We start from the raw sequence: 57671 nt of genomic DNA, 5'->3' as shown, positions 1-57671 counted from the left end.
TTCTCGGCAAGAAATATCGTTCCCACCCTCTCGCAATAGCTTTCGCCAAAGTTGGACTCGAAACACTTGAGTACCGGTGTAATCGCCGCATCGCTTACCGTAAACAACTCTTCGAACGCCTCGCCGACATCGACGCTGTACGTACAGTCAAAACGTACGAGAAATCAGACTCTGGCGGCTTTTATGGTGGCCTACGAGTCGTCTTCCAACCTGATGAAATGCCGGGCGTTGATGCCGAGACATACGTTAGTGCACTCCAAGCCGAAGGTGTCGACGCAGGTGGACCCGGGTTTCACTACATGGAACACCTTCGATATCAATTTAAACAGGGGTATGACCTTTGGGGGAACGACCGTGGCCCACTCGGCGGTGAGTTCTGTGGCCTCCCAACATACGAAGGGTACTCTAAGGGAGACTTCCCTGTCTCGGAGGAGCTCGATCAACGAGTTATCATCCTACCGTCGTACATCGAACCGAAACCCGGCCATCTTGACGAAGTCGTCGCAGCGTTTGAAAAATTAGAAGCGAATGCTGAGCAGTTGGCCGCGCACTCCCCTACAAAAACTCTCTGAACTGGCCTATTCTCTAATCTCCGCTTTCTACGTGCAAGTGATAAAGCCGTGAGTAGTGCTCACGATGTTCCAAATCAAAGCACCGGCTTTACGAGAGGATTCTTTGGGGCATCTAAGAGAACGAAAGCAACGAGTGAGTTGTGTCGCTTCCAGAGCGACAAGGCGAGTATCGAGGGTCGCATGCGATTTGTGATTCTTACCTGAATTGAAGCGCTAAGGCCCATTCCAACGATTCACCGCAGAGAGCGAGTAGAGCGGAGTCGTTCACTTGTACCCGATGTGACCGTGCTTAAGCGCGTGCGTCTCGTTATACGCTGCCAAGATCTCGGCATCTGGCCACGAGAAGTTCTTCGTGTCGCCGAAGAGGTTCTTTGCCGGATATCGGAGATCGATGTCTGGGAGGTGGAAGTTCCACGCCCAGGAGAGCTTTCGAACAATCTCATTGGTGCGCTCCTTACTGACCGGTTGTAGCACCTCATTGTAGAGCTCGAAGGGTACAATTGTCTCTGTCTCACCTGAGAGATCGGTTGCACCGACGTTGACCGGAATTTCCATCTTCAGTGGTTTTCCAGTGTACGGCGAGAACTCTCTCCCTTCATCGATCCACTGTTGCACCGTCTCTTTCGCACCAGTCTCTGCTTCGTAGCCACCGGGGCCAATACGAAGCCCCCAGAACGTTCCCCACTTGAAGAATTCCGAGGGGTGGTAAGTGATGCCAGAGAAATGCGTCTCTGTCGTGAGATCCCAATTACTCATTTTATTCGTGATGATATCGATTTTCGTTCCTCGCTCGACCTTGTTGAGATTAACTGCGAAGCCATAGTCCTTGAGCTGTGCGGAAGCAACCTGTGCGGCAGTCAGCCAGTTGCCAGACCCAGCGATGAATCGTAGTGGTTCGAGTTCGTTACCGTCGGGATCTACGACGGTGCCGTTTTGTCGCGAGTAACCAGACATCCCTAAGAACTTATCAGCGAGGTCGGGGTCAGCACCGACGCTGTAATCGATGTACTTGTTTTGTTGCCCTCCGAGATACTGTTCGTAGTAACTATTCGCAATACCGGCATGGGTTTTGACTGGAGCACCTTCCTCAGCGATAGATACCTGTGCGTTATAATCCATGCACGCAGCCATCGCACGACGGACGTTGACATCCTGGAGGTACTCGCGATTCCCCCAGTTGATGTTCATCTTGTAGAAGTACGGGAGAGGGTTTTCGTAGAGCGTCTCGTAGTGGTCAGCCAGCTGTCCCTTGTAACGGTGAATATCACTGGCCAGATCGAGTTTATCATTCGTGATGAGTTCATCTACTCGTGCTTGCTCGGCGGCGACATGCCGGCGGACCTGCGTGATATCTATTTTGTCAGCGTTACGATGGCCGTCCCACTTCGTGAGCGTTAGGTGCTGTTCGTTGATCTGTGTCGGTTGGAACGGTCCGGTTCCGAGACCGCGGTTGACGTACTCTTCGTGTGGGACCGAGAGCTCGGTGAGTTGTTTGGAGATCTCCTCTTTCTCATCTGCACTGGAGGCGTCTTGGTATTTCTGAAGCCACTCTCCCCAGACTCGTTCCCCCATTCCGAAGACGTCAGTCAGTTCGGTCTTAGCGAGGATATCGGGGTTATGTGGTTTCTTGAAGGTGTACGCGATGGTCCGTTTGTCTTCCACGTCGATACTCTCATACTTACTGGACTCAGGTGCTTGGAGACGGACCATTTCATCGTAAGCATGCAAATCTGTTGCCGTGAACTGGTCTCCGTTCCAGTATTTAACATTGTCTCGAATGGTTTTTCTGAGAATGTTATTCTTTTCGTCGTAGTCCCACGACTCGTATCCGACGAGTTCTGTCTCGTATTCTGTCTCGCGGGTAACCGCGCCAACGTCAACAGTGAACAGTTGGAGGTTTCCGGAAAACTCCCCGCTTGGGGCAAATGAGTTCCATTGAATCTCGTCAGGGAGGTTTCCACTGCCAACCTCGTCAAGAATCGGCTCACTTGGTTGGTCCGACGTCCCCCCGTTGCCATCGGTACCGCCCTGATTGTTCGGAGCCGAAGATTGTTGTTGCTTCTCGCGCGACTGATTACAGCCAGCCAGTCCAATCGTCGCTCCTGCACCTAACGTCTGCAGCCAGCGACGTCGTCCAAGCTGAACGCTACGCCTCTGTGGCTGTGAGTTCTTCTCACTCATGTGTCTCTTTCACATCGTTGATACTGTTATATAAACATTGTGCGGACTTTCTCACACATTGATAAGAACAATTATGTCAATTCGACTGTGACTCTGTCCCATGTCGAACACGGAACGAACACTCACGAATCGTCTTCGAGCGATTGGGCCAGCCCTAGTGCTCGCTGCGGTTGTCGTTGGTCCTGGGAGCATCACCCTCAGTATTCTCGTGGGAGGGAGCTTTGGGTACGAGTTATTGTGGGTTCCGGTTGTGGCGACTATATTCATGATCACGTTCACATGGCTAGCAGCTCGCATCGGCCTCGTCACGGGTCAGACCCTATTCAGCGTGACTCGGGCGAAATATGGTGATGTGATTGCTTTGGCTGGTGGTGGATTCAGTTTTCTCACTATTTTGGCCTTCCAGACTGGCAATAATGCTGGCATCGGCTTTGCCTCCGCTGCACTCTTTGGGGGCGACCCTCGCTTTTGGGCTGCGGTGTTTACCGCTCTCGCGGTCGGGTTCGTGTGGTTACCAGCACTGTACGAAAAGGTAGAGACACTTGTGAAGGTTGTCGTCGGAATAATGCTTGTCTCGTTTGTTGGCACGCTCGCCATTGTCGGCATCGACTTTCAGCCAGCTATAGCAGGTCTTGTTCCTAGGTTCCCAACCACTAGTAGCGTTTTTCTTGCGCTTGGGCTTGCAGCGACGAACTTCTCGATCGCCGCAGCCGCGTATCAAACGCACTTGATGAAAGAGAATTCGTGGGGGCCCGAACGTCTCGTCGAAGAGGGAGTCGACACGATTCTCGGTATTGCAATCCTTGGCGTCATCGTGATGACGATACTTCTTACTAGTGCAGGTGTTCTCCACGGGTCAGACGCCTCAGCTACCTCTGCTCAGGGAATGGCTTCTGTCCTCCGGCCTGCAGTCGGCGACGGTGCGTTCTATCTCTTTCTTATCGGATTCTTCTTTGCAAGCCTCTCCTCACTCGTTGTTAATGCTCTCATCGGTGCGACGTTACTCGTAGACGGATATGGTGGTGACGCTTCGATGGAAGGACGCCCTGTAAAACTGTGGTCGGTCGCGGCGATGGTGTTGGGACTCGTCGTGGTATTGATTGCTGGCGGCAGTCCAATCGAACTCCTTCGAACTGCACAGGCTCTTGCTATCATCGCGTTTCCGCTGTTGGGTTTTCTCGTCATCGCGATTTCTCGCGATCACGAATTCATGGGAGAGTACCGGAACAGCCCTGCTGTAACGGCACTTGCTGTCTTAGGGTATCTCGCCATCTTAGCGATCGTCTACAATTATCTACGAACGCTCGTTCCAGCATTGCCTCCGTGAGTGCTATTTAGTACCCGGCTCGATGACAGTTTCTGATTCGGTGGCTTCGATTGTTGCCCAATTCAACTCCAGTGTCCGGGTTGCGTCGGCAAACGACGATCTGACTATCGACTGGTCGTCCGTCATGCACGCATGGAGGAACGTCTCGACCTCTTTGCGGTACCGATCACACTCGCCATCAAACTCGATGTTGTTGCCGTCGACTTCACCAGTGAGTCGTTGTGCCGCGTAATCAAGATGCAGCTCGAAATCTTCTCCAGTAATATCCAGTGTGACTGTCCACTGCGGTGCTACGACTGCTGATGAAACGCTGGAGACGACTCCGTTTTCGTGTTCAACAGTCGCAGCAACGGCATCAAAGTAATCGATTTCAGGCGTCCCAACGTTCTCACTGCCGACAGCGAAGACCTGTTCGACGTCGCCGCCAAAGTAGCGTAGGAGGTCGTATACGTGTGTGGCTCGGATATTGATGTCGCCTCCTGACGTCGACATTTTGTTGCCCCATTCGCTAGCGAGCAGTCCACTCCAGTAACTCGCGTCAAGCAAGGCGATTGGCCGGTCTCCGATGAGTTCGCGAGCTCGTTCGGTAATCGCGTCATATCTGAAGACGTAGCCCGAGGATGTAATCACATCAGCAGTATCGAGGGCAGCTTTCCACTCGTGGGCATCTTCGATGTGGAGACCGACTGGCTTCTCGACGAAGCAGTGGACCCCGTGTTCGGCGGCGAGGTCGATTTGGTCGCTGTATGCGAACGGTGGAATCGCGATAAACACGACCTCGAAATCGGCTGCTTCGAAGAGCGTTTCGTGGTCGGTGTACACGTCCGCATCTCGAGGAGAAGCAGCGCTGCGAGCTGCCTCCTCATTAACGTCGCAGACGGCGACAATGCTGTGACCGTCGATCTCATCTATGCAGTCCATTAGGCCACTGGCCATCTTCCCAGCACCGATAAATGCTACTCGCATCTCGTTTCCAACTCCCCCTCCATACTCTTCAACGTTGTGCAGAGTTGGAAAAATACGTTTCTGCTCGGATTGTCCCTCGAGGAGGCAGAAAGAGAGGTGACCAACTACTGCCTCAAGACCGCTCTCAGCGTTGAGGGTTGGGTAGTTCACACGACCGACCTGAGATATGCTCTGTCGTGCGCAATCGCTTTGCTATACGGGAGATCGTCGGTCACAAACTCTACGTTGGCAAAGCCATCAAAGCCAGCATCTTGGAAGACCCGAATTACCGTTCCGACGTCGTAAAACGCATTAGCTAGCAGACACCGCTTTCGTCCACCTTGTTCCGGGACTGCCTGGAGATGGACGTTATTCGAGATGGGCGCAAGCTCACGGGATTCGGACGCGATAGTAGCGGCATTCATGCCGAACAGTGGTTGGTAATTAAGGCCACAATGTGGATGGCTAACCCGCTCGATAACACGGCGGGCACCCTCTGTCGTGTTGGTTAGGGTCCCTTCATGTTTCTCAACGGTGATAGCGAGATTCCGCTCCGCCGCTGAATCGGCTGCCTCGCGAAGATCCGCAACAACGGCGTCAAGGTGGTGATCATGGTGGTCTTGCCATTCTTGATTCCCCGCCCAAACACGGACTAGGTCAGCACCCAGCGTGACTGCCACTTCAAGTTCGTGTGTGAGTTGGTCAGCGAACGCATCGGTACCTGGCCGAAGATATGAACCATAGACCGGAATCGAGAGTTCGTGGGTTTCCACGCGCTCACGGATTGCGGTACATTCGGCGTCCTTATCGTTACTTACGTGGTCACCACCCCATACTTCGACACCATCGTATCCTGCGTCAACAGCGGCGTCGATAACATCCAGAACGTCCATCTCTTTGTTCGAGATGGTACAGAGTCCGAACAGCATACATTGGATTCCGGACCCTGAGGACAAAAATATTGGTTTAGCTATGGATTGGGAAGCGAAGATTTCGGGAACGATATCCGTCGGACAGTTCGATCATCAAGTGCCGTGAGTAGCTGCGGGACATCGAATTTCCCAACAACGTCGAAAACAGTGAGCCCAAAGTTCGGAGTAATCTCCTTTGTCGTTGCCCGGTCTTGGAACGATAGGACATCCTCGACAGTCACGGAGGCAACGCCGGAATCAGCAACCGCTGCATACAGTGCACTGAATGACCGGTCACCGGCACCGACTATGCCGAATTGCTCACCACCTGTTCGATGACGAAAATAGTCAATAGCCCGCAGTACGTCGAACGTGCGGAGTGCGAGTAGCGACGTCCCAGTCATTAGAGCATCCGAAGCGAGTTTGTACTCTGTCCCATGGTAGTCGAAGTACTCCCCACCGTTGGCCAGTGGCGTGTTCACCTCACGAGCACGGACGCCACCGATGCCACGCGGATCGAAGATGAGCACCACGCCTCGCTCGTGGGCCCATTGCTTAACGGAATCCTCGTAGTCTTCGATATCGGCTGTCCCCTGAGGTAGTAATGTGACGGTCGGAATCGGGGTATCAACATCTGAGTCACGGATGAGGATACCCGTGGTAACGATATCTGAGTCGCTGTGAAAGAATACCTTCTCAGTGACGAGTCCATCGACTGCCTCGCTCTGGATGGACCGTGGAAACAACCGTGGTCGTGCTCGATTGAGATCAAAGCGTTCGCGGAGGCGATGAGCGAGCGGTTCTGCGTCATCGTGAGTACGATTGGTGTCAAAAGATGCTTTTTCAAGGTACGCCCGGTTTAAGTCGACGACGTGGCGTTCATCCGCGTATGCGGCGTTCACTTCACCGTTGGGGAGACAATGGAGGATCTCGGTTGATTCGACGTGAGGGTCCCCAGTTTTGAAGTCCGGCGCTCGGCCTTGGAGATGGCTACGGAACCAGTTTATTGCTGCCTGCCGAAGCGTTGGCGAGAGGCCATGTGTTTCTGGCGAGATTACGAGGTCAATGTTATCGACAGCGTCGTACTGACCATATACGCTTTCAGCACGCGCAACGGTTCGATATGCACCCTCAATACAGAGAAAGTCTGACTGTGCTGCACCGATCTGAACCGGCTTTGGAGCGAAGCCAGTGAGGAAATCATCGTAGCGCGGGCCACGTTCGATAGCACGCCAGAGTATCTGCTCGCCGTCCTGCGCTTGCCCTGTCTTCATGTAGTCCTCTTTACTCGTGATAAAACAACACGGGACCGCCGCAGCAAGGCGATCATCTGCCAGCATCAGATATCCTGTCTGCATCCCTCCACCAGAGTTTCCCATTGCTCCGATCCGAGACTGGTCTACCTCAGGGCGAGAAGCAAGATAATCAAATGCACGGATACAGTCCCAGACGAAATACCGTGCGAGGTTTGTTCCGATGAGTTGGCATTGGTGTCCGAGATAACTGTGCTCAATAGTGTTCTCCCGTGGATTCTGTCCGGTTTCAGGGTCGTAGAATTGATGGCGCTCTCCTTGTCCAATTGGATCAACGGCAAGAACGGCGAATCCTTGGCTTACGAGTTCAATACAGGCCTGCTGGTAGACAGTAGCTGCCTTGCCAACCGAAGCGTGCCCGCAGAAAAAAAGGACACCTGGGAACCCGTTGTCCACGACTTTCTCTTTCGGGAGATAGAGATTCGTGGTGACGTGGAATCCAGGCAGGCTCTGAAAGACCACTTTCTCGATAATGTAATCGTCTCGTTCGAGTGTCCCAGTTACTTCTGGTTCTAGCGGTGTCTTCTCATTAGGGAGACCACCAATCGAATCAATGAAGAACTCCCGCGCAGTCGTCGTACGGTCTGCAACTGCCGAAATCGAGTCGAGTTCTTTACGTTCGCGCTCAGCTGTCTTGAACTGTTCATTGGCACGTTGATAGAGGTACCTCGGTAACTGCGCCCCGACGTCATAATATCCATCGACATTCTTTTCAAAGGATTCCATAATTGGCCGAAACCGATGATGTCGACTGGCTTAAACCTTTGGTGGGGATGCTGAACCGACTCAGCCCCACGCAAAGTCGACGGCGCCATGAATTGTAGGACCGTTCAGCAATGGTCGGTCTGATTGGTAGCTCATCCTAACGAGTTCACGTTGCTTCGACAGTCCATATGATTCGAGAATTCCAGTTGTTTCTGCGTTCGGAAATGTATCGATGATGATGGTTGGATCAGAGAGAACTGCTGAGGTACCATTGAGAAGGAGTTTCAGGTCAGTGGGTTCAGAGACAACGATTGGACCAAGTTGTGGACACATCCGACCCGGACGTAAGATCCCATAGCCTGTGAGCCGGCCGTCTTCTCGAATTCCAAGGGCAGAGGTGCCGACTTCTGATAACATTCGTTCTAATAGGTGGGAGCGGTCGATGTCAACGGCCTGCTGATCCAGAGTGTAGATGGCATCGGCTTCAGTTGGGGGCAGTACTGTTGCAGCATCCTCACTATCGCCACTTTTGAGTGTTCCACTCCAACGCTCGATGGGGCTCGCAACCTGAAAACCACTCTCACGATAGATGGATGCACCGTCCTCTGTCGCATCGAGACCAATGTCCATACGAGTATCTTCTCGAACAGAGTCGAGCGCGTGTTCGAATAGAGCCGTTCCGTATCCCTTGCAACGATGGGCCTCGTCGACGAGTACCATTCCAATCCATGTGACATCCTCGTACGTCACGAGACAGGTTGTGGCGACGACCCGACCATCCACACGGCCGGCAAAGCAGCGATTCGGTGAGAGATCAATAAACCGTTCCCAGTCTGCAGCGACTTGATTCCATCCCGCTTGCGTGGAGAGTCGCATCCCTGCCTCGATATCATCGGGAGTGAGTATGGTAATTTCGACCATAGTCACAGAATGACACAGGGGGCATAAAATGTATCGGAGCTCAAACCTGTCTAAGGAGAAGAGAATGAGTGATAGAGGGGTGGGGTTTATCACCTGTCAGCGTGAGATCAACCCATGGTAGTCTCCATCACGGATACTGAACTGTACGTTTCTAACCTTCACCGCCGGATGACGTTTCACTTCGGGAACGTCCACGTTGCTGAAGGGCCACAAGTCCTCCTCGATGCGACCATCGACGTGAACGGTGATTCGTATCGAGGAGTGGCGATGGGGGCACTCGCACCGATGTGGTTCTACAAGGACCCCGACCTCACGATGGAATCAGGTGTCACAGCCATGCTAGAAGTCTTCAGCGCGGCCTGCGACGAATCTGAAGCACTACCACCAGTTGAGTCGGCTTTCGAGTGCTGGCGATCGGTCTACGATGCTGTAGAGTCATGGGCAGCAGATACCGATCATCCAGCCCTCCTCTGGAGTTACGGTGTCAGTCTCGTCGAGCAGGCTGTCATCGACGCGTATTGTCGAGCCACCGAAACCTCGTTCCCGGATGCAGTTCACGAAGAGACCCTTGGGATTAACCTGGGTGCGATTCATGACGAACTCGACGGTGAGTCAGCTAGCGATTTGTTGCCCGACACGCCGCTTTCGCAGACCTCCATTCGGCATACGGTTGGTCTGAGTGATCCACTTACGGACGACGACGTGGGCGTTGACAACCGTCTGGACGATGGTCTCCCGCAGACACTCTCGGAGTACGTCGTCGAGCAAGATATCAGCCATTTCAAAATCAAGCTGGCAGCAAAACCATCCGATATCGACCGGTTGCGCCGTATCCAGGAAGTGGTCGAAACGCATCTCGACGACTACGCATTTACGCTCGACGCGAACGAGCAGTATCCGACAGTCACGGCGTTCCGTGACCAATGGGAACAGATGACCGCGGATAATGACCTTACAGAATTCTTCGAGCATCTCCGGTATGTCGAGCAACCGTTGCCCCGCGACGAAGCATTCAGCGAGCGGACTCGAGAAGCATTCGATGCCTGGGAGAACCGACCACCGATCATTATCGATGAGTCAGACGATTCGCTCGATAGCCTTCAGCGTGCTCTTTCGAGCGGCTACAACGGTACCAGCCACAAGAACTGCAAAGGCATCTTCAAGGGCATTGCAAACCGGTGCTTGCTTAAGTATCGTCACAGAGAGGACGGGGGACGGTACCTCATGAGTGGTGAGGATCTAACGACGCTCGGACCAATCGAACTCCAAGAAGATCTTGCCGTGATGGCGACGCTCGGCATGGAGAGTGTGGAACGTAACGGGCACCACTACTACCGGGGTCTCAGCATGCTCCCTGAAGACGTCCAAGAGCAGATTCTCGATGTTCATCCCGACCTCTTCACTCGCCATCCCGATGGATTCCCGACACTGGACGTTCAGGAAGGGAAGATCAGTCTTGACTCGGTCCTTACGGCTCCGTTCGGGCATCGAATCGACCTTGATACTGACGATTCATTCTTCATCCCTGTAGCTGAGTGGAGCCTCGAATCCATTTACGCCTGACTCAAGCCGACAGAACTTATCTGGCCGAGATCGACGTAATCCCGCTCTATGATTCCCAGATGGTGGTGGGACAACATTCAAGATGCCACCCGTGGCACACATTCACGATGCAAACAGCCCTGTTCACAAAAGTCCTGAGCGATCGAAGTTTGAAAGATGCCTGTACGCTTGCCTCAGAGATCGGATACGATGGTGTCGAACTCATGTGTAGACCCCCCCACTTCGATGTGGAAACTACCGACGAGGAGGCCCAGGCACTCCGGGATTATGTTCGCGACCTTGGACTCGAAATTCCATGTCTTGCTACCTACACCGGAAACTATCTGGGTAAAAGCGACGCCGAATGTGAGGAGCAGCTTGTACAGCTCGAACGGTTCTGTGAGCTGGCAGAGATATTGAATGTCGACCTCGTCCGCCACGGCCCCGGTGGCCCCGCCGCGTTCGAGGCAGACAGTACCCACTACGAGGAGGGCGCCATGTGGATGCGTCGTGCTGCCGACCGTGCGGCCAAATACGATAAAGAACTCGGCGTTGAAATTCACAGTGGAACGATTGTTGAATCCGGAGATGATGCCGTTCGCCTCTTTGAACTGATTGACCGCGATAATGTCGGTGCGATACACGATGCTGGAAACATGTTCATCTCACATGCTGATTACGGACGGGAATCCGTTGAAACGCTTGACAACTGGCTCCGGCATGTGCATGTGAAAGACGAGCGCCGTGTCGCGAATGACGGTACAGGACGATTCTCGGTTCGGACTATCGAAGGCGACGAGTGGTTCGAACCCACGTTGCTCGGCGAGGGCCAGACAGATTACGAGCCACTTTTCGAGGCACTCGCCGCAATGGACTACGATGGGTTCGTGACCGACGAATGTCATGTTTCCCCCACCGAATCACGAGACACAGCCGATATCGCAGAGGCCGAACACAAGGCCCTCCAACGATTGCTCATGGACGGGACACAGTAGGAGAACCATTGTATGTCTCCACACATCGGAATTGTTGGACTCGGGTTGATGGGAACTGCTCATGCCGAGCGTCTCCGTGATGCAGGAGCCACCATCGCTGGTGCAGATATTGATGCGAAAGCGCGTGATCAGTTCACTACCCAATTTGAAGCACCGGTCTTCAATGACTATAATGCGCTCATTGATTCAGGCGTTGACGCCATCGTCATTACAGTCCCGAACGCTCTTCACGAGGAGGTAGCGGTTGCAGCGCTCGAAAGTGGCGTGCATGTGCTTGTCGAGAAACCGCTGGCACACACTGTCAGCAGTGCCGAACGGATTATGGCAGCGGCGCGAGAGTCGACAGCATTCTGTATTGCTGGCTTCGTGTTGCGGTACTACACCTGCTTTGAGGAATTACATGCGCGTTGTGTCGATGGCGAGTTCGGTGAGATTCAACACGTAGAGGCCGCTTATGTCCGGCGTGATGGCGTCCCAGAACGGGGATGGTTCCGTAATCCTGACCTTGCGGGCGGTGGGGCAGTGGTTGACATCGGCGTCCACGTTCTTGACCTTGCGCTCGCTATCCTTGATTTCCCTGATATCGACGGTGTATACGGTCGAACACGGAGCGAGCGGGCGAGGCTCGATGTTGAAGATAGTGCCACCGGCCTTATTCGGACAAGCGAGGGGTCGACCATCGCTCTCGAAACCGCCTGGGCAGCGAACCGGAAAGCGCGCAAAGAGGTTGTCGTGAGAGGGAGCGAAGGTGGTGCTACACTTGACCTGTCCGACGAGACACTCACAATTTACGATGCCACGGAATCAGAACCCGATGTCTGTAGACCCGGCGAGACCGAGTGGCTCACCCCAGAGGATGAAGCACTCGTTTCAGCTGTAAAGTCAAGGAAGCCACCGATGATTGGTGATCTCGAGGAGGCGCTTGCTGTCCAGCGAGTTATCGAGTCTCTCTATGAATCGGATGCCACAGGGGAGGTCGTCTGCCCATGAGTCGAGTTTTCTGTCGTCCGGTTTGTTGGAGGTGGAGTTAATGGATGTTGGCATCGTCGGTACTGGCAACCAAATCGTCCGCAGAGTCCAACAGTGGCAGCGCATCGATCATGTTTCAGTTGTTGGCATCACAACAACTGACGGCAGCGTTCCCGATGTGGAGGCCCCTCTCTACGAGGATAGTAGGGCACTCATGGACAGCGATATTGACGCGATTGATTGTGTGACCGGTCCTACAGAGACCTGTTCAGTTGCCTGCCCGGCGATCAAGAACGGGATAGCCGTCTTGTTGCCGTGGCCCGTTACTAACACGGTTGCCGAAGCTGAGGCTATCATTTCGGCAGCCGATCAGACCACAACTCCTGTCGTTGGCGGGCTCACCCCTCGGTTCGATCCAGCCCGTCGCCGTGCCAAAGAACGGATTGCGAATGGAACCATCGGTCAAGTCGGAAACGTTCGTTTGCGACGTCGTCTCTTCACAGGTGATATCGATCCTTTAGTTGATGTAGCTGCTCTTGAACTTGATTTCCTCCAGTGGGTCTGTGAGGACCTCGACCGCGTCTTTGTTCGTCGGGGTGATGGGATCGATGCGATCCTCGTCACAGGCCGCTCAACCAACGATACGGTATTCCATCTCGACACACGTCACGATCAACAAGATGACCTTATCAGCTTCGAATTTGCTGGTGATGCGGGCTTGATAGAGTTCGATAGTCGGGAAACGGCTGGGGTAGTAACCCAGACTGGTACACTTCCACCCAGTGACGCCGATCCAATGCATCGTATGCTTACGCACTTCCACGAGTGTGTGGTCGGTGAGGCAACTCCGATCGCCAGTGCCAGCGATGCCACAGCAGCACTTCGGATTGGAAAAGCGCTTGTACAGTCTGAACAACGGGGAGCACCAGTTGCCGTCAACAAGCAGCGACCTAATAGTTAACTATTGAGACTTCCGATGAACGAATATTAAGTAGAATAGCAACCGTCGGAGAACTGCTTGAATGGATGCAACGTGACCGACGTCTGCCCTGTAAGCTAGTGATTCACCGGGTTCAGTTTCGATGAAAACTGTCCCTGATCCCCACACTTGCGCATCGATCGACAACTTGGGTCGCAAGTCGCTCAGCGAAAGGATTTACTGCTCGCGTGATGGTGAGATAACTAATGACAATTGACACGGGCCGTCCCGTGCGAATCGGGGTGCTATCAACGGCGCATGTTCACACGGATGAATTCGCAGGACTGCTTTCGCAACGTGAGGATGTAGAGTTTGTCGGACTCACCGATGACGACGAACAACGAGGTAGGAAAGCAGCCGACAAGTATGGGGTTCCGTTCATGAGCCGCGACGAGCTCTTAAGCAGATGTGACGGAGCTCTTGTGTTTTCGACAAACACCACACACGGAAAATGGGTTCGGGCTGCAGCAGCCGCCGGTGTCCACGTCCTCTGTGAGAAACCACTGGCAACAAACCTCGAAGAAGCACGTGATCTCGCTGTAACCTGCGAGACTGCTGGCATCAACCTCGCGATGTTGATGCCTCTTCCCTTTAGCGAGCCAGCCTGCCGGGCGAAACGGGTCTACGAAGATGGCGCAATTGGTGATCTCGCGATGGCAATCGGGACGAATCGAGCTCGCCTACGGAATCGTCACGAAACGGGATGGTCGGCAGACGTCGAACACGCTGGCGGTGGTGCGGTGATGGATCATACCGTCCACATCGTTGGTCTCGTCCGGTGGCTGACCGGCTGTGAAGTCGTCAGTGTGCACGCCGAACTTGCGACGATGCAGGACGGTCCAGAAACGGAAACAATCAACGTGCTTTCGATGGAGCTGGACGATGGTACGCCGTTTACGCTCGACGGATCCTGGGATAGGCCTGAGCAATGGCACTATTGGGGTGATGCCACTCTCGAGTTAATAGGTGATGAGGGCGACCTCTATCTCGATTGTTTCGACTATACCTTCCATGAGACGCGTGATACGGGGGACAACCAGGGAATATCCTCAATCTATTGGGGCGAAGAACCAAACATTGCTCTCCTGGATGATTTCTTACTCTCAATTCGGGAGGAACAGGAACCGAAAATATCGGGCCGAGATGGCCTCTACGAAGCAGCGGTCTGTCTCGCTGCCTACGAATCGGCAGCTGCGGGTGGCCCAGTCGCGGTTGAATATCCACCCATCGCGGAGGAAGGTTGAAGTCACAGTCACGTGATATGTGATCACTATGTACGAGTTAGGGGTTGTTGGCCTCGATACTAGCCACCCAGCTGCTTTCGCTGAGGTACTCACTAACTGCACCGATGCAACTATCGGTGCCGTCTGGGATGGCGGCAGAATCAGAGATAGTGACTACGTTGACGAGTTCTGTGCTGAGTATGATGTCCGACAGATGGACGACTTAGACTTGATGGCGGAGAGCGTAGATGGTGCAATGATACTCACCGTCGATTGGACGCGTCACGTTCCTCTCGCAACGAAGTTCCTTTCTGTCGGTGTTCCGACGCTGATCGATAAGCCGCTCGCCGGTGATGTTGGGTCAATTCAGTCGCTCAAAGCCGCAACGAAAGAAGCACCGCTCTTTGGTGGATCAGCTGTTCCGTTCCATCCTAAACTGACTACACTACCGGATGATAGTACCAAACGGATGGTTTTTGCTGCTGGCTACAACGATTTCTTCTACTATCGGACCCATCTCTCTGACACTGTTCGACGTCTTGCCGGTTCCCCTTGGATTACCGTTGAACGGACGGCCGATCCAGGGACGACGCTCCGCATCATCTTCGAGAACGGTGTTCATTCAATGATTCGATGCGATGGTAGAGCCGACGATGGCACTTTCGCTGTATTAGATGTCACCGACGATGGAACCCATGCAATCGAAATCAAGAGCGGCGAAAGCAACTTTGCTAATCTGTACCGGCCCTATCTGGAGAGTTTCATCGAGGTGATTCGTGGTGAACGCGACGACACTGAAACCTTACTTGATGCTGCATCTCTTGGTTTGGCTGTTGAGGCGGCACTTGACACCGACGAACAAGTCGAACCGGATGACGAGTTGCTTACCAATGTCAGAATGGACTCTGAGTCGTTCGTTGATTCCTACGAACCATATTACTGAGACTGACTCGAGGCAGTTGACAACGATACCGAAGGGAAGTTACCAAACTACGGAAAGAGGGACGGACGAATTACTTCTGTGCGACTTGTACCCATTCGCCGGATTCAGCCGACGCATAGATGGCATCAAGCACGCGGAGGACCTGCAACGCGTCGTTGAGGTCAGCGGGGTTCGTTGCACTGCCTTTACGGGCGGCGAGGAACTGTTCGAAGAAAGACAACCCCCAAGAACCGCCATAGCCCGGGGAAGGAGTGTACTCGTGCGTGACTTGGCGATGCGGTGTCGCACGCCATGCATCGGATGACGAGTCGAGTTCGAGAGTCGTCTCTTCATCGAAACCGAAGGTTGCACCCATGGGGTCCCAGCAGCTATGGCCTTCGTCTCCATATACGTTGAATGCCGTATCGTAACGTCCGTCGCGGAGATAGTAACCACAAGTGTGGGTACCGATTGCCCCACTTGCTGTTTCAATCTGGATTGTTGCCCCATCTTCGATATTAACCATTCTGTTCGTGTGGCGTGTGGTGGCATTGACACGCTTGATTGGCTCGTCGAGAATCCACGGTAAGAGATCGATCCAATGGACACCAAGCCACTGGACGATACCACCACGGCTCGCTGCTGCGTTGAAGAGGTAATGGTCAGTATCACGGTGCGAAAGGGCTGAGGCCACGAAACGTAAATCGAACCCGCGTACGTCACCGTAGAAACCATCAGCCGCCAGTTCTCTCAGATGGCGTGAGACGGGGTGGCCCCGCCAGGTGTAGGAGAGGCCTACGGTGACATCGCTGTTGGTGACTGTGGTTGCGACTGATTCCAATTCGGCCGCAGTCCGGCCAGCTGGCTTTTCGGTAAAGACGTCGACACCGCGTTCGACCGCGTCACGAATAATCGCCGGTGTGTCGCGGTTTGCAGCAGTTACCCAAAGTAAATCCACATCAATATCATCAAGCAATGCCCCACTGTCGTCGTAGTTTGGGATGTTAGTGAGCCGCTCTGTACCAGTGCTTGCTGGGGTTCCAGCGTACGGATTCGCGTACGCGATTACCTCAGCGTCGAGCTGTTCGATGCTCTCAAGATACGGCACACAGTGGTGATGATCAAGGCCGACGTAACCGATAGCAGTGGTCATCTGAATGCGGGGATAACTTCCTCCCCAAAGCGCTCGAGACACTTCATGGTCGGCTCTTGTGGTTGGCCCGGGAACTGAACGCGGACGAGGATATGATCGACCCCCAGGTCCTCGTAGTTACGGATTTCATCGATACACTCCTCTGGCGATCCGATGATGAACTTCTCGTCGAGTTCAGTCCAGTCGACCTCAACATTGTGTTCATCCATATATGTCTGCCCATAACGTGCATATATCTCATACAGATTGAGCAGGTACGGTTCGATGGCAGCACGAGCCTCTTCGGTAGAATCGGCAACAAAGCAATCCCGCATCAGGATAACATCGTTCTTCGAGCGATCCATCTCGAACTCATCGAGAGAGTCCTCATAGAACTCGATCTGATGTTCTAGATCTTCGGTGGTTGAGGAGGCAGAGGCAATCCAAGCGTCGCCTCGGTAGGCAGCACGTTTGATTGCAATATCTGCATGCCCACCAATCCAGATAGGAACGTCACTTTTCGGTGGAGGAGTGACGAATGCGTCTTCGTACTCCCAGAAGTCCCCCTCATGGGAGACACGCTCACCGTCGAAGAAACGGCGGAGGAGGCTAATGGATTCAAGGAAACGGCCAACGCGCTCATCCATATCGACACCGAACGCCTGTAGTTCACGTTCTCGATATCCGAGTGCAGCACCGAAGGCAGCCCGGCCATCACTAAGCCGGTCGATGGTTGTGAACTGCTCAGCTAAATTGAGTGGCTCGTAGAGAGCTGGAAGCATTGCGGCAGTACCGAGTTCGAGCGAGTCTGTACGGGCAGCGATGGCTGCAAGTGCAGTAACTGGTTCAACAAACCCTTCATCGTGGACGTGTCGTTCACCTACAGTCGCAGAGTCGAACCCAACAGACTCCATCAGTTCGGCTTGTTCGATGAGATGAGTTTCATCGAAGACGCGGTCCTCGGTATGATACTGGTTGAGAAAGACCCCGAACTTCATGAAGACTCAACCTCCACGGTGACAATACGGCTACGGGACTGACGGGCAGGTTTGCTAGTCCACTGCATGTCACTGCTATTTGGCTCAGCTGTATTATAGATTGGGTCGGTGCAACCCCTTCCGAGAAAGTGGCTGGGTGAGAGATACGACAATACATAGATGAGTTATTTCGAGATGACTGTTTTTTTCTCCCAAACACTTATGACAGAGATTATCAAACAATAGCCTATGGCAACGAACGATGCCCGCAACCCGGTCAAAACGGTCCAGACCGCCCTCGAGATAATCGAGGTAGTCCAGGAGCGTGGCTCAATCGGTGTGACAGAGCTCTCCGAAGAGTTGGGACTCTCAAAAGGACCTACCCACTGCCACCTTTCGACACTCCGGCAGAATGGGTATGTTGTCAAAGACGGTTCGAAGTACAAGCTGGGCCTTCGGTTTATCGATGTTGCCCATCACGTGCGGAACCGCAACGAAATCTACGACCTTGTTGAGGATGAGGTAGATCGACTCGCCGAAAAGAGTGGCGAGATGGCACTGTTTACTGTCGAAGAACAGAATCAGGGGGTTTGTTTGTACAAAGCTCGCGGTGCAGATGCCGTACAAACTGAACTCTATGTTGGGTATTACAACGCCCTCTATCACACAGCTGTCGGCAAAGCCATCCTCGCGTGCAAGTCACCGGAGAAAATCGAGCAGTACCTCGCTGACACTGACTTAGAGGCATTGACTGACAAAACAATAACGAGTCCACAAGCCCTTCGTTCAGAGCTCGAAGAGATACGCGAGACAGGCTTTGCATACAACAAAGAGGAAAGTATAAACGGATTAACTGGTGTGGGTGCCCCTATCCGGAACCAAGACGGGACCATCTACGGCGCCATCGGCGTTATCGGCCCTGCGAGCCGAATGAGCGAGGATCGGCTTGACGAAGTTGCCGAGATGTTGTACCACGCAGTGAACGTGGTTGAAATCAACGCGACCTCCCTTTAGCCGGTTTTTTACTGCCAAACAGGCTATCTGTTGTCTCTGACTTCACGTAGCTGTCCTCAAAGAATGTGATCGGCATTAGTCATCTCTCATTCAGTTCGGAGTTCCCATGACACAACTACAACTGTAATTTCTAGATTAGGCTGTTTTTTCATCCAAAACGAGGACATACTGTTTATATGTTGTCATTTAACATCTCAATGCCTCACAACGGGTGCGTGACGATAGGACTGAGATTCACCACTATTTGTCTCGATAAAACGAACGCAGGAAACAGGATCATAGTCGTCGAATCAACGGATGGCATTGTGCGACCAACTCGCATAGTTCGTCGGTGATTATTCAAAAGAAAGTTGACACTGAACACCGTCCACGTCTAGCGTGACAATTGTTTCGCCGAATGAGACATGACAGTAGGGGTCTCGGTAGCGTGCTCCACTCGCCAGCGGTAGCTTCTGACTATCTACAATGAACGGGTCATCCCAGCCGAAGGAAATCTCACCAACAGACGGAGAATCATACGAGAGACTGTCCGCATCACCAGTTATCGTTTCAGAGGTTACGTTCTCAACAAACTCGTCGAATGGACCGTGGGTTTCACGACGGCCCACTTCACAAATCCACGCGACGCTCTGATTGTCCACAACGAGGTCGTAGGGAAGTAAATCGTCAAGGCCAAGCAGTTCACAGATATCGGCTTTCGGGTCACACCAACGGGTCTCCTGTGGTGTGCCGATAGCGACGTATCCATTGTGTCGGCGTCCACAGACCCAGTCTCCCTGTTCAACCCACTCTTCGAACGCAAACCGTGGCACATACGCGTGCGTATACGGGAACGCAGCGAGAGATTCGTCAAACCCCGGGATGTCTGGGGTCAGATACGGTAGCTGACCAATCTGGTAGAGGACGACGCAGACTCCTTTATAGGCTGCAGCCCGTGGGAGTACACCGTTACATGCCCAATAGCTGTTCATGCTTGTGTCTGGCCCACCCTGTGGATGGTTGGTAAACACCAGTGCACGCTCACCGAGGCTTGCTTGCCAGATGTGTTGCTGAAAGCCAAACGTCCCCGGACGATAATCCTGCGCACAACTCAACACATAATCCGGAGTGCGGAACGTCATCGTATTGACCCGGGTCAGTGCCGTATTATTTGGGTCGGGAGTGTACTTGGGTCTCTTGGCTTGGTTGCGGTGATAGCGGACTGCCGGCTCGATCTCGCCATACCGAAGCCGGTAGTTGGGCGAACAAACTTCTAGAGCAGTCTCTACGACGTCGCGATGACCCATGACGAGTTCTCCCCAGAAGAACAGCGTGTCCTCGGGATCCTTCGGATTGATACCAAACTCAGGTGCTTCTTCGACATCAAGGCCATGGCGCTCGATGTGAAGCAACTCTGCTGGTTGGTCGCGACCGATAGCACGAATAGCAGCTGGTATTCGATGGTCCCCAGTGGCGAGTGCTATTGCACCCAATCCGAGCGTATTCGGTGGTTCGCCGTTTCCCCACCCGAGATAGCAGACTGGAGCAACGGGCTCGAGCTCGGGATTGAGGACGGCGTCGGCATAGGCGCGACCATGTGTCGTCATAAGATGCCCTTCGAAGCTGTTGACGGCTAATTCATAACATATTATATTAACGAGGAAACCTGCTCGTCGGCAAAGGTCAGCACTGGAAGCGTACTCGGCAACATTGAGAAGTGCGACAAGATCCTCGTCATAATACTGATTCGAGAGCCATTCGCTAAAGCCAAAGCGTGCTCGCCAATCGAGCCAGCGAGTAAGCCGTTCGGCGGCCCGATCATGGTGCCACGCACCAGTCTCACCGGTGACAGTGAACGTTTGATTGGCAAGAAGCGCACCTGCGAGCAATTCAGCAGCACCATACAATACTTGATGATTCTCGGTCGAAAACCACATCTCTGTTTCTTCATCCTCAAACCAGTATACTGCGTCCCGCAGTGTCTTGTCGATCGCACTACGAATTTCGGAATCGATATCGTCTTGATACCGATATCGAATGCGCAGCAGAGCGTGAAGGCCGAAATCTGCACAATCAGAGCGACTATCTATATGATCAATAGTAGCGTAGATGTGATCCATGTCGATCGATGGTCCATCCATCCCACGTCGGTGGTGCTCAAGTGGGGGGAGAGTCAAATACGCACGCGAGTGAGCCTCCACCCCGTTCGGCTTTCGCGGGGGGATTTCGCTGTTTGGGGGCGAAGAGTCGCTCTTCATGAGTGCGTCTAGGTAGGCGAGACGACGTTGGTCAACAGTGGGGTCGGACATGGTAAACGAGATTCTTCGAACGCATCCAGGTCATCACTCTGTTCTCACTTAACGATTCAGCCGGGTTGTTTATTAAGTTGTCAAGTGATGCAAGTACTATGACCACAGTTGCTGTCGTGGGGACAGGTTTCATGGCCCGCACGCACCTCGAGCGCTTTGCCGAGATGGAGGTCAACGTAGTTGGCGTAGCCTCACAGTCCCGACCTGATCAGTTCGTCACTGATCACGGTCTTGATGCAACTCCGTACACAGATGTCGAACAGATGTGTCACGATCTAGAGCCAGACTTCATCGACATCTGTACCCCGACAGATACTCACCGCAACTTCATCGATATGGCTGCAGAAGTCGGCTGTGATGCGTTTCTCGAGAAACCAGTAGCCGGGTCGCTTCGCGAAGCGCAGGCTATTGCTGATGCTGTTGCCGACGCAGAGATCACGTGCATGGTCGGTCATGTGCTTCGGTTCTTCCCTGAGTACGAGCGGGCAAAATCCATTGTTGATAACGGTCAGATCGGCACGCACGGCGTTGCACGGGCTCGGCGCCTCTCACCATTCCCTGACTGGGGAACCGATGACTGGTACGCCGACCGCAGCCGCTCGGGTGGCGTATTCGTTGATTTAGCTATTCATGATCTTGATTTTCTCCATTGGACATTCGGTGACGTTACTCGTGTCTTCGCCCGACGGCAACGCCGCGATCAGCAGGAACACGGCTTCGTTACCCTTCGGTTTGAGAGTGGTGCTGTCGGATACGTCGAAGCATCATGGGCACAACCAGCATCTCGAGAGTTAACAAGTGAGCTTGAGCTCGCCGGTGACGATGGATTGATTGAACTCGATTCAACAGAAGCAGTCCCATTCCGTGAATTTCACGACGAGAGCAACAGCATGGAGAACACCCTCACTCGAGATGGATATCGGCGAGAACTAGATCACTTTATCGAATGTCTCTCCACAGAGACCACACCGGCAGTGACCGTTGACGATGCCATCTCTGCGCTTCGGCTCTCACTCGCAGCTCAGGAATCTGCCAAACGCGGACAGCCGGTTTCTCCCATTGAGGTACAGCCATGACGATCCGTGTCGGAATCCTCTCGGCTGCGCATGTCCACACTGACGCATACGTAAGGGGACTCTCCCAACTCGACAATGTCGAACTCGTGGGTATTGCCGATGAAAATGCGAATCGCGGTCAGGAAACGGCCGCCCGACATAAGATCGAATATCTGGACACCGGCCGTCTACTCGAATATATCGACGCGGGCGTTATCTGTGCAGCCAATGTTGATCACCTCTCTTGGGCAAAACGTGCAGCTAAGGCTGGTGTGCATGTACTCTGCGAGAAGCCACTCTCAGTGACCGTCGAGGAGGCCGAAGAGATTGTTGCCCTATTTGATGAAGTGGACGCTTACCTTGGCATTGCCATGCCGCTCCGATTTAGCGATTCTGTACAGCGTGCTGCCCAACGTCTTGACGATGGTGCCCTTGGTGACCTCCTCGCAGTTTCTGGAACGAACCGAGGTCAGATGCCTGGTGGTTGGTTCACTGACCCGCAGACCGCAGGTGGTGGTGCGGTAATGGACCATACGGTCCATATCGTCGATCTGGTTACTTATCTCACTGGCTGCACAGTCTCCGAGGTCTACGCTGAGGTCGACACACGGTTCCACGACATAGCCGTTGACGATGTCAATGTCCTCTCAATGAAGCTCGAGAATGGCGCCGGATTCCTCCTCGATGGCTCTTGGAGCAAGCCCGACGAGTGGCACACATGGGGGGATGCGACACTTGAGTTCGTTGGTGAATCTGGAACGATTGCTGTTGACTGTTTCGACCAGACGCTTTGGCACACAACCGACACAGGTGACGAGAGCGGTGTGAGTAGTGTCTTTTGGGGAACAGACCTCAATCAAGAGCTACTAAAAGACTTCATTACTGCCGTTCAGGATAATCGCCCTCCAGAGATTACGGGAGGAGAGGCAGTTCACGCTGTCGCTGTCGTGGAAGCGGCCTATCGATCAGCAACCTCGGGTGACCCCGAGGTAGTCGAATTCTGATTTTCGGAGGGAGCTTATCGACAAAAGAGTTGAAATCAAGTGAACTCTCTGTAACCGTGAGGACCCACACTCGTCACCGGCGATAGGCATATGTCATCTACCCGAGAATGCTATGGTATGAGTCTCAGGGTAGCTATCCTCGGAACCGGTCCTGATCCTAGCGGCGACAACGATCATGACGGCTATTCGATGGGTTATCGTCACGCACACGCCTACCGTGAAATTGACAACTGCGAGATTGTTGGGTGTGCTGATCTTGCTTACGAGCATGCAGTTGCATTCACTCACCACTTCAACCTCTCCGAAGATGCAGCTTACACGGACCATATCGCAATGCTGGATGAGACCACCCCAGATTTGGTGAGCGTCTGTACACCACCTGGAAGCCACCGACAGCTGGTCGCCGACTGTGCTGAAGCCGGTACAGCAGTTCACTGCGAGAAGCCGATGGCACAAACATGGTCGGACTGTACAGCACTCGTTGAAATCTGCGATGATGCAGGCGTCCAATTGACGTTCAATTTCCAAAATCGGTTCCGTCCTGCAGTCCATGAAATAGAGCGGAGGCTGGAAAATGGGGCCATCGGCGAGGTTGAACGTGTCGAAGTACGTCGCGCAGACCTCATGCAGACAGGGATCCACAATCTTGATCTCGCCACACATTTTGCTGGTGATGTAAATCTTGAGTGGGTGCTGGGTGCAGTAGACGCGACGTCGGAACGAAAATGGTACACCGACATGTACGCCGAAGACCACAGTGTTGGACAGTTCCGCTATGAGAACGGAGTTGAGGGGCTGGTTGTTACTGGTGAGGGAACTGATGAGGCACTGTCGCTTGTCCGTGTTGAGGGAGCGAGCGGAACGCTTGAACTGACGTTCTGGTCAGAGACTCCACTCCGTATCCGTCGTGACGGCACCGACTGGGAGTCGGTCGACGTCCCAGACGGAAACGCCCAAGTGGACGTTTGTCGTGACGTTGTAGAATCACTCCGTGATGGAGGTCCCTCTCAGGTGCGAGCAGAGCGTGCGCTTCGAGTAACAGAGCTTGTCTTCGGGCTTTGGGAGTCAGCGCGCCAACGCCGCCGTGTGAGCTTTCCCATCACGATCCAAGGAAATCCACTGGAAGAGCTAATCGAAACTCGATAGTGGACTAATCCAACCGCTGGAACCTCTGTTGTATCTTTCGGTAGTATAGAAAGATTAACATAATACTGTGGTACAAACAGAAGTATGCAAGTCGCATTACTAGGTGGAACTGGTGATATCGGTGAGGGGCTCGCGCTACGCTGGGCGTACCACACAACCCATGAGGTAATTATCGGATCCCGGGATGCCGAGAAAGCCAGACGGAAGGCTAACGAGTACAAAACAGAACTTGAGAGCCGTGGTGAAGAGACAGAGATTGCAGGGTTCGATAACAAAACAGCCGTCAAACACGCTAATGTAATTGTGCTCGCAGTTCCACCGTACCATATCACCGAGACAATTGAAACAATCGCTGACAGCCTCGCTGAAGGGGATGTTCTTGTGACACCAGCGACGGGAATCAAGCGTGACGACGATGGGTTCCATTACCATCGGCCACAAGCAGGGAGCGTTACTCAACTCGCTGCCGATGCGAAACCTGACGAAGTGCCGCTCGTCGGCGCATTCCACAACCTCGCGTCGGGCCGATTGGCTGACCTCGACGTGGACCTCAATGTTGATACGCTCCTCGTGGCAGACGACGATGATGCCAAAGAGACCATCCGAAAGCTTGCCCAAGGGATCGAAGGATTGCGACCACTCGATGCAGGGAGCATCGCCAACGCCGCAGAGATTGAGGCACTCACCCCGCTGCTCATCAACGTCGCGATGAACAATCAGGGGATGCACGATCTCGGTATTCGCTTCCGCTGATTGTGGTACCGTTACGGGCAATATACACTGAATGAAGATTGTACAGCGAGGCTGCGCACCCGTAACGAGAGACTACATGAAACTGTGACGCTTATTGTGATCATGATTCTTCTAATATATCAGTAATACTAATAGAAAAATTTATAATAATATAGCATAATGTGTAGTTGAAGTATGAGGAACGATAGCATTGACGATACGGAGAGCGACAGCTGGAGTACCGAACTAAACGGCGAATGGCTCGAAACCCTGAACCCAGGAATCGGCCGGAGAGATTTCCTCAAAACGTCGAGTATCGCGGCACTCGGGACACTCGCGTCAAGTGGTGGGGCAACTGCCGCAGCCTCAACCGGTCAGAAATCACGAGTCACGTACTACACGAACGAGAAACGACAGGCCGCCCAGAACAACATCGACCGCTATGACTGGGCTCGAGCCGAAGCAGACGACGCGATTGCGGCTGCAGACGCTGTTCTCAATCAGTTCACCCTCGACGATCTCTGGAACTATCTCGGGTCACAGGACATCCCTCGTGCGGGATTCCTCGCGTCGGGAACTGCAGGATACTACCCATGGTCAAGTGAATGGGGTCCAGCATCTCCCGCGGCTGGCGTGAGTTATGCGACGAAGCCGGGTAAACAGTGGAAAATCACAAACGGAGAATACACGCTCCCAACGAACGACTTTGCAGCTTACCGCGAGAGTGGTCGTAACGATGAGGGGAAGTTTGACCCATCTCTCGCAGATGACTCACTGCTTGTCAATGAAGAACACCCTGAGATGGGTGAGATGTGGGGTGTGGATGATGGGACTGGTTGGGTGGATGAAAACGGTGACCTCGGTGAAGACGGAGTTCGTTGGGTCCCGGTCGCGTGGGCGCACCATTGGAACGTCGTCTATGGGTTCCGTTCAATGCTCACTCCCCTGTTCAAAGCGTATCTCTTTACCGAAGAACAGCAGTATGCCCGTGCAGCAACTGTCATTCTTGATCGGCTCGCCGACGTTTACCCGGAGATGCAACTCCAAGATACGGTGTACTTTGAAGAGGGAGGCTACACCGAGTTGAACGGGTTGCCGAACCCCTCGCATGGAGGAACCGGGAAGGGGAAACAGATCGGTTCCATCTGGGAGTCCTATTGGGTGAAGGCAATACTTCGATCGTACGATGCGATTTGGCCGGCTATCGAGAATGACCCTGAGCTCGTTGCATTCCTCAGTGAGAAGGCTGCGGCGTATCCTGGCCTCACAGAGAAAGACTCTGCGACAGCAATCAGGACGAACATCGAAACCGGTATCGTCAAACAGATCCTCCCCGCGTTCAAGAACGCCCAAATCCGAGGGAATTTCGGAAGTCACCAGAAGACATTGGCACTTTCCGCAGTCGTTCAGGACACCCCCGACGACTACACGGGTGATGCAATCGACTTCCTGTTCAAGGCCGGTGGCCTCGAGTTCGAAAGCACTGGCGAGCCGTTCGGGAACTGGTATATTACCGGTGGTGATGTGCTTGCGCGAATGCTCAGCGACTTCGACCGTGACGGACACGCCAACGAGGGAAGTGTCCACTACAACAGTATCGTCGCAAGTGGGATTCAGGGGACGGCCGACGTGTTGAACGGGTACGATGCCTACGACGGAGCTGACCTCTACAAGAATCCGGTCTTCAAACAAATTTTCCAGACGCAACCGCAGCTGACGTTCCTAAACGAGTTTGTTCCACGCTACGGTGATACTGGTGGGACCGGCAAACCAGGGTTCACAGACATGATCGACCCAGAGAACCTAATTCGGGGATACGAAGCCTATGGTGATAATGACCTCGTTCAGTGGCTCTATCTCCGAAATGGTAAATCGACAGAAGGGCTTCGAGGAGATATCTTCGATAAGGAGCCTAATTCAGTAAGGGAGGATCTTCTGGCTGTCCTTGATGCGGAAGGTCCACTCGACCTCGAGAGCACACATCTCCCCGGATTTGGATTCACTGCACTCCGAGCAGGATCGACCACCGATGGAACCGCACGTGGTATCTGGACCTACTACGGACGAAACGCGTACGGTCCCGACGAAGGCTATGGCACCAGCCACTGTCACCGCGATACACTCAACCTCGGCCTCTACGCCTATGGGATGTCGTTAGCACCAGATCTCGGATACCCTGAGGAGACTGGTGACTGGCCGAAGCGATGGAACTGGACAGCGAACACGGTCAGTCACAACACAGTGGTCGTCGATGAACACAGACAAGACAAACAATGGGTCTCGACACCGAAGCGGTACGACCACACTGACCGCATCCAACTATTCGATATCGACGCATCGAACGTATACGAGGAAGCAGAGACATATCGCCGGACATCCGCCCACATTTCAGTCGATGAAGGGTCTTCGTACACGGCCGACTTTTTCCGCGTTGATGGGGGTGACGATCACCACTTTAGCTTCCACGGCGCAAAAGTTCCCGTTGACGAGTTCCGCTACGATCTCCGTGATGGAGTCACTGAGTTTGTTGTCCGTGAGGGGACTGGGAGTGTCGAGGCAACACGCGAAGACGCGTACGACGGCAGCTGGTCGACGCGCGTGTACGACCCTTCGGGTGACCTCCACGAGTGGCGAGGGCTCGCTGTTGACGCTGGAAGCACTGCCGTCGATGTGACGGTCAATATCAACTCTGCCGTCACCGGCTACCACGAGTACTGGCACCACGCACACATGGTCTACCTCGGACAGGACGCTGATGGGCGCCACGTCTGTGCCGGCATCGGCGACCAGGGCTCAGATCCCGCTCCAAGACTCGGAATCTACTACCCAGAGAGTAACGAGTGGAGTGATTTCGACAGCATTGACGCTTGGGAGAAGGGGAGATGGTATAGACTGTCGGTCTCGAAATCCGAGACAGCCGTCGATATTTCGCTTGCCTCACCAGAAGATGATTCTGTTCACGCTAGCGGCTCGTATGCGTTAACAGCTACTACTGATACGAAGATTGGTATTTTTGGCGGCATCGGGAAGGGACAAACGGGTGGACTCTACTTCGATGGCTTCACTGTGAATGGAAGCAGTATCGAGTTCTTCAACACTGAGTTTGTCGAGCAGGAAGGACTCACAACAGCAGGTCTCAACCTAACTGCCCAGAACGGTGGCACGTATGCTGGTCCTGATATCCCAAAACCTGGACACGGTGAGGACAGTGCGTATAACAGAGAGGTCGGAAACGGGTTTAACTACCTCTACAATGTTGAACGCGACGATGAACCTGGGAGCAGGTTTAGTGTCGACTGGGACCTCCGTGACCATTGGGATGTCCGCGACGATAACGCAAAACCGTTGCATCTTAGATTAACGATGCTGGCTCAATGCGACGATGTCGCGATTGCCAATGGTGACCCGCCGCAACGCTGGGGTAATCCAGAGACATTCAAATACCTCATTGCTCACCGTTCGGGGTCGGATCTTTCGTCAACGTTTACCTCAATTATCGAACCGTACGAGGATGAACGACTTGTTGAGTCCGTGAGTCGAATTCCGATCGAGAGTGACGACCCAACTGCACGTGCAATCAAAGTGAAACTCACGAACGGACGAATAGATTACATCGCTAGTGCTACTGACCACGAGACAGAACACATCGTTGGGGATACTTTCTCGTTTGTCGGCGCATTCGCAGTGTACTCCACAACCGCGGATGGTGAACATGAGCAAGCCTATCTCAATGATGGGAAACTTCTCATCGCCGATGGTGACCAACTCATTCACCAGCCGCTCGGACGGTTTAAGGGAGTAGTTGATGACTTCACTCGGGAGCTCACACTTGACAACGAACTGCAGGTCACGATTACGGCTGGGCCAGGTGGCCACCGAAATATCGAGGATGCTGTCGGTTCGTGGGTCCACGCTGAGGCAGTTGACATGCGAAATGCAACGTATGAAATTGTTGGTGTCGAATCGACTGGCGCTAACACGGCTACGCTGAAAATCGGTGAACGAACGACTGTTAAAGAGTTCAAGGACCCCACGGACCCGAATGGGGGGTACGAGTACCTGATCAAAGAGAACGGGCAGTTCGTTATTCCATTGCACACAATCTGGACGCCCTGAAAGTAACCAACAGGTCTCTTCTCACGTCTCTATTTTTGAAAATTATTTCCCACTACCGAATGTGTGATTCGAGTGTTCAGAGGTACGAACAAATCCGCTCGACGACGTACGCTGCTTCGTCGTCAGTCAAGCACATCGGATTAATTGTGAACTCACGGGCGTCAAGGCTGTCCGCTCCAACGAATACACGTGGGTCTTCCTTACGGAGTCCTCGAACGAGATCTACTGTCGTTATCCCGGCCGTTGATTCGTCAACACTGACAACGACTTCTGGGGCAATCGCAGTTTTATCGGACTCTGTCGTATGGGTTGCAAGCCCGGGTTTTGTCGCTAATTCGGATGCAATCTGTTTCGAACGGTCGAGCCACTCTGCTTCGAGTGCGTCATGGTCCTCCTCGACGAACAGTTCGAGTGCTTTGATGAGCCCCGCCAGCTCTTCTTTCCCAACCTTGAGTGAGCGACCAATCCCCTGTTTGGGGACTCCTGAGAGCGTCTCGGTATCAATAAGACCCGACGGAAGCCACACATCTTTGGCAGCGTGCATATCGAGATGCTGGAGTGCAACAGATTCGATAAGGTCGCGCCGTCCCGCGAGAATACCCGTCGTCTGCGGGCCACGAATCGCCTTACCCCCACTATAGACCACGAGGTCTGCACCTTCGTCGATAAATTGCTCTAGGTTCGAGACCGGCGGGACCTCTGCTGCAGCATCGACAATTACCGGGATGTCGTGAGCGTGAGCGATTTCAGTGACTACCTCAAGCGGGGGGTCGGTATAGATCTTCTCGAGGTAGAAGATCGCCGCTGTGTTGTCTGCAATCGCCTCCTCGATTTCCCAGGGTTCGATATTTCGAGACCCGGTACCGAGGTGACGGTCGTTCGAGCCAACGTCGACGATTGTCGCTCCTGCGGCCCGAATCGCGTGATCGTATCCTGTTCGGTGGGTCCGTGGAGCGAGTATCTCATCGGGAATATTGTGCGTCTCTGGGAGCTGGGCCATCACTTCGAGATCATCGCCTGCAAGACAGGCCGCTGCAGCCATCATGAGACCTGCTGAGGCACCACTTGTGACGTATCCCGCTTCTGCACCGGTTACATCAGCGATAGATTCGCTTGCCCGGGATTGTAGGTCCTCGATACGCACAAATGATTTCGAGGCTTCGATCATTGCTTCCATCGCTTCGTCTCGAATGAGGCTACCACTAATGCGCGTCTTTGTACCCGTTGCATTGATTACTGTTGGGACTTCCAGCTGCTCGTAGATGGACTCTGACATCGTGTTAGATGTTCTCGTGCTCGCCATGCGCATAAGTCACTCGGAAGTTGTCGTTGAGTCCACAGAGGATCACGGTCCCTACTTCGAAGCTGAGCCCGAGGCGAGTCACAGCAATCAACATGATTGCCGTACTTTAATCGGGGCATGGTAACCCTTCTATTTCAACATGCACAACATTAATCACTTTATTACATTTTTTTCATGTACACAAAGTTATGCATGTCGGTGCTGTTTGTGAAGTCATTTATCTCGTGCATGTGTCCCAATTCATTCCTCTCGTGCATTCTTCTCCATGCAAAACAAGAGCCACATCTTCGACAGGCACCACATTTTTATACGTTCTTAGTATGAACCACCGCTATGCCCACATCGGAACCTAAAAAATCGCCCCGTGCCGTCGCCGTGAATGTCCTCAAAGGCGGGTTCGGCAAATCGACCACCGCCATCAATCTCGCCCGCGAACTCGGTGACCGAAACAGCACTGCTCTCCTCATCGACCTCGACGACAACGGCCACACGACGTTCAATCTCGGCTACCGCGACCGCTACGAAGGTGACAACCACCTCCAACAAATCCTCATCGACGGCGCCGACCCCGCCGGCCACATCGTCTCGGTCACCGACAGCCTCGATTTACTGCCTTCACACGAAGCCCTCGAAGACGTCGAAACCAACCTCCAGTCGGCGATGGCCTCGAGTCAACGCCTCCACCGAAACGTCGTTGACCCCCTCCTCGGCGACGGGTACGACTATATCGTCGTCGATACGCCCGCCAACCGCGGGAAACTCAATGACAACGCCCTGTTCGCGACCAAACACCTCATCGTCCCACTCCGACCCGAAAGCGGGTGGGAAAGCGGCATCACCCAGACCAACAAGCGACTCATCCAAGAAGCCCGTCAGTATTTCGACCTTGATCTTCTCGCATTGGTCCCGACCGACCTTTCAGAACGGCTCGACCAGGATACCCGCGACCGGAACCTGCTGTACGCTCTCAACCGCCGAGACGATCTCGCCCAATTTGTCCCTAACTTCGCCCGGCTCACGCCTTCAGATTGGGACGCTATCGACAACGGCGAGTACACTGGTGAACTCCCGGGTATTCGTCACCGCGCCAGCATCGATAAGGCCCATCGTGCTCGCCAACCCTTACGCGATTACGACCCCGAGTGTGACCAGCTCGCCTGCTACGCGGAACTTGCTCAGATTGTCGAAGTCGGCGGGGTGATTCGTTAATGCCATTCGACGATCTCGCCGATGAGATCAGTGATGAGATCGAAGAGGCAAATGATCCGGGTGATGAGGCTCTCGGCGAACTAGCCGGTACCCTCTCCGATAATGAGAGTACAGACGATTCTACTGAAGCCGACAGCGAGTCTGACGACGACTACAATCCAGATACTGATCCGGCATTCCCTACGGCTAAAAGTCAGACCCAACATTCCGTCTACTGTCTCCCCAGGACCTGGGAAACGCTTGATGGTCCATCCGGATTACTGTTCGAAGCTGAAATCGCTCTCCGACGGAACGGCTATGGTGCGGTCCAGAAACGCGAACTGCACAATGCCCTCCTGCAGGCTGCGGTCAACGAACTCTCTGTTGAGGATATTACGGATCAATTCATTGCAACACGGACCGAACGCGTTGACGGTCCCCTCATTGACGACGGCTAGGTGGTACAGCCGTCGGTTAGGCATTAAGAGCAGTAATATGACGATTAGAAATACGCTCTTGTGTAGCACATTGTTGATGGAAGGAGGTCTGGTCAAGAGAACGAGATCAACAATCTCCGACAGATGAGCGATAGGCCAAAGTTTGGGGTGTGTCTCTGGGTTGTCCTCAGCGGGTAGAGGCTCGCCACATCTCCTCGTTACCATTCGTTGCAAGGGGAGGCTCCGAACACAGACCGAAGAGTTCGTCGTTCGGGACGAAGACACCCTACGTGATCGGGTACAAATTCAAGATTGAATTACGGCAACGATGTGACTGACCCCGAATCCGCCGTCTATCGCTGTCTCCGGTCGAGTGGCGGTTCCGATCAGTACTCCTTAACCGCGAAGATGGTCTTTGACCAGTTCACGACCTGGCTCACAACTGGGACATCGATATCTTCGAGTCGGTCGAGGAAGACGGCGATTAGATCATCCGCCGCTCTGCTGATCTGCGCAATTAACGTGTCCAAGTCGGCGAAATTTCGACCTCGACTGCACAGGGACATATTTTTGTACATTTGATATAGCGCCATACAGTATACCTGTGTGAGCGCCACCCGCGCATGCGATTTACTAATTGTCGTTGTGTATAGTCCACTCCTGCATAAGCCATAGTATTAAAAGGTTGGTAGTTCAGTTCTAAATTGTGAAAACCCGATTCTCAGATTACCCCGACCACGCAGCTTCCGGGTTACCCAGTGGTGAGAGACCGTGAACAACGGGTCTCACTCCAAGGGTGCAGCGGAGAAAGAGGCTGCGACAGACGAATCCAAACGCGAGAAACGCTACAACTGGTCGCAGATGGACCTCGAAGAGATGGCCTCAATCTACTGGGCCGACATGGCACCGAAGCGACGTCGCGAAGGTTTCGACGAAGATCGGGACGTCCCGTCCTACGAGTGGCTCACTGACTACGGGTTCTCGGGGATCGCATACGCCCTGCGTGAACACCACGACCTCACACCGCGCCAGTTCTTCGTCAACGTTGTCGGCCTTGGAGACGGTGAGGATCCCGATGAGTGGGTGTGGGGCATCGACCACCAACCGACGGTCGACGCTCTCGACAGCTATCTCCGAACGCTCGGCACGCTCGGGAAGCGCACCGATAGCACCGTTGAAACACACCGGACCCGACTCACCAAGTGGGTGCGGACCTATCGGGACTTACATGGGACGGACGCACTACTCGCGTCGCTTGACGACGTATCGAACCAGCCACGGGAGATGAATCGTTGTTACGCGGTGCTCGAAGTATTCGACAACGAACTCTCCACCAACCGCTCGAAGCTCGAATATCTGACGGTCATCCAGTCGTGGTATCAGTATCTGTTCGGGCACCAGTACGCACGATACAATCCCCTCTCGCAGGTGCAGAACGATATCGGATGGGAGGCAGAAGAGTCCGACCCATCGGCACTCTCGCCCGCGCAGGTGCGTCGAATCTACACAGAGGTATCGGACCCAGAAGAAGAACTTCTTGTCGTCGCACTCGCCGGCTGGGGGCTTCGACCGTCTGAGGTGGCTTCCCTCCACAATCAGCAGGTTGTGCTTGATGGCGACGATCCACACCTTTCGTTTGGTGACGGTGAACGAAAGAACGGGCCAGGCGAGGTGACGCTCATGTATGGCGTCAACCTACTTACGGATCGTGTCGATACCCTCGCTGACCGCCAGAAGTGGAACGGTCACCTCTTCCCGTCGCGTTCCTCGTCAACCGGACACATCTCCGTGTCGACGGTCCGTCGCCGGTTCAAGCGGGTCGCCGATCGGGCCGACGTCATCGTCGACGGCGACACACCGACGCCGAAAATGGGCCGGCGGTTCTGGTACTCGGTATATCAGGAGGCGGTCAGCGAGGTCGCCGCCGGACTGGAAGGCGTTGCAGCTGATCAAGGGAGTTCGAGTGTCGATGTGGTTATGCGGAACTACCTCTCCGAAGAGCAACTACGGCAGGCTCGCCGAGAACGGATGCAGGAAAGGTTAGCTGAAGCATTTGTGGGGTGACTAGAACTACTCCTCGTTGCCGAAGAAGATATGATTGTCGTACTCAATGGAGTACCGTATTTCCGAGCGTCGTCCGTCACGCATCTAGCGGCCCGTCATAACCTCATCCTCGCGAGATTGCCGGCATACTCTCCAGAGTCAAACTATATCCGACGATGGCATCGAACTGGTGTCCATACGTGTCACGATATGTGACTGGCTGATCCCCAACTAAATCGAACTGTGCTTGGTCGGCACCGGTGAGTACATAATCATAGGTTGTCACTGCGGGCCCTTTTTGTACTGTTCAGGGACTGGACCGTACATCCCTGATACTGTCTCTTTGTGGGCTTCTTCCCAAACACCGGCATCAACGAGTCGGTCACGGACGACTTCGTGGGTCTTCGATTCGCTGTAGGGCTTCTTGTCGCTACAGGAGATGAGAAGACAGACATGGCTCTCGTCCAATATCTTGTATAAATACGAAGTTCAATACATCTGTGAACGTATCTGTCCGGCTGTACTCAGGCACACGCAGAACGCTGATACCGACCGACGAATCTGCTGCGTCCACGCTGATCTCTCTCAGAGAGACAGGAACGTCGGGTCGACAGCATTCAGTCCCAGAACCGTATCGAAGTAGTCATAGAAGTCTTGGTATAGGTCGGTGCACTTGTCGTTGTTCTCGTATCGGAGCGTGTGGAAGTCGCCGACGACCGCACAGTATCGCTGTGCGCGCGTCAGTGCGACGTTGAGCCGTCGCGGTCCGTCTTCCGAGCGGCCGAGGAATCCGATGTCGCCGTCGCTGTTACTCCGGACGAGCGAGATGAGTATCGCAGTCTTTTCGCTGCCTTGGAAGGAGTCGATCGTATCGACCGAGATATCGCTTGCCACTGCAACGTGCTCGGAGAGCATCCGCCGGAGAAGACGAACCTGGGCCGCGTACGGCGTGATGATTCCAATTTCCGCTGCCGGCACGTCCTCGAGGAGGTCGGTGATGAGGTGCACAACCATTCGCCCTTCTGTTTCGTTAGCATATGAGTGCTCCACGACATCGACGGGACCACCGATGTTGTACCCCTCGATCGCGGGCTTGTTCGGCAGTGGCTCTATCCGTTTGCCGTTTCGAAGCGTTCGATCGTAGAACCGCCGGTTCGGGAAGGCCGCGATATCGCGGTGCATGCGGTACTGGGTTTTGAGCTGGAGTCCGACCCCCTCGTAGACACCACCTTCGGCATAGAGATGTTCGAACAGGGAAAGACCGTACCCCGACTCCGGCGGTTCTTCGGTCGCACTAAACGGCGGGAGCTGTCGGTGATCGCCCGCGAGCACGACACGGCTGCCCCGAGACAGGGGGATACACGACGCCGTACACGTCGACTGTGTGGCCTCGTCGAGGACCACGAGCTCAAACTCTCGTGGAATCGTCGCAGCACTACTGTTAGTCGCTGCAACGACCTGCGGCCGCTCCTCGACGCTCCCGTACTGTGTGCGGACCACTGTGTGGGCGACCGCGCTGCGTTCACGCGGTCAAGAACGAACTCGCCGCCCCCGTGTTGGCTGTAGGCGTGAAGTGACTGCGCGTCGACGTCATCGGGGGTGGACGCGCCGACAACGAGGTTATCCACTGCCTGATTGGAATCGGCACAGACGAGCACGTCCTCTCCGGCGTCGACGGCTCGGCGAACGATCTCCAAGAGCGTCCGTGTCTTCCCCGTTCCTGGTGGCCCGTGGATACAGAACAGATCGTCTGCCAGCAGTGCGTACTTGGCTGCAAGTTCTTGTTCTTGGTTCAGCTCAGCATCGAATGTGTCGCTCCGTGCCGCGGCGTCATTGGAGAACGTGACTGGCCGAGTCCCTGCGAGGACGTCTGAGAGACGGTGCTCCGAGAGCGCTTCGATTGCCTCGCGTTCCCTATCGAACGGGACTGGATTCAGGAGTTCCGAGACACCGAACTCACGGTCCGATGTAAGATAGGTATCGATGACTCCGGAGGCGTCGATGTCGGTCCAATCCAGCGTGAGCCACACGTTGAGACCGCGGATTCGACTGACTGTGGCTGCGACAGGAAATTCGTTCGGTGCATCACCATTGGGCGAGTTGATCAAGACCTCATTTCCCTCATAGATTCCGAACTCGTGCTCAACGAAGAACGCCCAGTCGTCATTTCGCTCGGCTTCAAGCTCTGGGTCAAGCTCGACTCGGAACTGATACTCGCCGTCTGTGGTCCCCCTCGCTGCAAGCGACGGAATTGCTGCACCGCCTTGCGTGTAGATCGCGCGAGCGGACTTCGACGCTACTCGGTCGCGGTTCGCGACTCTGGTCGCGTTGCGTTCCTTATTGACGTACTCAGCGAACTCTTCGAACAACCGATCCGATTCGATCGGGTTCGAAGGACCCTCGTGGTTGTTTAAGGGTGCGTCGTAGCCGGCTGGCAGCGTCTCGGGCAAGTAATCTGAGTGCCAGTACCGAATCCGACGAGCGAGTTTCGTCGCGCCGAACTCGTCGGCCGTGATTGGCTCGTGTCCGTCTTCGCCTTGAACGATGAAGATCGGGCCGCGCACTGCGTGGTCTGTGTAGGCGACGTACTCGTCTGTCAGGGTCGCATCGTCTGGTCCATGGAGTGGAATACACGTCCACTCGTTTTCGGTGTCGTGCAGCGAATCGTGATGGCAGGCGAATTCGGCAATCGGACGAACCGGGATGTCTGTCGAACCCGTCTCCAAAGCGTGAGCAGTGACAGCATACAGGGAGGCTTCGGCGGGCGAGAACGCTTCCACAGCGTGCTCGAACAGTAATGACATCTACCGAGGCAATTCAGATGGAGTGACATAACGTTTCGCGTCTCATAACTGTTCGTCTTCGAAACAGGATGTCATCACGGGAGAGTGAGTGCTCCAAACAGTGTTGTCCTGAAATCACTCGAGAGACGCCCTCTCTGCAGTACTTACACTTCGATGACGGGGGGTCACGAGAGATGTGGCATCCTCCCCGCCCTAAAGTCGTGGGCTTCCCACGCCCGATTGCGCTGGTTTGGGAACTTCCGTTTACGACCCGACGCGCCGATGGGAGTGCCACGCCCCCGTTATTCGTCTCCTGTGAAGGACTTCGGGTTATCTGATTCTTTTGTGTCAGGTTGGTCGTCCGAAGGCTTACATTTTAATGAGGCAAACACCACGTCAGCTGCCAGTTTTCGGACAGTCACTCACGATGGGGAACCATCGCAACGACAGACACAGAAACGCAGTGTGGGCAGTTGTACGTTCGGGTCACAGTGTTTGAACGGCTGTGTTGAATCGCCATACGGCGTTCGAATTCACCGATTCACGAACCGTTTGATGTTGTAGACCTCACACATCAGAGCGATCTCTCGGAACTCACGGAACCAAGAGCGCGCTCGCACGGCGAAGCCGAGCGAGCGCTTGACAGCCGAGTTCACGGTCTCGGTCATCGATCGCTGATTGTAGCGCTGTTCATCGATTCTCGCGTTGTGTGCATGGTCGTACGGAGCGAAGATTCGATGTTTGATCAACGGTCGAATCCCAAGCTCACGGAGATTCTCACGAAGTGCTTCCTTGTCGTAGCCCTTATCAGCGGCGAGAGACCGCAGATCGCCCGCGTTCCGGCGGGCGATCTGCTCAGCGAGGTCTGAGTCGCTTCCTTCCCGGTTCGTCGAGCAGTGAACGTCAAGAACAGCTTGAGAGTCTGTATCGACGAGCTTCGTCACTTTGAGCTTCTGGACGCGGTAGCTTGGTCGCTGGCAGTAGTGACGGCTTGCAGCTGATCGTTCGTAGAACGTGGCGTCGATTGCGCCGTGTTTCGAGGGGTCGTGCAGCTGCGCCGACTGGCGCAGCAGCACTCGACAGACACTCATGCTGATCCGGTCGAACGCCTTACACAACGTAGGTGGTGAGGGGAGATCGGCCTTGACGCGGCCGATCTCCCCGGTTATTTGTGGCATCTCTTTGAGCAGGTCGATCGTCATCCGGTAGGACGTATCGAGGCAAATCCGCAGACAGTGGAGGGAAACGAGCGCATAGTCGGCGAATCCGCCGCCTCCTTCCGGAGCGGCGGATTCGTCTCCATCGCCAGTACCTCTTTGAGCAACAGGGACAACTTGCCCAGTGAGGCGGGAGATTTGCGTCATGGACAACCAAATCCTCCCGCTTCAACTCCTTTGATTTAGCGACCAATCCCGACGCCGTCTAGTGATTCAACACAGCCAACGTCTCCTATTACGGGGGGTACCTCTACGAGGTCGACGGTGAGTTATTCGTTACCGAGTATGCGGGCTCATCGAGCGAGTAGAACCGCACTACTTGGGATCGAAGCCGCCGAGATCGTCCGACTCAGCGTTAGCAGGCGGTTCCGCTGGCGATTCTCGGTCGTGTGGCGTTGAAGCGCTCGGATTCGTCGCTTCGGTTTCGCGGGCTCTGTCTGCTTCTTCGGGCGTGACTCCAAGCGATTCGAGGGCTTCAATGACAGCTTGTCGGTACTGCTCTGTGTCATCACCGTACTACTCGTGGGCCATTCGGACGTACTCGTTGGCTCGGTCATCGAACCGCTCAATGCGTTCAAGCGTGCGCCGAGCAGTTTCAGTCACCCATCGATTAGGAGTGTCGGCGTCGACGACGGCCAGATGCTCAGGGCGGAGTAAGACGTTGACAGTTCCGTCGTCGGTTTCGTAGGTACACGGGGTTTGCCGACGACAGCGACAGATGCAGGCGATTCAGTCGACCACATCTAATAAACTTACGATAGAAAAAATTTCTGTTTTTAGAGAGTAGTACAAAACATAGCGGTTATTACTTGGGGGATTTGACTCCTTCAAAACGTGGGAAATGCAGAGTGGTTCCGAGATAGTACCCAAATCAAGCTCTCGACAGATGGGCTCGGGGAATTACAAGAGGATTTAGAAGAGAGATTCGTAGTAACGATTGTTTCTGAAGAAAGTTCGATCAAAATTGTTGGCAGCCCGGTCGTTATTTCAGAGGTTGAGCGTTGGCTCTTGTCTCGGGGTGTAATTGATGATTATTGACATCCTCCCCGCCCTACAGGGCGAGGATTCCACGAAGTGGAGTTTAAGCTTCCGTGTTTCCTCGGGGTTCAAAGACGCTTTCGCGTGACCCTTCGACGGTAGCCGTCCAATTGTGACCGAGGACGTGCATTTCCCTCCACGACAGGGTATTCAGCCTGTTGGGTACTGCCATTCGCGTCTCCATTACGAGAACGTGGCAGAGCGGTTCTGGTTTTATTACCCATCACGGTCGCTGGTCGAAGACCAGTAGACGGTGAAACCGCCGTGCCGAGTATGGGGAAGACCATCACCATGTGGTACGGTGGAAGCCCAAAAGATATGTATCCAAACTCAACGCGCTATCGATAATGAATAGTGTAGTCAACTGTCGGATTCATCCCCGCGTTAAAGACGGGGGCTTTCTCCTCGAACTTCCGTAAAACTTCTACAAGGTGTATGAGCGCTGATTCTAATAGCGACCGTGACCGTTGCGCTGGCACAACGGGACATGGTACTCGATGTAAATACCCAGCAATCCCTGGCTTGGGCCTCTGCCCGCACCACGTAGACCGAAGACAGTTGGACAACAGCGACTAACATTAAATCCCATATATCAGTGGTGTAGACTGTCGCGTGAGCCGTCTCCCCTTCACGGCCCGCTTACAGACCCCATCCCTTTGTGGACCCTTTCTCACACCCTAAGACACAGGAATATTGCTCTCTGAAGACATAAACACAAAACCCTACCCACGTATGGTGATTTAACGATGGCAAGCACCTGTGCACACCCCGCGAGCAACGGACCATGTCAGCGAGAAGTCGGCGACGGCGTCGAGTTCTGTTTCATGCACTTGGGGAGCGGACCACCGCCGGGACACGGTGCACCACCTGGCGACAATCATGCAGTCAGTAACGCCGGCGGTGGTGCTCCGAAGGGCAATATCAATGCCATGACCCACGGCGCGTTTTCTGACTAGCAGCAGCACGACAACCGACTGTCGGGGAGGCGAGAGGGCACACAGACGAGATCTATGCGTGCACATTGGCCCGTGCACGAATCACGGCACCGGAGCTGTCCAACGACTCGCTCGCAAGGAGGCTGTCCTACACCACTTGTAGGGACTTGCGACAAGGGGTACGTTTGGGATAGCAACCGATTCTCCGCCGCGTACGTCTCGATCGTGCCGACGAGAATCCGTTAGCTTTACTACAAATACAGAACGTGTCTCATCTGCCAGTGAGGCCCCCGTCGCCTTGGGCATAGAACTGACGTAGGGCGTCACTGGTTCCGTCTCCTCTGGTCGACACCGAGTCAGAGAGCGGTGAGGAAATCGATACATCTTGAGTTCATACGGGCCTGACAGTGAGTTTGTAAGAACCCAATAGATGACAGATTAGTAACTCTGGGTGTCGGGGGGTATGCCGAGAAGACCGGGCGGAACCAGTAACGCCTTGCGTCGTCTTCTGCTCGAGACGATGGGGCGTTACTAGCACCTGAAACATATTCCTTGTCTGAATTGAAACTAACGGTTCTCGTTGCTACGAGCCAAACGGATCAGCTACTCAGAAAGAACCCGAACACCGTCACGCACACGTTCAAATTGTATCTCCTCTAAGATGTCTCGGCAGGTGGTTGGCGTGAGACAAAGCAACTCGCCGTCGTCTGTTTCGACCCACTCAGCGCCGGTCTCCGTGTTCCAAAACTGTGGTGTCCACACCCCAGACTCGAACCGTTCCCAGAGATCAACATCCCCATAGTACTCCCCCTTACTGCCGTGATAGATCATCCCTTCATCATGAAATTGACCATTCGTTTCATGCTTAAATAACCATCGCTATCAATGAATTTTAGAATGAGATATAAAATTTGAGATACAGCTGTCTATGGCTCGTCCTATCTAAGGGGGAATTGAAGAAGTGGTCGAGACCAGATGGCGGTCTGGTAGTGAACGGGCACGGCGGTCGAGTATGGTGCCTGAAACCACTGTTCGAACCACTTCTCTGTGACCGCTGTCATCTCTCCGTTGAGAGGTGTTCTATGAGTGTTTTGTGGTAGCTGATTCTGGTTTGATCACTTTTTTTTCAGGGAGACAACGACCCTACCGCACAAGACCTGTAATAAATATTTCTTTGATACTAATTAAAATAATATATTGCTAGCTGAAATAATTATGGTGCGGTTCTATTCAGTAGAATGATATTCTATTTTTATTGGAATTCTATTCTATCACACAATCTATTAGAACATAGAGGAATACGCGATAATCTGGAGTGGCATCTAGTCAACGGAAGTTCATTGCAGGGCTTGGCATCGCTGTCGCAGGTGGCGCAAGCGCACAAACTGTGCTCGCACAGGAAGACGTCTCACTCACTATCACGTCGGTGAATTCCGAGGAAGAATACGTCGTCATCAAGAACGAAGGCAGTTCGACTGTCGATCTCTCTGGTTATATCATGGAGTTCGAGTACAAACCGAACGTCAGTCAAGACAAGACGTTCCCCAGTGGAACGACGATCGAAACTGGCCAGTCAATCGTTGTTGCATCAGGCGCAGTCGACGTCGCTAACGCGGACGTCACATTTGATTACGATGACTATGAAGTAATCAACAACGAGTCAGACCAGGTTGCAGTCCTCACCCCCGGCGGGAACGTTGTTGCTTCGGCGAGGTACCGTCTGAAGCCCCAGAAGAGACTGCGACTCCGAACGAGACTGCGACTCCGGACGAAACTGAAACCACAGAGTCGACGCCGACGGTCGAAGAAGACGACTGTTAGCGAACTCGGATTTTTTTGAGTCAGTTGAACCACCGCACCAGACTCCACGAATACCGTTAGCACACTATCTGATGGGTAGGTAGTTCGATTGGTGGTTCTGGAAGAGTCACCCTCAGTGGGGCTCTCAAGCCCCTACAGTCCGTGTAAACTCCAATGAAGAACATACCAAAGAACTCAACTGAAGGTTGTGCCTCCGTACTTAGTGCGGTCCCAGGCATGAGACAGCTACCGTGATTCCCTTGTGAGTAATCCATCCCTCACGGGTTGTCTCTGTCTGTCATCCTGATATCGTCCCTCAACTCGTACAGACAGTCACCGCAACAGTTGCGTCCAAAATTTATATTTATTAACACGTCCGATAAATGTATATTGATTGAAACCATTTTATTTGATATGACACCACAGTATACCTTCCAACAGTCGGGTCACTGCAGTGACACCACCTCACGACAGCTGCCACACCAGCGGACTGAGACAGTCCGACAGGGAGCGAGCCAACCGACGAGTGAACTTTCTCATGCACCAGTGAGGGTTCCACTCTGCGTTGAGGAGTAATATGTCGCTTGAGTCGCCGCTCAGTCATGCGCGAACGCAGTTACAAGCAGAACGCGATGCGTTCACTGCGCGATCGACAGCAATTGAGACGTTTATTTCTCAAGTGTCACGACTCTCTCCTGATTCGAGTGTCTCTTCTTCAGTTGAAATGAGAATGCCCTCGAAAGCAAATCCGGTAGCAGGCCCGTCAGGCAGTGAAGGCTGTCAAACAGTTCGTACAGCGTTTGCTGAAACTCTTCGTCCACACAGCATTGCTGACGTTGACAAGTCTGAACCGTTGCTAGAGACAATTCGGATCGAACTTTCTGACGAAATCGCGCTCGCGCTTGCCCCAACAACCGAGACGACGTTCTCGAGTACTCTCCAGCAAGCAATACTGACGAAAGCATCACAGCGACTAACAGAAGCAGAGGCTATGCAACAGACACTCGATCAGGAGGCATCGTTCTTGGAGCAAGCCACAGAAACAGTCGACACTGTGTCAGCGTGGCTTGCGTCAGCTGGAGAGACGCACATTGCTATGCTTTCGTTTCCCACACTCCAGAATCGACATGAATCGCTAGAGTCATATCGAACTCGATGCGATGAGCTGGTCCGATCCCGCCAATCATTTCTGCAAGACACCACGTGTCAACATTCTGTCGCAACACGACAACATGATACGTTCGTCTCGTACTTATATGAGGACCTCAACGTGACTTACCCAGTTTTAGCGACGATTGCTCGTCTTGATGCTATCTGTAGAGCGTACCAGTGGGCCGTTCGTACACACCTCACTCGACGAGTCTGAGGCGCTACAAACCACTAGAATAATGTTTAAACCTTAACACGACCAAGAGAGGGCGTGTGAACTCAAGCTATATCTGATCTCTTAAGTCTCATCACGGGGGCCGTCTGTGTCAAGAGTCGAGACGAAAACCAGGAACGCCTTGCGCCGGTCTTCTGCTCGAGACGACGGGGCGTTACTGGCACCTGAAACACATTCTTTGTTTGAAGTGAAACTAACGATTCTCGTTGTCACGGGCCGAACGGACCAGCTATCACTCAGAAGGCGGGGGTCAGGAACGGCCGTGCGCCTGAGTTTTGGCAGACTCTGGCAGCGCACAAGCCGAGACAGGTCCAGGTTCGGTGACACAACCTGGTGGATTGTGACTTGAATGACGCAGCGTGTGACGGACTGCGTAGCGCAAAATGTAGGCATCGGGTGGAAGCCTTCAGTCTCGAAGATGGACTTCTACCTCTCATGTATTGGCACATTTCTGAGATGTTTTTAACTCAAGAAACGTGGACGAGGAAGCTATGACGAAGACAAACCACCAGTGTTTGTCCTCGTTGATCGCGGCAGCGATCAACGATACGTCATCCCAGCGAAATCCGCCGACGAATCGAGGGTGCGACTCCTCCTCGGTAACCACGAGGAGGAGTCGCTGACAGTCTATATCGACGGATTTCGTGCCTACGACCCATTGGAGAAGGACGAAACGTACCGGCGAGAAGCGGTTATTCACGGCGAAGACGAGTACGTTGATGGAGACGCACACGTGAATCCGTGCGAGAGCTACGCGTCGCTGTCGCGACGGTGGCTCTCGCCGCATCGAGGTATCTGGAAAGACAAGCTCACCGCGTATCTCAGACTCTTCGAACTTCGTCGGAAGATCCTACGTAAACTCGGACGAGAAGCCTTGAAAGAAATCGTTCGAACTGTTCTCTGACTCACCAACAATGTCCTTCACAAGAGCGTTCAAGAAAGCAAGTCAGTGGACTTCTGTCCCCGTACGGAAACTCGTGAGGTCCTCGATGCGTTGTTCTCACTCTCCGATCTCATCTCGCAGCTCCGCTGTCTCTGGCTCTTCGGACCCCGCAAGCCGGTCTTTCAGTCCTTGCAGGCGTGTCTCTTTCACGTCCTCATCGACCTCCGCCTTCCGAACGTATTCGCTTTCGGCAATCTCGTAGACATCAGACTCCGACATTGTTGTCACCTCGAGTGCTTCATCGACTTTTGTGCGGTCAACACTCATAATGCGCTCGCGATCGATTCCTTCGGATTCTAGCATCGCGAGAACGTCCTCATCGTCTTTGAGTGTCGGTTGCGCCGCGAGGTGCGTTGGACAGAGCCGTATTGCCCGTGGATCGGTCGGTCATGATGCAGTCAAGTGAGCAAGACGTCGGCGAGTGCTTTCCGCACATCATTCGCATTCCGCTGGACGTCCGACAGCAGCGTGTAGATGTTCACCAGCGTCTCTGTCTCCAAGCCGGATGGGTCGGTCACGTCGTGGCGTTCGAGTGCATCGACGAGAAACAGTGCATCTGACTACACTTCTAACCCGTCAGGCTCGGTACGCTCCTTCTCATCGGTGTTGTTGTGCTCAGAGCCGACCAGTTGCGTTACGAAATTTCAAGCGCAAAGCCTCGCCCTTGAGGGCGGGGAGGATGTCAATCTCAAGGCGACTCCGTGCTCGTCCCAACACAACTTCCCTGCTCACCAACCCATCGACTACTGGGTTAGCAAAGGATTCAGACAGTCATTCCATCTATTCCACGGCAGTTGTCAGAAACTGCGTGCTGAACGGAGAGGGTGAGTCGACCTCTTAGCGAAGTCTATTCGCTGGCGGTAGTGGTAGTGCTTGTTCCAGACTCGCACGAGGCGTTCGGTTCTTGCTCTGCGACATGGATTGCTCCAGAATGGAGAGTAATGTGAGTTACCGAAGACACACAAGTGAACGACTCTTCGGTGACTTCAACTGTTTTCGAGCGATTCCCACTCGTCTTGACCGTTACCCTATAATCGTCAACGACGTAGATATCGAGTTTGAAGTCGGTACCTGCGGGAGCCTCATATTGCTTCTCAAACCCGTTGTCATCGGGCTTGGTAACAATGATCGTTGCCGGACTGTCCGATTTGGACACTTGGATGGTGCGGTCGTTGATATCTTTCGGGAGGTCAGACTCCGAGCCGATTGAAACCGCTTTCACCGACTCTTCCGTAGACGATTGTGTTTGGGTTGTTTCGGTCTCTGTGTCAGTTGAATCAGTGGAAGAGGTTGTCGGCGAGCCACTTGACCCAGTCCCAGTACACCCAGTGGTCAAGAGGGTTCCTGTAAGAACGACGTACGAGCGTCGATTCATGTACTCGAAACTGTCGATCGAGTAACTAAATATCTTGTGTTATGATTACAAACAAAAATAAATCTGCTCGGACACCGAAAATGGCCGAGCAAGTTAAACGAGGCAGACCGACTTACACGCCGAGTTCAGCACGCTGATTTCAGGGGGTAAGAGGTCTGTGACGTCAAAGAGTCCAAAATTCTATATAATTGTCATAATGCCACTAGTGACTATGACGAGATACATACAGCCTGAAGGATTCCATCTTCCCGAGAGAGCAACCACAGATGAGTCAAGGCCAACCCCCCATGCGAGAGGTAGCTCAGCGAGCGTTCGCCCGCGAGTTCAACGCTGCCACCTACACGTTTCGGGAGGACGATGACGAGCGAGCGCCGATCTATGCGCTGTTACCGACCGGTGCGAAAGCCAACCACGTGTTCATCGTCGGGAAGCTCACTAAAACAGAGGACGCCGGCAACGACAACGAGTACTGGCAGGAACAGATCGTTGATCCCATGGGGACGGTCTTCGTCTACGCCGGCCAGTATCAACCCGAAGCAGCCAGCATGCTTCGGGAGACTGAACCCCCTGCGTTCGTCGCCGTTGTCGGCAAACCCCGTGTACCTACGAAACCGACGACGGAACTGTCAACGTTTCACTCCGCCCTGAGCATCTGGCCGTCGTCGACGCCGACACTCCTAATCGATGGGTGACTGAAACTGCTCGGCGCACGCTTGAACGCATTGAGCGGTTCGATGACTGAGCCAACGAGTACGTCCGAATGGCCCACGAGCAGTCCGGTGACGACACAGAGCAGTACCGGCAAGCCATCATTGAAGCCCTCGAATCGCTTGGATCTACGCCCGAAGAAGCATCGTCTCAAAAAGCCGAAGAAGCAGACAGAGCCCGTGAAACCGAAGCGACGAATCCGGGCGCTTCAACGCCACACGACCGAGAACCGCCAGCGGAACCGCCTGCTAACGCTGAGTCGGACGATCTCGGCGGCTTCGATTCCAAGTAGTACGGTCCTTCTCGTGTGATCACTCGCTCGATGAGTTCTCTCGCGTGGTAACAAACAGTTCGCCGTCGACCTCGTAGAGGTACCCCCGTAACAAGAGACGTTCGACCGCATACTCGGCATCACCTTCAGAAAATCCCTCCTCCCGAAGGTGACCCAGAGCTTCTTCAAAGGCAAGTCCCCGTGCTGGCTCGATTGCAGTCAGCAGAAGCTCATAGGCGTCCTCAGAAAGCGATCCTAGCGATCGATTATTAGTATTGTACATCCAGTCGACTGCCTCGTTGGGGAAAACCTCGAAAAACGCATTAAGTTCACGGTGGATCTCGCTTCAAGACTGTCCGAGTACAGATTAAGTTCCGAGATTACGATGTATCGTGAGAGCGTCGACCGGAATCACTGTTCTGTGGCTGAAATCAATCGAATCGACTCACCATTTCTTTGTCTCTCAACCAATGGAGAGCGTCTCAACGACTACTCTTCGCTGACTTCGATTGTCCCGCGCATCGACTGTGGATGATACTCACAATAATACTCCGCCATCTTCTGCGACGCTGTGAACGTGAGCGACCGTGTTTCCCCCTGCTGTGAGGCAGATTCTGTGGCTGCTAACTCTTGCCCATTCGCATTTTCGATAATGAGTTCGTGCTCAGCACTGTCGAGATTCCCCCAGATAAGCGTGTACTCTGTTCCCGCAGTCAATTGAAGCGTCGGATTATTCTGTCCATCGATACGGGCAGGCTTCTGCCCAACCCAGGCTTCGACCTTCCCGCCGAGGAGAATATCGGCCTCATTTGAGGCAGTACTCGTCTTAGTACCAGTTTCAGTACTGGGGTTCGTCTCAGTGCCAGTTTCAGTACTGGAGTTCATCTCGGTGCTCTCCTCGGTTTCTGTACTCGTCTCACTACTTGTCGTGGTTATCTCGTCCGTCGTGGCGCTTTCATCGATTGTGGCTCCGGTTCCACCTTCGGTTGTTCCTCCCTCGCCTTCCTCAGTGGCAGTCGAATCACTCCCCCCATCGGCACACCCAGCAAGTCCGACTGTGCACGATAGTGAAGCGACGGTCTTTTGCAGGACAGTTCGTCGAGATGGTTTGTTGCGAGACATGTGAATAGTGTTCAATTAGACTTCCTTGAAATTTTGGTGGAGAGCTTATAACAAAGTGTAGCATTCCAGCTTCTCGATCCGCTCAGTGGGTGCTGAATTTGCGTCAGCTGTGTTTGGATAGTACTTGGAAAAAAGAGACGATGAGTTTTGGCGTTGAGCAGTCGCTATCGGCGGCAGATCGTCCTCCAGATGCCGCTTCTCGACCTCGTCTCCCGCAAGCCTACATGGTCCATCAGAGCGGGTTCGACAGCACCGTCCTTCATGGCTGGCATTACTACTGGAAGTCGACCGACCTGCCAGAACTGTCCGACGACCTGATCGACGTTCTCGTCGACCACGCCTTCGCCGCGGAGTCACCCCGATCGTACGCGGTGATCTTTCACCCCGGTGGCGTGGTGAGTCGCATTTCCGAGAACGCCACCGCCTACGCCGGTCGAAACGCGCCACACAATATCAACATCAACGGCGTGTGGCGGCCCGACGAGGATTTCGCCGAGTCAGACACGGAGTGGACCCGTGAGTTCTTCGAGGCCCTCAAACCCCATCGAGAAAGCGTCTACGTGAACTTCCTCGATGCCGATGACGACACTCAGCGGGTTCGCGAGGCCTATGGCGAGCACACCTACAGGCGGCTCGCCGAGCTCAAAGCCGATACTACCCCAACAACGTATTCCACCTCAACCAGAACATCAAACCAACGGCCTGAGGGCTATCTGTCATCGGTTGAAACAAGGGTTCGTTGTTCGGGAGCGATGAGAGCTCGGAGCCACTCGCCGGTACGACCGATCTGGAAGAGTGCGGGGTGTTTTTCTCAGATTCGTCAGCTGAATACGTGCTCTTGGCCTTGTTTAGACGTGTGAGATTGCAGGACTTAGAGTCTCACTGCCCGTTCATGGTTCCGGACAGCTGCCTTTAGGACAATCTCTCGAAACTGCCCAAACCACGTTTTAGCCCGGGTTGTTGACCCGAAACGTTTGCGAAGTGAGAAGAATATTGCTTCGACAATTGACCGTCGGTGGTAGACATCATCGTCAATTCGCGCGTTGTGTGCTGCATCAAGCGAGTAGAACTCACGGTGCTTAATCATCGGTCTAACGCCCTCTTCGCGTAATTTGTGGCGGAGATCATCCCAGTCGGATCCTTTGTCGGCGACAACTGTTTCTAACTGATCGAGATTTCTCATCAGCACTTGCCACGCAATCTGAGTGTCGTGCGGTAGGTTCATCGAACAGTGAACGTCAAAAATCGCTCCGCTAGTACAATCGACCAAAAGCGTTGTTTTCACCGACTCGAAGGTGTCTTTGACTCGTTTAGCGTAGTTGTGACTCGACGACCGGTAAGCAAGACTCGTCGAATCAATCGCTTGGACTTCACCGAACTCGTGGAGAGAAGCCGACAACCGCAAGAGAACGCGCCAGATGCGCATTTCGAGATCTTGTTTTCTCGTGCACACGGTGGTAAAGTCGGGGAGTTCATCCACCGCAAGTCCGAGTTTAGCGGTGATTCGAGGCATCTCGTGGAGGATATCGAGCAACCGCCGGTACGGTTGGTCGAGGTACTCGCGAAGACAGTGAATTGCGACAATAACCCAGTCAGCGTAGCCACCGCGACCCTTCTGCAGCGGTGGCTGAGGCTCACCAACGACAGCTTTTTGAGATAAATCGACGCAATTGTCGGTGAAGCGGGCGAGTTGGGTGGGCATACTCAACTCATTCCCGCTTCATTTACTCATAATTCTCGGCAACACCGCCTCTCGCTAGCGTCTAAACACGGCCCGCGCTCTCTATTCAGCACGCCGATTCTGGTAACTCCCCGAGAGTAGACAGAGTGACTATCCGAATCCTTTCGCTAGCCCCGTTGGGTCATAATCGCTCGGTTCTCGGCTTCAGATAGGAACTTGTAGGAATTGAATTACAGAAATGCAAGCTGAACGTTGACTTGAGTTGTGAGGAACTGCAACCGAATGACAGCATCCAACCATAGTGATGAGCGGAAGTCTTCGTACTCTTCAACGTCACAAAACACTCCGAGCGTTCACCCTCAACGAGTTCCGCGACATCGTCAACTCGATGTCGTGACCGACCGCCAGCGCTCGACCGGTACCCAATGGTTGAAAAATCAGCCGATCAGATCTGATCTTACGGCTTTGCTTCGAAGACTAGACTGGTTGGCGTCTCGGCCGCCCGGCGGAACCGAGTGAACCCACCTTCAGTGACGACCTCACGGGTTTGGACCTCACCTGCTTGCGCACCCAGCCCGTAGCCGACGTCCTGGCTGAGCGAGTTCGGCGTACAGGCCACCGTCGAGATGGAGTATGCGAGACGGCCGAACGGGGTGAGGTTATCCTCGACCCGGTCCTCGGCGTAGGGCTCGACGATCATCCACGCACCGTCGTCGGTGAGTGTCTCGCGAACGTGGGCCGCCACGCCGACGGGATCGCCCATGTCGTGGAAGCAATTGAACATCGTCACGAGGTCGTAGTCGGTTCCGCTGTACTCCCTTGCGGTTGCCACCTCGAAGGTGACGCGATCCGCCACATCTGTCGTTTTCGCCCGCTCGCGCGCCACGTCGATCGACTCCTCGTGGTAGTCAATGCCGACAACCGTCACATCGGGATACGCTTCGGCCATGCGGATCGTGGGCGCGCCATGACCACAGCCCACGTCGACGATCTTCCCGCCTGCCTTCAGCGTTTCATCCACCCCGTCAAGTGCTTCGATCCAGTCGATCAGGAAAGCTCCGTAGGACGGCCCGAAGAAGCGTTCGGTGCCGTGGAACACGTTCTCGTCGTGTTCGTGCCAGCCGATGCCCTCGCCCGTTCGAAACGCCTCTCGAAGTTCGGGGCCGATCTTGGACGCCGACGTCACCAGTTGGAACGCGCCGGGCATGAACACCGGACTCTCCCTGTTGGCTAACACGTACGCCTGCTCGGGAGAGAGGGAGTATTGATCGGTCTCCGGATCGTAGGTCACGTACCCGCCGGCGGTCTGCGCACGCAACCATTCGCGGACGTAGCGTTCCACAGTATCCGTCTCCTCGGCCAGCTCAGCGGATGAGAGCGGTCCAGCCCCGTTGAGTGCCGCATAAAGGCCGAGTTCGTCGCCAATCACTGCCAGCGCGGCGTGAACCGTCGCACCGAGATCAATGAGCGACGTTTCCACAAGGTCGGACAGTTTCTGTTCGTCGAGCTGGTCCGCTTGCGTTTCAGTTGACATAGTCCCGTTTCTAGACGATCTGCAGGTGTTTGCTCCGGAGTTCTTCGTCTGTGTAGTCCTTGCCGTGGACGTCCCGCATATGTTGCTTGGCCAGTTCGATCGCCTCGGCTTCGTCTTCCGATTGGATGATGAACCGGCAATCAGCCGCTGCCGATTCGCAGTCGAGTTTGTGTGCTTGTGCCATTGCGGTTGACCTCCGACTACACCGTCTACGGCCATCGAGATGAATATGATTAGAACAACATTTCTATTGGAATGTCGATTGGATCTGCATTCTATAATGGAGTTGTCACATAAACCCGATATTCAAGTTCCAGGGGTGGAAAGCCTCTCGTTGCCCTTCATCACGTACTGGAAACCTGCATATCACGTGGTATGGTACCGTGGGGAAAGGTCATTATCAGCACTCGCTTATTTCGTGTATGAGTTCCCTCGACCCAAGCAATATTGAACGGTCGGACCCAGCTACCGCGAACGAGGCGTTCAAGCTCCTCTCGGATGAGACCAGGCTCGAAGTCTTATGCACACTCTGGGAGGTTCACGATCCAGCGGAGGAAGTGCCGGTGCGGTTCGCCGAGCTCCGCGAGCGGGTCAATGTCGACGATCCCGGCCGCCTGAATTACCACCTGAATAAGCTCGGAGATACTTTTGTTCGGCGGACGGAAGACGGGTATGTGCTTATGGATGCGGGAAAGCGGATCGTCAGGATGGTACTTTCTGGCACTGCGATTGACGATCCGGAGATTGAGCCAGTTGCGGTGGATATCTCGTGTTGGTACTGTGGCGGACAACCTGAGTGGAGCTATCGGGAGGGATGGCGCTACTTGGAATGTACCAACTGCGACGCACGATGTGTGGAATCGTTCCCGCCGGGCGTGATCAGCAAGACCGAATTTCCTCCGTCCGGGTTGCGAGGTCGGACGCCGATCGAGATCAACGAGGCGGACCGGATTTGGGGTGCTCATCGGCGGGCGTCGGTGATGGACAGTGTTTGCCCCGAGTGCGCGGGCGAAATGCCCATCACCTCGGTCGACACCTGCGCGGATCACCAGCCGGATTGGGACGAGTACCAGTACTGTGAGAACTGCGGGTCAATCTTCTGGATGCTGGTCACGCACGTCTGCGAGAGGTGTAAATACCGGTGGCGGATGCCGACGTTGTTCTACCCGTCGAGACACCCCGCGGTGGTCGCGTTCTTTTACGACCACGGCATCGAGTTCGACCTTGCGACGTACGAACAACGGATGCACCTCCTCGGTTTTGAAGAGGAACTACTATCGGAGGATCCCCTTCGCATCCGCATTTCGATTCGGTTGGAGGACGAAATGCTGGGACTCACGTTCGATGAACGAATGGAGGTAGTGGATATGAATCGGGGCGGATGACAGCACTGATTCACGGAATTCATCACCGATCTCTTTGCGAATGTCACTCAAAGCGCTGATTCGGTCCATCCGTCGATGATGACCGGCATCACTTTGATGGATATATCCTCTATATCTATCACTCTATTCTACGGTCAGTTGACAACTAGCCAGTGACCGACTTGCGCGCTCTATCTTGATTCAAGGAGAGAATCCCGCCGTTCACGGCGTTGACGAGACGCGACGCGTCTCGTTCGCACACCAGAACGCTCCGCGTTCTGGGGACGGGCGTGAATCCGACATGGTACTGAGCAACCGCTGACGATTGCTCACCGAAACCCAAACGCTTAGTACACGCCGTCTCGTACGCGTTAGCAAGGGTTACGTCGGCTCTCGCCACTTGCGCGGGAGTACGAGACGCGCTGAAACCAGCGTCCCGAATATTTCGGGGCGTCGGTTCCCACGGGTCGGTTCTGCAACCGACTGCGGGGTTCGCGTCGTTCGTCAGCACGGGAACCCGGCCTACAGGTCGGGGAAGTGTGACCGGACCGACCGTGCCGTGAGGCATGACCGCTTGGGAGAGAGACGCCCCGAGAAACCGGGCGTCGATGACTCGCTTGCGGATGGGAGCGCCCGTGACAGCGCCACAGGACGCTCCCGAGCGAGGGACGAAACCCGTCCCACCGACCTCGAGAGAGAGGGTCCTGAAACCTGCTCGGCAACAGGCCGGGTTTCCTCGTGCGGGGGAAGCCCCATCGGTCACGACGGGGAGGATGTCACGCTCCGAGTCGGTCGTCGTCTCCAACTGACGGTGGAAAGAGTTCAGGCGGCCAGTCGGCGTCGGGATCAAGTTCTAGTGAATAGCCACAGACATCGATCCGAGTGCAGACTGCTTCGTGGTCAGTATCTGTCCGGAACCAGTATTGGAACAGTCGACCAGAATCGTCGGTGCCAGTCAGCTGCACCGCAGCAGGGTCGTCGGTGTCGGCAGACTGTGACGTGACGATCCGAAGATCGCCTGCAGGTGTGACAAGTCGTGAGCCACACTGTGGACACTCTCCTTGATGCACGCCCTTGCCGAGGTACCAATAGGCGTGTCCACAGTCGTAACACGACAGTGACGTACCAGTCTCAGTGTCCAACGCACCGTTCACCATGGTTTACTTTTCGCCTTCGACGCACCTGAGTGCTTGGTTGGTGTGTCCCGAGGATGCGCGAAGTTGACGTTTCGCTCAGACGTTGAGTTCGAGCTCGGCGGGTTCGACGCGTTCTTCGACTTCAGTTCCGAGTACATCGTTGACGAACTGCCGTGCCAGCCATGCTTCGGCGCGAGTAAGTCGGTACTGGAGTGTGGAGCTCGGAATCCCGAGTTTCTTCGAAATCTCTTGGACGGTATTCTCTCGTGGCGTCTGGTAGTACCCGTGCTCGACTGCCGCTTCCAGAGCTGCCTGTTGCTCTGGTGGGAGTTCGTCAGCTTCTAGGTTATCATCGAGCCAGCACTTCGGCTCGCTAAGTCGCTGGACACTAAGCGAGAGACCGTCACTCAGCCCCGCGTTGACCTCCTCGTAGATTGCACCGACGGTATCGTCGTCGTCGATAAGGAGTCGCCACTGGTACTGTGCCCCTCGGCGTTCGGCCTGCATCAACAGACCATCGCCGATATGTTTGGCTGCGACGTAGGGAATCGACTGGACTCCGTCACCTTCCTTTCGGCAGGAGTAGACGATGCGGCTGTCAGCGGTACTGGAGAGAATCTCGTAGTTCCACTCGACGACAGGCGCACCACACATCCCAATCACCTCGTTACAGAGTGTGACGTTGTCGACGACTGCGTCGAACTCCTCGAGAGCCTCGGTTGGCCCAGTGATTCGATCAAGTCGCCACATCGAGTCAGCCGTTGCGTGGACGGCCATAGACTTTGCGTGCAGGTCTGGATTCTCGATAAAGAGGTCCATGACCTCGTTGGCGCCCTTCTTGTACTCGACTGTAAAAACGAACTCTCGCATACTACTGTCCCTCTTAGTGACCGGCAAATATCCCTCTTTGGAATATGCCAAACAGAACTCACAGTGAGACATGCTCGCCGTTTTGAAGAGTTAACACCTTCTGCGCCAACGAGCGCAGTTCCGCAGGCGATGATTGAATGTTAGTCCAGCGTGACGTGTCGATGAAAAAGAAGCCGTTAGCTTTCGACTCAGTGCTTGGCAGTCGATGACCGAAATCGAGGCGGCGAGGCGGTCGCCCGGATTAGTCCGATGAGACAGCGATGCAGTCGTCGTCCCCCTCTGTCGACGGTCGAGCGTCCAACTGACGAGCGTCAGCAAGAGGCCACTGAGGACGAACACTGCACCGATTCACGGTGTGTCGATGAGCCCAAGACCGTTACCGGATCACGTGATCCAGCTACCGACGTGGTAGACTATAAACCCTACTATCCAAACGCTTGGAATTCCGGCGTCTTTAGGTGCGGGAGGATGTCAATATGAGACGTAACAGCGGGTGAGCACCGACGGACTCGTTTGGAATATCATAACTAGTTATGTTTCCGTGCAGCACGCTTCCCGGCAGAGTCGTGGGGCTCCCGTCCCGTCATTACCGTCGCGGGTCGAGAGAGTCGTATGAGTCCGAAACCACAGCCACGGAGTATCGCTTACGTCGGTGCGACTGTCCCAGATCTCAATGAGATAATCGACTGGTACGAGAGCGTCCTCGGGTTCGAGTGTTTCATGGGCCCCAACAGGTCGACGGTGACGAAGACACACAGATCGGAGTGCTCTGTCGAGACGTACTCGGCGACTTCGAGTCCGCCCGAATTGCACACCTGACGACCGGGAACGGTGTCGCGGTCGAACTCTTTGAGTTCGATGACCTAGAAGCGTTCGAAGAACCCGACCCGAAGCAACCAGGCTACTTCCACTTCTGTGTCATCGACCCGAACATCGAAGAGTTGGCGGCGAAAATCGACGAAAGGGGCGGCGAACATCATACCGACGTCTGGGAGCTGTTCCCGGGGCAGGAGTATCGGATGACCTACTGTAAAGACCCCTTCGGGAATCTCGTTGAAATCTACACACACAGCCACGAGCGGATCTACAGCAACCAGGGAGACTATTAACTGTATTCTGGCGCTAAGTCTCCTTCCTCATGAAGCAACGCAGGGAGCGAACCGTGTCAGCGGTGAGCGAGTAGGGTAGGGTAGTTCACGGGACGCATTTGTCACCGAAGCGGCTGGTGGAATCGACGCACTTCAGTCTGCGACGGTCGATACGGTCGGTGGCGAGAACCCGACCGAGGCACTCGACGCATTATCGTTCGGAGGAGGACTCGCATGCGTTTTCAACCTCCCTGACGCGGAGACTCGACGCGAATCGGGGAAGGCGCTCTCGGTTCACAAGATCATGCTCGGTGTGGCATATCTCAATGGAGACTATTGGGCACGGGGTGACCTCGCACAAATGGGTCGCGAGATGGGCCAACTGCTCACAGACGGCGATATCGACCCGATGGCCGGCGAAATCGTCTCGTTCGACGAGATACCGGACGCACTCGGACGTCTCTCTCGCGGTGAGACTCTGCCTGGAAAGGTCATCGCACAACTCGAATGAAACCGATCGGAGTTGGCACATACCAAACAGGGGCTCATACTGATTCGGGGCCTACTCAGACGTGTGGCAAAGGACACACTCAGCGACATTACCGGCTTGCCAGACGATCTCGGTATCGGTGACGATCTAACGCGTTCTGAGCAGCGCGTTTCGATTCGCGTCGACAGCCGTCGGTACGGAAAGCCCATGACAGTCGTCGAGGGACTCGATCTGCCAATCGACGAGGTGGAATCTCTCGCGTCGACGCTGAAGAGTACACTCGCCGTCGGTGGAACCGTCACTGACGAGGGCGAGATTGAACTCCAAGGCGAACACGACCGCCGGCTCGTCGACGCACTAGAAGACGAAGGCTTCGACGTCGAGAGCTAACGAGCCGTTCGACCTCAAGACAACTGAGATAATTCGCTAGGAGTGGGAGTCTCGTTGCACCCGCTCTCAGCCATCTGTTTCACATTCTGTTTGTTTTGACCGAGTGACCCGCGTTCGCACGCTTGTCGCACACTGACAATCGCGTTTGGAATATCCCAAACGGAGTTCAAAGGGGGTTCGGCCTCACTGTGTAGATACTCAATGTCGGAAACGAAACCTACTGTCTGGCAATCCACTTCGGGCGAGACGAAGCGTAGTTCTCGGGAGGAGAACGAACGGCAGACAGAAGACCCAGAGGCCGTGTCACTTGACGACGATGCGCTAGTCTACGACGAACAGCACGGCGAGTGGGTCAACGAGGAGACCGGAGAGGTCGTCCGTGAAGACGAAATCGATCGCGGGCCAGAGTGGCGCGCGTTTGATTCGAAAGAGGGCGATCAGAAATCCCGTGTCGGTGCACCAACGACGAGCCTGATGCACGATAAGGGGTTGTCGACGACCATCGACTGGCGGAATCAAGATGCCTACGGCAACTCACTCTCGACGCGCCAGCGTCAGAAAATGCAGCGGCTCCGCACGTGGAACGAGCGATTCCGCACTCGAGACTCGAAAGAGCGGAACCTCAAACACGCACTCGGCGAAATCGAGCGAATGGGATCCGCGCTCGGGCTTCCAGACGCGGTTCGTGAGACGGCGAGCGTCATCTATCGACGCGCACTTGCCGAGGACCTCCTCCCAGGTCGCTCTATCGAGGGTGTCGCGACAGCCGCACTCTACGCTGCTGCGAGACAAGAAGATGTCCCACGGTCACTCGACGAGATCCAGCACGTCTCGCGTGTGGAGAAACGCGAGTTTACCCGGGCCTATCGATACATCGTTCGCGAGCTCACTCTCACCGTCCAGCCCGCAGATCCCGCGCAATATCTCCCCCGATTCATTTCAGAGCTTAACGTCGATGATGCTGTCGAACACCGTGCTCGAACACTCCTCGAAGATGGAAAGCGAGAGGGCGTTCACAGTGGGAAGAGCCCAGTTGGACTTGCCGCTGCGGCGATTTACGCTGGAGGATTACTTGCTAACGCAGAGTTGACGCAAGACGAGGTGAGTGAGGTCGCCGACATCAGTGCAGTGACGATTCGGAATCGGTACCGAGAACTGCTCAAAGCGAGCCAAGGCCAGCAGCGCAACCCAAGCGGAAAGTAGTGCCCGAAAGACGTCGCAGAGCTCGTCGGCGTAGACAGCGATTCAGCCACACTCCTTGAGAAGCTCAGAGGGGGCTCGTTCTACAATCGCTAGTTGTCCACTCTCTTGATGGCGGTGGCAGCAAGAGCCGGTCTGACACGGTGAGGACGCCGATACGAGACGAAGTACACTTCTGACGCCACGGAGAGTCGAGAAAGAGTCACATATCTGGTTGGTTTCCGCTGTGGACGTCGCTCAGACCGGTCTCCGAAGACAGCTGTCGCTGTTCGCCAGCCTCGCTTCAGGCGAAGCGAGGCGGCTTAGCCGAGTCTGTGCTCGTATCCTGGTGGCAGTCCTTCACCGTTCGTCCGATGCTTTTCCTTCCAGCCGAGTTCCTCGTCTAACACCTGCTCAATCCCG

The 57671-nt window shown here is 54.3% G+C and carries 44 protein-coding genes and 5 pseudogenes (1 of these 49 running past the window's edge); 29 read left to right on the top strand and 20 right to left on the bottom strand.

All coding sequences use genetic code 11. The annotated features are described in order from the left end of the window. A protein-coding gene (locus BSG17_RS16960) for a DegT/DnrJ/EryC1/StrS family aminotransferase (RefSeq protein WP_089826223.1) crosses the window boundary here: on the top strand, nucleotides 1–572 show its final stretch. 748 nt of this gene lie to the left of the window's left edge; 572 of the gene's 1320 nt are visible here — the last part of the coding sequence; the start codon falls outside the window, past its left edge; it ends in the stop codon at nucleotides 570–572. A gap of 264 nt (nucleotides 573–836) precedes the next feature. On the opposite strand, the gene BSG17_RS16955 is transcribed toward BSG17_RS16960, so the two are convergent. After that, nucleotides 837–2753 (bottom strand): ABC transporter substrate-binding protein, encoded by a 1917-nt coding sequence (locus BSG17_RS16955; RefSeq protein ID WP_089826221.1) that lies wholly within the window; start codon nucleotides 2751–2753, stop codon nucleotides 837–839. A gap of 100 nt (nucleotides 2754–2853) precedes the next feature. Between BSG17_RS16955 and BSG17_RS16950 the strand changes: the two genes are divergently transcribed. Then, nucleotides 2854–4080: an Nramp family divalent metal transporter gene (locus tag BSG17_RS16950; RefSeq protein ID WP_089826219.1), complete on the top strand. Its 1227-nt coding sequence runs from the start codon at nucleotides 2854–2856 to the stop codon at nucleotides 4078–4080. Between the two features lie 3 nt (nucleotides 4081–4083). On the opposite strand, the gene BSG17_RS16945 is transcribed toward BSG17_RS16950, so the two are convergent. From BSG17_RS16945 to BSG17_RS16930, 4 genes are read right to left on the bottom strand one after another with little or no spacing between them, the layout of a single operon-like run. Then, nucleotides 4084–5196, bottom strand: coding sequence for a Gfo/Idh/MocA family protein (locus BSG17_RS16945; RefSeq protein ID WP_089826218.1), 1113 nt, complete (start codon nucleotides 5194–5196; stop codon nucleotides 4084–4086). Continuing rightward, on the bottom strand, nucleotides 5193–5954 hold the full coding sequence (locus tag BSG17_RS16940) for a sugar phosphate isomerase/epimerase family protein (RefSeq protein WP_089826216.1): 762 nt from the start codon (nucleotides 5952–5954) through the stop codon (nucleotides 5193–5195). The genes BSG17_RS16945 and BSG17_RS16940 overlap by 4 nt, the downstream gene beginning before the upstream one ends. A gap of 41 nt (nucleotides 5955–5995) precedes the next feature. Then, nucleotides 5996–7975, bottom strand: coding sequence for an alpha/beta hydrolase (locus BSG17_RS16935; protein WP_089826214.1), 1980 nt, complete (start codon nucleotides 7973–7975; stop codon nucleotides 5996–5998). A 60-nt stretch (nucleotides 7976–8035) separates the two neighbouring features. Next, nucleotides 8036–8875: a GNAT family N-acetyltransferase gene (locus BSG17_RS16930; protein ID WP_089826212.1), complete on the bottom strand. Its 840-nt coding sequence runs from the start codon at nucleotides 8873–8875 to the stop codon at nucleotides 8036–8038. 114 nt (nucleotides 8876–8989) lie between these two features. Here BSG17_RS16930 and BSG17_RS16925 point away from each other — a divergent pair, with 114 nt between their 5' ends. From BSG17_RS16925 to BSG17_RS16900, 6 genes are all read left to right on the top strand, one after another. Next, a complete protein-coding gene (locus BSG17_RS16925; RefSeq protein ID WP_089826210.1) occupies nucleotides 8990–10438 on the top strand; it encodes an enolase-like domain-containing protein in 1449 nt (482 codons plus the stop codon). Nucleotides 10439–10545: 107 nt separating this feature from the next. Then, nucleotides 10546–11412 (top strand): sugar phosphate isomerase/epimerase family protein, encoded by an 867-nt coding sequence (locus BSG17_RS16920; protein WP_089826208.1) that lies wholly within the window; start codon nucleotides 10546–10548, stop codon nucleotides 11410–11412. Between the two features lie 12 nt (nucleotides 11413–11424). After that, nucleotides 11425–12402 carry a Gfo/Idh/MocA family protein gene (locus tag BSG17_RS16915; protein WP_089826206.1) on the top strand — a complete coding sequence of 326 codons (978 nt, stop codon included), beginning with the start codon at nucleotides 11425–11427 and terminating at the stop codon, nucleotides 12400–12402. Between the two features lie 40 nt (nucleotides 12403–12442). After that, nucleotides 12443–13342, top strand: coding sequence for a Gfo/Idh/MocA family protein (locus tag BSG17_RS16910; RefSeq protein ID WP_170864836.1), 900 nt, complete (start codon nucleotides 12443–12445; stop codon nucleotides 13340–13342). A 224-nt stretch (nucleotides 13343–13566) separates the two neighbouring features. Then, entirely contained in the window at nucleotides 13567–14604 is a 1038-nt protein-coding gene (locus BSG17_RS16905; RefSeq protein ID WP_089826202.1) for a Gfo/Idh/MocA family protein, read from the top strand. A gap of 28 nt (nucleotides 14605–14632) precedes the next feature. Next, nucleotides 14633–15526, top strand: coding sequence for a Gfo/Idh/MocA family oxidoreductase (locus BSG17_RS16900; RefSeq protein ID WP_089826200.1), 894 nt, complete (start codon nucleotides 14633–14635; stop codon nucleotides 15524–15526). A gap of 70 nt (nucleotides 15527–15596) precedes the next feature. Here BSG17_RS16900 and BSG17_RS16895 read toward each other — a convergent pair whose 3' ends face one another. Together BSG17_RS16895 and BSG17_RS16890 are read right to left on the bottom strand one after the other, a co-directional pair. Further along, on the bottom strand, nucleotides 15597–16658 hold the full coding sequence (locus BSG17_RS16895) for a Gfo/Idh/MocA family protein (protein WP_089826198.1): 1062 nt from the start codon (nucleotides 16656–16658) through the stop codon (nucleotides 15597–15599). After that, nucleotides 16655–17635, bottom strand: a complete 981-nt coding sequence (locus tag BSG17_RS16890; protein ID WP_089826196.1) for an LLM class flavin-dependent oxidoreductase — start codon at nucleotides 17633–17635, stop codon at nucleotides 16655–16657. The genes BSG17_RS16895 and BSG17_RS16890 overlap by 4 nt, the downstream gene beginning before the upstream one ends. Before the next feature lie 228 nt (nucleotides 17636–17863). On the opposite strand from BSG17_RS16890, the gene BSG17_RS16885 reads away from it, so the two are divergent. Further along, nucleotides 17864–18628, top strand: a complete 765-nt coding sequence (locus BSG17_RS16885) for an IclR family transcriptional regulator (RefSeq protein WP_089826195.1) — start codon at nucleotides 17864–17866, stop codon at nucleotides 18626–18628. A gap of 335 nt (nucleotides 18629–18963) precedes the next feature. On the opposite strand, the gene BSG17_RS26150 is transcribed toward BSG17_RS16885, so the two are convergent. Beyond that, on the bottom strand, nucleotides 18964–20727 hold the full coding sequence (locus tag BSG17_RS26150) for a hypothetical protein (protein WP_139246673.1): 1764 nt from the start codon (nucleotides 20725–20727) through the stop codon (nucleotides 18964–18966). Between the two features lie 287 nt (nucleotides 20728–21014). Here BSG17_RS26150 and BSG17_RS16865 point away from each other — a divergent pair, with 287 nt between their 5' ends. The 5 genes from BSG17_RS16865 to BSG17_RS16845 all read left to right on the top strand — a co-directional run bounded on the left by BSG17_RS16865 (nucleotide 21015) and on the right by BSG17_RS16845 (nucleotide 28969). Next, nucleotides 21015–21992: a Gfo/Idh/MocA family protein gene (locus BSG17_RS16865; protein ID WP_089826187.1), complete on the top strand. Its 978-nt coding sequence runs from the start codon at nucleotides 21015–21017 to the stop codon at nucleotides 21990–21992. Further along, nucleotides 21989–22975, top strand: a complete 987-nt coding sequence (locus tag BSG17_RS16860) for a Gfo/Idh/MocA family protein (RefSeq protein ID WP_089826185.1) — start codon at nucleotides 21989–21991, stop codon at nucleotides 22973–22975. The genes BSG17_RS16865 and BSG17_RS16860 overlap by 4 nt, the downstream gene beginning before the upstream one ends. A 117-nt stretch (nucleotides 22976–23092) precedes the next feature. Then, nucleotides 23093–24121, top strand: a complete 1029-nt coding sequence (locus BSG17_RS16855; protein WP_170864835.1) for a Gfo/Idh/MocA family protein — start codon at nucleotides 23093–23095, stop codon at nucleotides 24119–24121. 84 nt (nucleotides 24122–24205) lie between these two features. Then, nucleotides 24206–24874, top strand: coding sequence for an NADPH-dependent F420 reductase (gene npdG, locus BSG17_RS16850; RefSeq protein WP_089826181.1), 669 nt, complete (start codon nucleotides 24206–24208; stop codon nucleotides 24872–24874). Between the two features lie 174 nt (nucleotides 24875–25048). Beyond that, nucleotides 25049–28969, top strand: coding sequence for a heparinase II/III domain-containing protein (locus tag BSG17_RS16845; RefSeq protein ID WP_089826179.1), 3921 nt, complete (start codon nucleotides 25049–25051; stop codon nucleotides 28967–28969). A 76-nt stretch (nucleotides 28970–29045) separates the two neighbouring features. On the opposite strand, the gene BSG17_RS16840 is transcribed toward BSG17_RS16845, so the two are convergent. Further along, nucleotides 29046–30245 (bottom strand): aminotransferase class V-fold PLP-dependent enzyme, encoded by a 1200-nt coding sequence (locus tag BSG17_RS16840; protein WP_089826341.1) that lies wholly within the window; start codon nucleotides 30243–30245, stop codon nucleotides 29046–29048. 360 nt (nucleotides 30246–30605) lie between these two features. Between BSG17_RS16840 and BSG17_RS16835 the strand changes: the two genes are divergently transcribed. The 4 genes and pseudogenes from BSG17_RS16835 to BSG17_RS26145 all read left to right on the top strand — a co-directional run. Next, on the top strand, nucleotides 30606–31481 hold the full coding sequence (locus BSG17_RS16835; protein ID WP_089826177.1) for a ParA family protein: 876 nt from the start codon (nucleotides 30606–30608) through the stop codon (nucleotides 31479–31481). Next, on the top strand, nucleotides 31481–31918 hold the full coding sequence (locus tag BSG17_RS16830; RefSeq protein ID WP_089826175.1) for a DUF7970 domain-containing protein: 438 nt from the start codon (nucleotides 31481–31483) through the stop codon (nucleotides 31916–31918). Before BSG17_RS16835 ends, BSG17_RS16830 begins: the two co-directional genes overlap by 1 nt. An 840-nt stretch (nucleotides 31919–32758) precedes the next feature. Then, complete coding sequence (locus tag BSG17_RS16820; protein ID WP_089826339.1) at nucleotides 32759–33961, top strand: site-specific integrase; 1203 nt, start codon at nucleotides 32759–32761, stop codon at nucleotides 33959–33961. A 21-nt stretch (nucleotides 33962–33982) separates the two neighbouring features. Then, nucleotides 33983–34126, top strand: a pseudogene (locus tag BSG17_RS26145) (transposase); the annotation flags it as partial. A 96-nt stretch (nucleotides 34127–34222) separates the two neighbouring features. Here the strand turns inward: BSG17_RS26145 and BSG17_RS28630 are convergent. The 4 genes and pseudogenes from BSG17_RS28630 to BSG17_RS16810 form a co-directional block, all read right to left on the bottom strand. Then, on the bottom strand, nucleotides 34223–34408 hold the full coding sequence (locus tag BSG17_RS28630; protein WP_170864834.1) for a DUF5591 domain-containing protein: 186 nt from the start codon (nucleotides 34406–34408) through the stop codon (nucleotides 34223–34225). Between the two features lie 117 nt (nucleotides 34409–34525). Further along, nucleotides 34526–35440, bottom strand: a complete 915-nt coding sequence (locus tag BSG17_RS27535; protein WP_211609180.1) for a DEAD/DEAH box helicase — start codon at nucleotides 35438–35440, stop codon at nucleotides 34526–34528. Nucleotides 35441–35550: 110 nt separating this feature from the next. Then, nucleotides 35551–36744 (bottom strand): annotated as a pseudogene (locus BSG17_RS27880) (AAA domain-containing protein); the annotation flags it as partial. A 512-nt stretch (nucleotides 36745–37256) separates the two neighbouring features. Next, entirely contained in the window at nucleotides 37257–38087 is an 831-nt protein-coding gene (locus tag BSG17_RS16810; protein WP_089826171.1) for an IS5 family transposase, read from the bottom strand. Nucleotides 38088–38774: 687 nt separating this feature from the next. On the opposite strand from BSG17_RS16810, the gene BSG17_RS27530 reads away from it, so the two are divergent. The 4 genes and pseudogenes from BSG17_RS27530 to BSG17_RS16785 form a co-directional block, all read left to right on the top strand. Beyond that, nucleotides 38775–38978: a VNG_1110C family protein gene (locus BSG17_RS27530; protein WP_089826169.1), complete on the top strand. Its 204-nt coding sequence runs from the start codon at nucleotides 38775–38777 to the stop codon at nucleotides 38976–38978. A gap of 2322 nt (nucleotides 38979–41300) precedes the next feature. Then, nucleotides 41301–41753, top strand: a complete 453-nt coding sequence (locus BSG17_RS16790; RefSeq protein WP_170864833.1) for a lamin tail domain-containing protein — start codon at nucleotides 41301–41303, stop codon at nucleotides 41751–41753. A gap of 537 nt (nucleotides 41754–42290) precedes the next feature. Beyond that, nucleotides 42291–43079: a DUF7260 family protein gene (locus tag BSG17_RS28955; protein ID WP_449271720.1), complete on the top strand. Its 789-nt coding sequence runs from the start codon at nucleotides 42291–42293 to the stop codon at nucleotides 43077–43079. A 484-nt stretch (nucleotides 43080–43563) separates the two neighbouring features. Continuing rightward, a pseudogene (locus BSG17_RS16785) lies at nucleotides 43564–44001 on the top strand (IS1595 family transposase); the annotation flags it as partial. Nucleotides 44002–44097: 96 nt separating this feature from the next. On the opposite strand, the pseudogene BSG17_RS16780 reads toward BSG17_RS16785, so the two are convergent. Then, nucleotides 44098–44675 (bottom strand): annotated as a pseudogene (locus tag BSG17_RS16780) (hypothetical protein); the annotation flags it as partial. Nucleotides 44676–45681: 1006 nt separating this feature from the next. Between BSG17_RS16780 and BSG17_RS16770 the strand changes: the two are divergent. After that, a pseudogene (locus tag BSG17_RS16770) lies at nucleotides 45682–46268 on the top strand (RPA family protein); the annotation flags it as partial. 166 nt (nucleotides 46269–46434) lie between these two features. Here BSG17_RS16770 and BSG17_RS16765 read toward each other — a convergent pair. Both BSG17_RS16765 and BSG17_RS26135 read right to left on the bottom strand, forming a co-directional pair. Beyond that, nucleotides 46435–46677, bottom strand: a complete 243-nt coding sequence (locus BSG17_RS16765) for a hypothetical protein (protein ID WP_211609179.1) — start codon at nucleotides 46675–46677, stop codon at nucleotides 46435–46437. A 206-nt stretch (nucleotides 46678–46883) separates the two neighbouring features. Then, on the bottom strand, nucleotides 46884–47516 hold the full coding sequence (locus BSG17_RS26135) for a cupredoxin domain-containing protein (RefSeq protein ID WP_139246670.1): 633 nt from the start codon (nucleotides 47514–47516) through the stop codon (nucleotides 46884–46886). 224 nt (nucleotides 47517–47740) lie between these two features. On the opposite strand from BSG17_RS26135, the gene BSG17_RS16755 reads away from it, so the two are divergent. Then, nucleotides 47741–48376, top strand: coding sequence for a hypothetical protein (locus tag BSG17_RS16755; RefSeq protein ID WP_211609177.1), 636 nt, complete (start codon nucleotides 47741–47743; stop codon nucleotides 48374–48376). 11 nt (nucleotides 48377–48387) lie between these two features. Here BSG17_RS16755 and BSG17_RS16750 read toward each other — a convergent pair whose 3' ends face one another. From BSG17_RS16750 to BSG17_RS16740, 3 genes are all read right to left on the bottom strand, one after another. Further along, nucleotides 48388–49218, bottom strand: coding sequence for an IS5 family transposase (locus tag BSG17_RS16750; RefSeq protein WP_089826159.1), 831 nt, complete (start codon nucleotides 49216–49218; stop codon nucleotides 48388–48390). A gap of 436 nt (nucleotides 49219–49654) precedes the next feature. Next, nucleotides 49655–50731 (bottom strand): class I SAM-dependent methyltransferase, encoded by a 1077-nt coding sequence (locus tag BSG17_RS16745; protein ID WP_089826157.1) that lies wholly within the window; start codon nucleotides 50729–50731, stop codon nucleotides 49655–49657. A gap of 10 nt (nucleotides 50732–50741) precedes the next feature. Next, nucleotides 50742–50915: a DUF1059 domain-containing protein gene (locus BSG17_RS16740; protein WP_089826155.1), complete on the bottom strand. Its 174-nt coding sequence runs from the start codon at nucleotides 50913–50915 to the stop codon at nucleotides 50742–50744. 238 nt (nucleotides 50916–51153) lie between these two features. Here BSG17_RS16740 and BSG17_RS16735 point away from each other — a divergent pair, with 238 nt between their 5' ends. Further along, nucleotides 51154–52116, top strand: a complete 963-nt coding sequence (locus tag BSG17_RS16735) for a winged helix-turn-helix domain-containing protein (RefSeq protein WP_089826153.1) — start codon at nucleotides 51154–51156, stop codon at nucleotides 52114–52116. Nucleotides 52117–53327: 1211 nt separating this feature from the next. Here the strand turns inward: BSG17_RS16735 and BSG17_RS16725 are convergent. After that, nucleotides 53328–54101 (bottom strand): helix-turn-helix domain-containing protein, encoded by a 774-nt coding sequence (locus BSG17_RS16725; protein ID WP_089826149.1) that lies wholly within the window; start codon nucleotides 54099–54101, stop codon nucleotides 53328–53330. A gap of 713 nt (nucleotides 54102–54814) precedes the next feature. On the opposite strand from BSG17_RS16725, the gene BSG17_RS16720 reads away from it, so the two are divergent. The 4 genes from BSG17_RS16720 (at nucleotide 54815) to BSG17_RS16710 (ending at nucleotide 57272) form a co-directional block, all read left to right on the top strand. Further along, the gene (locus BSG17_RS16720) at nucleotides 54815–55210 is read left to right on the top strand and encodes a VOC family protein (protein WP_089826147.1); all 396 of its coding nucleotides are present in this window, start codon (nucleotides 54815–54817) and stop codon (nucleotides 55208–55210) included. A gap of 121 nt (nucleotides 55211–55331) precedes the next feature. Then, the gene (locus tag BSG17_RS26130) at nucleotides 55332–55700 is read left to right on the top strand and encodes a zinc-binding dehydrogenase (RefSeq protein WP_139246669.1); all 369 of its coding nucleotides are present in this window, start codon (nucleotides 55332–55334) and stop codon (nucleotides 55698–55700) included. A 63-nt stretch (nucleotides 55701–55763) separates the two neighbouring features. Beyond that, the gene (gene yciH / locus BSG17_RS16715; protein WP_089826145.1) at nucleotides 55764–56069 is read left to right on the top strand and encodes a stress response translation initiation inhibitor YciH; all 306 of its coding nucleotides are present in this window, start codon (nucleotides 55764–55766) and stop codon (nucleotides 56067–56069) included. Between the two features lie 201 nt (nucleotides 56070–56270). Continuing rightward, nucleotides 56271–57272 (top strand): transcription initiation factor IIB, encoded by a 1002-nt coding sequence (locus BSG17_RS16710; protein WP_089826142.1) that lies wholly within the window; start codon nucleotides 56271–56273, stop codon nucleotides 57270–57272. The last annotated feature ends 399 nt before the right edge of the window (nucleotides 57273–57671 follow it).

Source organism: Halogranum amylolyticum (genome assembly GCF_900110465.1).
Classification (GTDB): Archaea; Halobacteriota; Halobacteria; order Halobacteriales; family Haloferacaceae; genus Halogranum; species Halogranum amylolyticum.
Note: the sequence above shows the minus strand (reverse complement) of the source record. Positions and strands in the feature narration are given on the sequence as shown.

Bases quoted from the DNA above. Each gene is read 5' to 3' on its own strand.
- BSG17_RS16900 (WP_089826200.1), top strand. From the start codon at position 14,633: ATGTACGAGTTAGGGGTTGTTGGCCTCGATACTAGCCACCCAGCTGCT.
- BSG17_RS16755 (WP_211609177.1), top strand. From the start codon at position 47,741: ATGGTCCATCAGAGCGGGTTCGACAGCACCGTCCTTCATGGCTGGCAT.
- npdG (WP_089826181.1), top strand. From the start codon at position 24,206: ATGCAAGTCGCATTACTAGGTGGAACTGGTGATATCGGTGAGGGGCTC.
- BSG17_RS16885 (WP_089826195.1), top strand. From the start codon at position 17,864: ATGGCAACGAACGATGCCCGCAACCCGGTCAAAACGGTCCAGACCGCC.
- BSG17_RS16845 (WP_089826179.1), top strand. From the start codon at position 25,049: ATGAGGAACGATAGCATTGACGATACGGAGAGCGACAGCTGGAGTACC.
- BSG17_RS16895 (WP_089826198.1), bottom strand. From the start codon at position 16,658: ATGACCACTGCTATCGGTTACGTCGGCCTTGATCATCACCACTGTGTG.
- BSG17_RS16830 (WP_089826175.1), top strand. From the start codon at position 31,481: ATGCCATTCGACGATCTCGCCGATGAGATCAGTGATGAGATCGAAGAG.
- BSG17_RS16925 (WP_089826210.1), top strand. From the start codon at position 8,990: ATGGTAGTCTCCATCACGGATACTGAACTGTACGTTTCTAACCTTCAC.
- BSG17_RS16950 (WP_089826219.1), top strand. From the start codon at position 2,854: ATGTCGAACACGGAACGAACACTCACGAATCGTCTTCGAGCGATTGGG.
- BSG17_RS16820 (WP_089826339.1), top strand. From the start codon at position 32,759: ATGGACCTCGAAGAGATGGCCTCAATCTACTGGGCCGACATGGCACCG.
- BSG17_RS16930 (WP_089826212.1), bottom strand. From the start codon at position 8,875: ATGGTCGAAATTACCATACTCACTCCCGATGATATCGAGGCAGGGATG.
- BSG17_RS16810 (WP_089826171.1), bottom strand. From the start codon at position 38,087: ATGACGCAAATCTCCCGCCTCACTGGGCAAGTTGTCCCTGTTGCTCAA.
- BSG17_RS16735 (WP_089826153.1), top strand. From the start codon at position 51,154: ATGAGTTCCCTCGACCCAAGCAATATTGAACGGTCGGACCCAGCTACC.
- BSG17_RS16955 (WP_089826221.1), bottom strand. From the start codon at position 2,753: ATGAGTGAGAAGAACTCACAGCCACAGAGGCGTAGCGTTCAGCTTGGA.
- BSG17_RS16890 (WP_089826196.1), bottom strand. From the start codon at position 17,635: ATGAAGTTCGGGGTCTTTCTCAACCAGTATCATACCGAGGACCGCGTC.
- BSG17_RS16940 (WP_089826216.1), bottom strand. From the start codon at position 5,954: ATGCTGTTCGGACTCTGTACCATCTCGAACAAAGAGATGGACGTTCTG.
- BSG17_RS16750 (WP_089826159.1), bottom strand. From the start codon at position 49,218: ATGCCCACCCAACTCGCCCGCTTCACCGACAATTGCGTCGATTTATCT.
- BSG17_RS16765 (WP_211609179.1), bottom strand. From the start codon at position 46,677: ATGTACAATACTAATAATCGATCGCTAGGATCGCTTTCTGAGGACGCC.
- BSG17_RS16935 (WP_089826214.1), bottom strand. From the start codon at position 7,975: ATGGAATCCTTTGAAAAGAATGTCGATGGATATTATGACGTCGGGGCG.
- BSG17_RS28955 (WP_449271720.1), top strand. From the start codon at position 42,291: ATGTCGCTTGAGTCGCCGCTCAGTCATGCGCGAACGCAGTTACAAGCA.
- BSG17_RS26150 (WP_139246673.1), bottom strand. From the start codon at position 20,727: ATGGATCACATCTACGCTACTATTGATCATATAGATAGTCGCTCTGAT.
- BSG17_RS16835 (WP_089826177.1), top strand. From the start codon at position 30,606: ATGCCCACATCGGAACCTAAAAAATCGCCCCGTGCCGTCGCCGTGAAT.
- BSG17_RS16865 (WP_089826187.1), top strand. From the start codon at position 21,015: ATGACCACAGTTGCTGTCGTGGGGACAGGTTTCATGGCCCGCACGCAC.
- BSG17_RS26135 (WP_139246670.1), bottom strand. From the start codon at position 47,516: ATGTCTCGCAACAAACCATCTCGACGAACTGTCCTGCAAAAGACCGTC.
- BSG17_RS16725 (WP_089826149.1), bottom strand. From the start codon at position 54,101: ATGCGAGAGTTCGTTTTTACAGTCGAGTACAAGAAGGGCGCCAACGAG.
- BSG17_RS16860 (WP_089826185.1), top strand. From the start codon at position 21,989: ATGACGATCCGTGTCGGAATCCTCTCGGCTGCGCATGTCCACACTGAC.
- BSG17_RS16840 (WP_089826341.1), bottom strand. From the start codon at position 30,245: ATGTCAGAGTCCATCTACGAGCAGCTGGAAGTCCCAACAGTAATCAAT.
- BSG17_RS16710 (WP_089826142.1), top strand. From the start codon at position 56,271: ATGTCGGAAACGAAACCTACTGTCTGGCAATCCACTTCGGGCGAGACG.
- BSG17_RS16920 (WP_089826208.1), top strand. From the start codon at position 10,546: ATGCAAACAGCCCTGTTCACAAAAGTCCTGAGCGATCGAAGTTTGAAA.
- BSG17_RS16740 (WP_089826155.1), bottom strand. From the start codon at position 50,915: ATGGCACAAGCACACAAACTCGACTGCGAATCGGCAGCGGCTGATTGC.
- BSG17_RS16915 (WP_089826206.1), top strand. From the start codon at position 11,425: ATGTCTCCACACATCGGAATTGTTGGACTCGGGTTGATGGGAACTGCT.
- BSG17_RS16910 (WP_170864836.1), top strand. From the start codon at position 12,443: ATGGATGTTGGCATCGTCGGTACTGGCAACCAAATCGTCCGCAGAGTC.
- BSG17_RS16855 (WP_170864835.1), top strand. From the start codon at position 23,093: ATGAGTCTCAGGGTAGCTATCCTCGGAACCGGTCCTGATCCTAGCGGC.
- BSG17_RS16745 (WP_089826157.1), bottom strand. From the start codon at position 50,731: ATGTCAACTGAAACGCAAGCGGACCAGCTCGACGAACAGAAACTGTCC.
- BSG17_RS16905 (WP_089826202.1), top strand. From the start codon at position 13,567: ATGACAATTGACACGGGCCGTCCCGTGCGAATCGGGGTGCTATCAACG.